The organism is Mesorhizobium sp. (assembly GCF_017306585.1).
Taxonomy (GTDB): Bacteria; Pseudomonadota; Alphaproteobacteria; order Rhizobiales; family Rhizobiaceae; genus Mesorhizobium.
The window spans coordinates 1-40,856 of record NZ_JAFKIC010000145.1 but is presented as its reverse complement, the minus strand read 5'-3'; the positions used below and the strand labels follow the sequence as shown (position 1 = coordinate 40,856).

The window sequence follows — 40,856 nt, the reverse complement described above, 5'->3', positions numbered from 1 at the left end:
GACAAGAAAAGCGCAAGTGAAATTGAACGTAACATGGCTGTTCCTCCCTGCCGGCCCCGGAATTCCTTGCATTGATGACCGGCACACCGATAGTACATGTCAGCGCCCGGTGCGGCAATCACCATGCGGGTTGCGGCCTCTCATTCGGCAGCGAGGCCAAACCTCACAGGTTCCGTGAGCGCAACCTCATCGATCGTCGTCGATGCAATGTCCTTCGGCAACCGCCATCCCTTGACCAACCCGTAGATCGCCGGGATAACCACCAAGGTCAGCAGGGTGGACGAGATCATGCCACCGATCATTGGCACGGCGATGCGCTGCATCACTTCAGAGCCGGCGCCGGTGCTCCAGAGGATTGGGATCAGACCAGCCATGATGGCAACGACAGTCATCATCTTCGGCCGGACGCGTTCCACTGCGCCAAGCATGATCGCCGCATAGAGATCTTCCCGGTTGAACGGCCGATTGTGTGCGGCCCGCTCTGCCTTCACTTCGGCCATGGCCTGCTCCAGATAGATCAGCATGACGACACCAGTCTCGGCTGCGACACCGGCGAGCGCGATGAAGCCGACCGCGACCGCCACCGACATGTTGAAGCCGAGCCACCACATCAGCCAGACGCCGCCGACCAGCGCGAACGGCAGCGACAACATGACGATCAACGTCTCGGTGAGCGCCCGGAAGTTGAGATAGAGCAGCAGGAAGATGATGAGCAACGTGACGGGCACGACGACCTTCATCCGCGCCGTGGCTCGCTCCAGATATTCGAACTGCCCGCTCCAGGCGACCGAATAGCCGGGCGGCAGCTTCACCGTTTCCGCGACGGCCTTCTGGGCGTCGGCGACATAACCGCCGAGATCCCGGCCGTTAATGTCGACGAAGATATAGGTCGCGAGCTGGCCATTCTCAGTGCGGATCGAGGTCGCGCCGCGCGTGAGTTGGACTTTCGCCACCTCACCGAGCGGAATGGCGCCGCCGCCGGGCAACGGCACTTCGACTTCGGTAGCGATCGACTGAGGGCTCGAGCGCAGATCGCGGGGGTAGCGGATATTGACCCCGTAGCGCTCCCTGCCCTCCACGGTTGTCGTCACGGTTTCGCCGCCGAGCGCGGTCGCTATGACGTCCTGGACGTCGCCGACGGCAAGGCCGTAGCGGCCAAGCGCCTCGCGATCCGGGACGATATCGAGATAGTAGCCGCCGATCACCCGCTCGGCATAGGCACTCGAGGTTCCCGGAACCGCCTTAAGGGCGGCTTCGATCTGGCGCGCGATCTTCTCCATCTCCGCAAGATCGGTGCCGAACACCTTGACGCCGACCGGCGTCCGAATGCCGGTCGAAAGCATGTCGATACGGGCGCGGATCGGCATGGTCCAGGCGTTGGAGACTCCGGGGAACTGCAGAGCCTTGTCCATTTCGGCCTTCAGGCTGTCGATGGTGACGCCAGTCCGCCATTGCTCCTTTGGCTTCAGATTGATGATGGTCTCGAACATCTCGGTGGGGGCCGGGTCGGTCGCGGTCAGCGCCCTCCCCGCCTTGCCATAGACCGATTCCACTTCCGGAAACGACTTGATGATCCGGTCCTGCATCTGAAGCAGCTCCGCCGCCTTGGTGACGGAAATTCCCGGCAGCGTCGTCGGCATGTACATCAGCGTGCCTTCGTTCAGGGTCGGCATGAATTCCGAGCCGATCTGGCTTACAGGCCAGACGGATACTCCAAGCAAGACAAGCGCGAGCGCGATGGTGAGCGTCTTAGCCATCAGCACGCCGCGAATGACGGGACGGTAGACCCAGATCAGGAACCGGTTGATCGGGTTCTTGTGCTCCGGGATGATCCGGCCGCGCACGAAGACCACCATCAAAGCCGGCACCAGCGTGATCGACAGGATTGCCGCAGCCGCCATGGCGAAGGTCTTGGTGAAGGCGAGAGGACCGAACATCCGGCCCTCCTGCGACTCGAGCGTAAAGATCGGCAGGAACGATACCGTTATGACGAGGAGGCTGAAGAACAGCGCCGGGCCGACCTCGCTCGCCGCATCGATCAGGATCTGTACTCGCGGCTTGCCCGGCGGAGCGCGCTCCAGATGCTTGTGGGCGTTCTCGATCATGACGATCGCGGCGTCGATCATCGCGCCGACGGCGATGGCGATGCCGCCGAGGCTCATGATGTTGGAGCCGAGCCCGATCGCCTTCATGGCGCCGAACGCCATCAGGATACCGACCGGCAGCATCAAGATGGCGACGAGCGCGCTGCGCAAGTGAAGGAGGAACACCACGCAGACCAGGGCGACGATGACGCTCTCCTCGGCCAGCGTGTGCTTCAAAGTTTCGATCGCCGCTTCGATGAGATGCGAACGGTCGTAAACAGGCACGATCTCAACACCCTTGGGAAGGCTCCCGGCAATGTCGCTCAAGCGTTGCTTGACGTTCTCGATCACGGTCAGGGCATTGGCTCCGAACCTCTGCAGGACGATGCCGCTGGCGACCTCGCCTTCGCCATTGAGTTCGGTGATGCCGCGCCGCTCGTCGGGACCGATCTCGACTTTGGCGACGTCCTTGAGGCGCAGAGGCACGCCCTGGTCCGTCTTCAGGGCGATGTCTTCGATATCGGCAATCGACTTGATGTAGCCGCGGCCACGCACCATAAACTCGAACTCGGAAAGCTCCAGCGTGCGTCCGCCGACATCCCGATTGCTGGCGCGCACGGCGTCGCGGACCATCGACAGCGATATGCCCTGGGCGCGCAGCCGCAGCGGATCGACGACGATGTTGTACTGTTTGACGAAGCCGCCGACGCTTGCGACTTCCGCGACCCCCTCGGCCTTGGAGGCGGCGTATCGCACAACCCAGTCCTGTAGTGACCGCAACTCGGCCAGCGTCATGTCCTTGGCAACCACGGCGTACTGGTAGACCCAACCGACGCCGGTCGCGTCGGGGCCCAGGCCCGGCGTAACGCCAGCCGGCAGGCGCTGAGCGGCGGCGTTGAGATATTCGAGCACGCGGCTGCGCGCCCAATAGGGGTCAGTGCCGTCTTCGAAGATGACATAGACGAAGGAAACGCCGAAGAAGGAGAACCCGCGCACCACCTTGGACTTCGGCACAGTCAGCATTGCCGTCGTCAGGGGATACGTGACCTGGTCCTCGACCACTTGCGGAGCCTGGCCGGGGTACTCGGTGTAGACGATGACCTGGACGTCCGAGAGGTCCGGAATAGCGTCGAGCGGAAGCGTTTTCAGCGCGTAGGCTCCGGCGGCCACCGCGAAGGCCGTGGCGACGAAGATCAGGACCAGATTGCGTGCGGACCACGCGATGAGCCGCGCAATCATGGCGGAGTCTCCGCGTTGGTCATGCCGCTCAGCGCAGCCTTCAGATTGCTCTCGGCGTCGATCAGGAAATTCGCGGCGACCACGACCCGATCGCCGGCGGCAACGCCATCGCGGATTTCGGTAAAGCCGCCACCTTGAAGGCCGACCTTGACCTCCCGCGGCTCGAAGCGGCCCTCGCCCTTGTCCAGGATCACGACCTGCCTCGTTCCGGTGTCGATCACCGCGCTATCGGGGACGGCGACGACAGGCGTATTGCTGCCGCTGGCGATCTCAACATCGGCATACATGTCCGGCAGCAAGAGACCATCCGGATTGGGGATCTCGATCCGGACCTTGGTCGTGCGGGTTTCCTTGCTGACCTGCGGATAGATCAGGGCAAGGCGCCCGCTGAAGGTCTGGCCGGGCAGGCTTCGAACCCGCACAGTGGCGGTGGCGCCGACCTTCACCGCTCCCAGCTCATATTCGGGTACGTCGGCGACGATCCAGACGGTCGAGACATCGGCGAGGCGGAAGAGCACATCGCCTGGTGCCGCCTTCATGCCCTCGACCGCATTGCGCTCGAGGATCACGCCATCGCGCGGGGCGGTCCAAATGATGGAGGTCTGAACCTGGCGGGATCTGTCGATTGCCGCGATCACATCGGGTGGGACCGCGAGATTCTCGAGGCGCTGGCGTGCCCCGGCCGAGGCGCGGCCACTTCCGCTCAGATCGGTAAGGTATTGAGCGCTTGCAGTGGCGATCTCGGCCGAATAGAGCCGCATCAGCGGTTCGCCCTTTTTGACCCGATCGCCGGTGGTGACGTCCGCTACCTTGTCGATGAAGGCATCGGAGCGTGTCGCGACCACTGTGATGCGCCGCTCATCGAGTTGCACGGTGCCGGGCACTCGTACCGGACGAACGATCACCTGCTCGGTGGCGATCTCCGAGCGGACGCCGGTGCGCTGCAGTTTGCCTGTCGCGACTTTGACCGTCGAACCATCGTCATCCTCGCCCGCGTAGACAGGGATATAGTCCATCCCCATCGAATCCTTCTTCGGCGTCGGTGAGGTGTCTGGAAGGCCCATTGGATTGCGGTAGTACAAGATCCGTTTCGGTTCGCCGTTCGTAGGAGCAGCGACAACGGTCGCGGCGGCGACCAGCGGCTTGTCTTCGAAGCTCACGTCTTCGCCGGCGAGAACCGGCAGGAAGTCCCGCCCATCGGCGGTCTTCCTCTGAGTTGCAGCATAGGCCGGGAGGCCGTCCGGATCTCGGTATTAAATCACGGGTCCGGTGGGCGCAGGATTGGCACTCGCTGGGGCCGCTGCAGTGCCTTCGACCCAGGCGACAGCTTGCAGCCACGGAGTGGCAGGCAGCGCAAGATTGCGGTGCCCCGCCCAATAGCCTCCAGCCCCCGCCGCCAAAATGGCGGCGAGGGTGAGGCCGGTGCGGCCTGAGCGACTCATGGCGTGGCCTTGAATTCGAGCTTGTTTTCGAGAGAGCCGGTTTCGCCCTGTACCTTGGCGCCGAGTGACAGGCGGTAGCCACCTGGCATCATCAGATTGGCCTTGAACCGATAGACGCCGGGCTCCGTCGACGGTAACGGCTCGATCGGCGACGTCATCATCTCCATGCCGTCCGGCGCCATGTCGACGCGCTGGGCAAAAATCACCGCATCAGGCACCACCTTACCGGAGCGCTTGTCGACGAGGCGGACCGCGACAATCGCGGCATCGCCTTTCTTGATCGCGCTTTGAACGAGCTGAAACTCGTAATCGTCGATCCCAGCCCAGGCCTTCGAATTGGCACCGCCGAGGGCAAGACCGATCAGCGCCGCGGCTGCGACGTGCTTCATATTGCAAAAGTTCATTGTCAGATTTTCCCAAAGTTCATCATTCGTCCGTGCTGAATGCACGGCAGGTCGGTGGCCAGGCTCATGCCAAAGCCACAGGCTTTCGCCACAAGGGCGTCAGCCCCGCAGCGACAAACGGCCCTGATGGAGCCATCGATCAACTCAGGTTCGTGGAGGTCTGGGAGGCGGCGGATTAGGCAGGAGATCCCGTCCGACGCTTTGGCCAGGCACGATCACGTCAGCCGCAGACAACCGGATCAGCGTGATGGCAGCAGTCGTCGACGCGCTCGGAAAGCACTTGGCAATGCACAAGGTCGCGAGGGGACACGACTTCTGGCAATCAGGTAGTTGCTGCCTCTGGTCCGAAGGACACGGCATGCCGTCCGGCATGGATGCCATATCGGCCATTGTCGTCGCCATAGGATCGACAACCATCATTGCCGCAGCAGACGGTGTCACCATCGGCGCGGCCAGAAGGCTCAAAACAGCCAGAATCGTAAGCAGACGGGGCAGTAAGGTCCAGAACTTCACACAGGCTCTATGGCATATGGTGCAGTGCAAGAAAAGAGCGTTGAGCGCTCACGTTTCCGTCAGGTGATGCGGTCAGTCGCCTGGACCTGCGCTGCTTGGCATAGTCGGTCGCGTGGAAAGGACGGCGAGGCGCCCGATAGCATATGGCGCGCGCAAGCAATCAGCGTAGCGTCGCCATTGGCGCGCCCCACTGCCGGCAAAGAGATCCGATTCGAACAGCGATCCGATAAATGATAGTGTCGTGTCGATCCTCGGGAGGACGAGATGCGCGCAATTGCATTTCTTGCCGGCGTTTTGGTGGCTACGCCCTCGATAGCGGCGGAGCAACTGGTCTTCTACACCGCCATTTTTCAAGATGCCACATCGGTCCAGCTCAGCGTCCTGAACAACAGCGTCTCGCAACATGGCGACTATGACTTTGATGTCGCTATTGGCCTGGTCGAGACGGACGCGAGCGGCACTATCAAGTATGAAGATACTGGAAGGCATCGTGCACGCGTTCGCTGTAATTATCCTGCCTATGTGAGCGTGGGCGCGCGAAAATATCCTATAGGGATGCCTCTGAGCCGCTCCGCGCATGATGATTGGAAAGAAAATCTCTGGATAACATTTTGCGCGGCTCCCTCGTCGTGACACCCGCACTCACCGGCACTGCCGGATCGGACAGCGGCCGCGGGTTGACTTTCGACCCGCGGCGCTGGTTCCGGGTCACTTGATACTGGTGACCGTGATGCGTCCGTTGACGCGATCGGCTGTGAACTCGATCGCCTGACCCGTTTTAACCTTCTCGAGCAAGCTCGGCTCCGCGACGACGAACACCATCGTCATCGCGGGCATGTCGAGATTCGTCAGCGGCTCATGTTTGATCGTCAGCTTTTTCTGTTTGGCGTCGACCTTGATGACTTCGCCCTTCACGTATTCCTGCGCAAGCGCGCTCCCGCTAATGGCGAGTACGAGCGCGAGCGTCGAGAGTGCTTTTACCAATAGTGTCATGGTTGCTTCCTTTGCGTTTTTCGAACTCAGTTGGCGACGGTGATGTCGCCCTTCATGCCGGAATCGTAGTGACCCGGGACCAGGCAGGCGAAACCGAATTCGCCGGCATTGGCGAACGTCCAGATGATCTCGCCTCTGGAGCCGGGCGCCAGCCGGATCGCGTTGGGATCGGCGTGCTCCATCTCGGGGAATTTCTCCATCAGCGCCTTGTGCTCCATGATCCCCTCATGGACGTCCATGACGAATTCGTGGTCGATTTTGCCTTTGTTGACGAACTTCAGGCGAACGGTTTCGCCCTTCTTCACCTTGAGCACGGCCGGTTGGAACAACATCGTCCCGTCGTCCTTCTCCGACATGGAGATGTTGACAGTCCGCTTTGCCTTGCCAGCTTCACCAGGGTTGCCGATCGGCATCGTGGCGGCTTTGTCTCCATGGCCTCCGGCGTGGGTTCCACTGGCAAGAGCTGCTCCGGAACTGACTGCCATCAAAACGGCCGCTGCGATTATACGTTTCATGCTGCACACTCTCTCATTGTTGAGGTTGAGGGGTTCGGTTTCTCATCCCTGTTTGCCGTGACCGCCGTGCTCTGCCGGGGCCATCGTTTTTGCGTCGCCTGACTTTGTGGGGGCTGGAACATCGCCGGTCCATTCGTAGGCCACGGTTCCTGCCGGATGTTTGTACCATCCGGGATCGGCGTAATCGTTCGCGGACAGGCCCTCGCGCACCTTCACGACCGAGAACATGCTTCCCATTTCGATAGCGCCGAACTGACCCCATCCCGTCATCATTGGAATAGTGTTGTCGGGAAGCGGCATTTCCATCTCGCCCATGTCAGCCATGCCTTTTTCTCCCATGGCCATATAGTCCGGCTGGACGCGGCGGATCTTTTCGGTGACCTTCGAGTTGTCCACGCCGATAAGCGTAGGCACATCGTGACCCATGGCGTTCATCGTGTGATGCGACTTGTGGCAGTGGATCGCCCAGTCGCCCTCGTACTTGGCATCGAACTCGTAAGCCCGCATGGCACCGACGGGAATGTCGATCGATACTTCCGGCCAGCGAGCCTCAGGGCGGGTCCAACCCCCGTCGGTGCAGGTCACCTCGAAATCGTAGCCATGCATGTGGATCGGATGATTGGTCATGGTCAGGTTGCCGACCCGAACCCGCACTTTGTCGTTCTTGGACACGACAAGGTGGCTGATGCCGGGGAACAGGCGACTGTTCCAACACCACAGGTTGAAATCGGTCATGGTCATGATTTTCGGAACGTACGATCCAGGCTCGATGTCGTAGGCGTTCAGCAGGAACACGAAGTCGCGGTCCACCCGCATGAACTTCGGATCCTTGGGGTGGATGACGAAGAAGCCCATCATGCCCATCGCCATCTGGACCATCTCGTCGGCGTGCGGGTGGTACATGAAGGTGCCGCTCTTCACGAGATCGAACTCGTAGACGAAGGTCTTGCCGGGTGGGATTCCCGGCTGGGTAAGGCCGGTCACGCCGTCCATGCCCGAGGGCAGGATCATGCCGTGCCAGTGCACGGTTGTGTGCTCCGGCAGCTTATTGGTCACGAAGATACGGACCCGATCGCCCTCGACCGCCTCGATGGTCGGACCGGGAGACTGGCCGTTGTAGCCCCAGAGATAGGCGGTCATGCCGGGCACCAGCTCCCGCTCGACCGCCTCGGCGACGAGGTGGAATTCCTTCACACCATTGTTCATGCGGTGGGGCAGCGTCCAACCGTTGAGCGTCACCACCGGCTGGTAGTCCGGTCCGCTCGTCGGAAATATCGGTGGCTGCATGTCCGGCGATTCCATAACCGCAGCGTCCGGCAAGCCCATCGCAGATGTCTTGGTCCATGCCGTGGCGCCTGCGAGCAGAGCTCCCGCGCCGAGTAACTGACGTCTTGAAAGCATTTTCTTCTCCTTGAGTTCAGTGGCCTTGGGCGCCCGCTTCGGCTGCGGCAGGCGCGTCGCCACCCCCGGGCGAGCTTGCGCCGCCGCCGTGGATGGCGGTTCCGAGATTGACGTCGGCCAGCCAGAAATTGCGCTTGGCGTTGAGGGAAAGCATGATCGAGCTGATCTTCGCGCGGGTGTCCGCCAGAAGCTCGAACGTGTTGGTGATCATGCTGTTGTAGGTGAGGACCGACTCCGCCTCGATCTTTGTTCGCAGCGGCACGACACTGTTGCGATAGTGCCGAGCAATGTCATAGGTCGAGCGGTAGGCGTCATAGGCGGACCTGGCCTCGGACCGAATGTTGACCGCCTTTTCCGCCATCCGGTTGGCGGCTTGCATATAGGCAAGCTCGGCCTTGCGCATGCGGGCCTTGCCGGTATCGAAGATCGGGATGACGAACTCCAGCTCCAGGGTGGGTGCCACACTCGTCTCCGTCCCACCCTCCTCGGACTCCTCGCGTTCCACCTCCACGCCGGATAGAAGTTCCAGGTCGCTGACGTAGCGGGTCGCCTCGGTCAGGCCGTAGGATTTTGCCAGCGCCTCAAGCTCAAGTTTCGCGATCTCGAGGTCGACGCGATTTCTTAGCGCGTCCGCCTCGATCGCGCGTTTGGCCTTAGCACCCTTCGGCAGGGCTGGAAGCGTGTTGGGGACTGAGTAATCGACGTCCGGTCCCCATAGACCCATCAGCCGGGTGAGCTCTTCCTTGGCGGTCCGGGCGGCGAGCCGCGCCTCCGCCGCCTGACCAGTGATCTCGGCATAGAAGACATGTTCGCGAGCCTGGCCGGTTTTTGTGAACGCGCCCGTCTCCCCAAGTTTTTGAGCGAGTTCGGACGCAGCGTCGGCGGCGGCCTGGGCCTTGTTGAGATAAGAGACGCTTTCCCGAGCCGATACAGCATTGATCCAAGCCCGTCGCGTTTCAGCGGCGAGCTGTAGCGTTTCTTCGGCGGCGCGGAGTTGGGCCTGGCGGAAGCGTGTTTCCGCGACCGCGACGCGCCGCTGACGGGTCATCAGCGCAAGGATGTTGCCGACCACAGCTCCCTCAATCGTCCGCACCGGATCGAGGCCGATCATGCCGACGGAGATCGTCGGATTGACGAGCATCGATTCCTGCCAGACATCAGCAGCCGACAGGCCGATCTCGGCGTAGGCGGCCTGCAGGCCCTTGTTGTTGATCAGTGCGACCTGCACCGCGACGTCCGGACCAATGGTCTTCTTCTGAACCAGGCTCTTTACCTGCGCGGAGAGAGCCTGCGCGTCCTCGCTGGACTGCACCCAAGCCGTACTTTTGCCGGTCACAGCTCCGGCGCGTGCCGCGACTGTCGTGAAGCCCGCGATGGGGTCGGAAACGCTGTCAGGGCCAGCGGTGGTCGTACATCCTGCAGCCACCAGCGAGATGGCTATGGCCGCACCCATGTTCAGGAACCGGCGCTTCATGATCCGGCTCCCGTTTTTGCAGGGGAACGTTCTTGATTAAGACGCCGCCAATTCTGCGGATCCACCGGTTCCCTGTGGCTATAGTCGGCGACGGCCGGGTGATACTGCACATCACGGACGCCCAGCAAAGGATCGGCCGGGTTAAACGATGGAAGCACGGTCGGTGGTGTGGTTACCGCGCATCCGGCAACCAATAGCGATGCGAGCATCGCGGAGCTTGCGATTTTCATTGTAGACCTGAAGCTTGACATATGCGTTTGGCCGCGCGGGAACGAATTCCCGACGTTGCGCGCGAACGCCCTCCGGAGAGGGCGCGTCAGTTCAGATGTGTTTGGGGGGTCTGATCAGGGTGGAATATGCACCGAGCGGCAGCACAGTGGCCACGATCACTGCGAAGCAGCGGCTTACCGTGCGGTTGATACCGGGGCAGTCCACGGGTACAGCATGTGCCGGCGCGCAATGGACCTCGCAGTCGTCATTCGCCGATTTTTCGCCATCAGGATGTTTCTCATCCACATCGCTTTCATCAGCGATGTTGTGATCGCCAACATCGCTGCCACTATCGTGATGAGATTTCTCGACCTGAAGCGTCGCTCCGGAGTCGCTGTGAACACCTGCGGTGTTAGCGCTTGCGAAGAGGCCCGGCTGGAGAGAAGACATAAGCAGAAACACGACAGCCAGCATCGCGCGGAGCGGCGCAATTCGTGCGATCGAGATTCGGCCAAGGCATTTCATGGGAGCCCTTGGGACAATTGTTCGCTTGGTTTGTCAAGACCAATTGCCGTCAATTTGTTGCAGTGCAACCAGACATAGCCGCGAATAGCCAACTCCGAAGGCGCTCATGTGCTTGACATGAGAATGCGCCGACGCGTCGCATCAGTCCGATGTGGTCACAGGCTCGTTTGCCAATAAAAAGGTCGAACTGTGAGAGTCCGGCCAACTGTGACGGTTGGAACCTCCAGTGGGGAACGCGCCGGAACGAATGGGAGGAGATATCCGACACGCTGCACATATGAGTCACACCGATGATGTTTCAATGACGTAATTGTGGGCCACGACGGAGATGCTGCCCTCCGACGAGGATGACGACGTCGTGCAGCGGTGAGCCCACCTTACCCGTCTCTTTCGCCTCGGACCGGCATCTCATCCGCGAGATCATGCAGGGCAAGGCGCGGGCCAACGTAAGAGCCCGGGTCAGTGGCCTGTCGGTCATTTGGCACCTTCCTCCATTTTGATGTCTGTGCTGGCGGTGCACATGCGGACGAGGTCACCCAAATGCGCCCTCCATTCCGCAGTCTGATCGTTGTTGTTATAGAGCCGATCAAGTGAGGCCTCGCCCTCCAGCGTATCGAGCATGCAGCCACAATAGCTGGAGCAGAATTTGCTGCCGCGCGACTGTTCGCACGATAGCTGGCAGGTTTTCAGGAAGTTGACCTGTGGGGTTTCAACCTTGGCCGGCATCACTTGCGAAAACAGCCAGACACAGCCGATCAGCAGCGGCTGGTGGATCAGATAGAAGGTCAGGCTGTGGCGGCTGACGAAGACCAGCGGGTTGGCCCAGCGGCCGGGTGCGAGGCTTGCCAGGCGCGCCCGTACGCCGGAAGTGGAGGCAAACTTCGCGGTGGCGATCCCCGACAGCACCGCGCCGAACCACGGGAACAGCGGAACGTAGTCGTTGGAACGCGGATTGATGGCGGAAAGGCCGACCCACCATAGCCAGGGACGGTCGAAGGCCTCGAAGCGCAGATAGACGGGCGCCGCGACGACAAGCGCGGCAACGGCAAGCGTCAGCAGCGCCGGAAGGCGTAGGAAGGCGAGACCCAGCAGGCTGGCGAGCGCGATCTCATGCAGTATGCCAAAGAAGATGAAGCCGTCCGGCATGGCGATGCGGGTGACGACCGAGATGGCGATCGCGGCTCCGGCAACCATGGCGAAACGCTTCCAGAAGCCGCTCCAGCGGATCTGCCTGCCATGGGCGAGGTACAGGCTGACGCCGACCAGGAACAGGAAGGTCGAGGCGATGCAGCGCGCGTAGATCTCCCACCAGCCGAAGGCGGTCAGGCCCGGATCAGTGTAGCCGAAGAATTCCAGATCCCAGGTGAAATGGTAGCTCGCCATGGCGATGAACGCGATGCCGCGCAGGACGTCGATGGCGACGATTCGCTTCGATTGATCTCGAACGGATGCGGTCGGCGTAAGGATGCTCATGGTCTCGCGATCTGGTTCAGCTCGGCCAGGACGACTATCACGGGTGCGCCGGGTGAAAGAAGCTGGCCACGCGTGGAATCAGTAGCGGTTGCGCCGTTGCATCCTGCATCAGACCTTCCATGTGTGAGCTTACATCACATCGAGGCCATTTGGCTCAGCACGATGTATCGCCGCCTCAGGCAGTCAACCGATCTAGCGGAGGAAACGAACCCCAATCAATGTCGACCGAACCCAGCTACCGAAGCTCTTCGCGGGGCTCAGGCTTCTGCCCAGACAGAAGATCAGCCTGCTTTGCTGAGACTGCCAGCAGAAGATTTACCGGTACGGCGATCCTGCTCGACCTCATAGTTGATCTTCTGGCCATCAACCAGGGTTGAGAGGCCCGCGCGTTCGACTGCGGAAATATGAACGAACACATCTTGACCGCCGTTGTCGGGCTGAATGAATCCAAAGCCCTTGGTGCTGTTGAACCACTTCACGGTGCCAGTAGCCATATGCGTATCCCTTGTAAGCCAGACCGGTTGTGTCGAGATTGAGATAGAGGCAGAAACGCGAAAAATTGCAAGCAAGGGATCCTGCAGCCAAGAACCACAGCGATGGGGGGTGTCTCGATGGCCGCCAAGGTGTCCGCAGTTATCTTTCCCTACTAGACGACCCTTCCTTGGAAATCGAACGTCGATTTATTCGAGCGTATACGACGGGAGGTTGGCCTCATGCTGATCCTGCGCCTTTTCTGAATTCTCGACAATCTGTTTGGCAGCGCGATTTAGTGACCGCTCCAGAGCTGTACATGCTCCCGGGGCCGTGGCGCCGTGGGTCAACTTGCTAACCTGATTAGCTGCCTCCAGGGCAATCGTTTTGTGGCCATCCTCATGGGCCTTCAGCTCCTGAAAGTAATTGTTCCAGGCCGTGCGCGTGGCTGGATCGGCGCGCGCATCGTCTACCCAGGTCGGAAGTAGAATTCTGAGCTTGAGTACGATTTCATCCGACGTGACCCGGCAGGAATTTCCGGTCGCCGCAAACCTGAAATTCCAATCCCAGTGATCTGCGACCTCGCCTTCAATAATACCGTCTCCGTCCCTCTTGGCCACACGGTGCAGGTCGTCATGGATCGCTTGCCGGCTAAGGCCTCGCAATTGATAGGACGAATAGGTGACGTCGAGTTTTACGTCAGATCGCGCCTCCCCTGCACTAAGCGTAAAGACGAGGCCGCAGAGAACCGCAACGTATCTGCTCATACTCGAGAACTGGGGTATCATGTTGGCACTCCTTCAATCGCGTCGGTCTGCTTATAAACAAACAGTTGGAATGTATTACGGCCGCTGCTGCAGCCGTGATAAGGGTTACGATCGCCGATTGACGGCATCACAAGGGTTGTGAAGCCCTGCAGCACTGGCCATAGCCCCATCCTACACTGCTTGACCGAATTTGGAGCACCGATCAGGAAAGATCGCGGCCGTCACAACGATGATGCGCAATGGTGGGCTTCCCGATCTCTGCATCCTTAGATCACTAGCACCGGGGCAAACCCGCCGCCGGGTGTCCGGAAATTGGTCGTCTGGCCCTGGTACAAGCGCGCGGCAGCGAGCAGGATCCGTCCATCGTACGTATAAAGCCGCACGTCCATCTTGCGCGGCGTGGGCGCACCATCGATCTCGATCATACGCTGTCCGGGTGAGGCAAACGCCTGGGCCACATAGCCGCCACGGGCGATCTCGGCCCACACCCCTTTCGTCACCTTGTCGCCCCGGTAGACCGCCTTGCTGCCGTGCCCTGAGTGCGGCTTGAAGAACATCCCCTTACGGGATTGCCATGCGGCATCCGAATTGTCGGGCGTGACCAGCGTGGTCTGCGGGACGCCTGCAAGCCGCGAGCGCATCTCTGGAGAAAGGCCGAATGCTTCGAGCGCCGCCGGATCGGACAACAATGTCAGATTGCGCTTGCTTGCAAAAAGCGCATGGTTGTGCGGATTGGGCGTGACCACCACGGCACCGTCCTGGTAGGCAGCCCTCAGTGACGCATGCTCCGGGCGATCAAGCGCGAAATCGACCAAGCGGTTGTAAACAAGGTCAATCTCCTGTCCGTCGAGCCGAAGCTTGCCGCCATCATATTTCAGGTCGCTCGCATCGCCGGTCGTCGCCTCGAACCCGTGCTTCAGCAACAACTGCCGGGCAAGCACGAATTCAGGATAGAGATACTGCTCCTCGGGCCGATCATCGACGATCGCGATCCTTCGCGGCGAACCGGCTCCGCGCTGGCGGCGCCATTCGTCCGCGAACATCGCAACGACGCTGGTTTCGAAGTGATCGTCCCTGGCGCCGATCAACGCCCGGTCGACTTCGGAGCAGCACGCCTTCTGTGCTCTGGCCAGCAACGCATTGAGGAAAGCGCCGCCCGCGTTGGTGTTCACCTCGATCAGCTTGGGACCGTCGTCGTCGAGGTGAAAATCGTGGCCCATCATGGCGCCGGCGGGTCCAAAATCCCGTTGCGCGATTTCAGGAGCCCAGGAGAGGACGGCATCGCGGTAACCTTGCAGCCTGGCTGTCGCCTCGACGGCAACCACAATACCTTGCATCTCATCGAGGGCGGACGCAGCGAGGAAGACCGGAACATTCGAAAACAGATGCGGCCGCGACGCCATGAAGGTTTCGGAGAATCCAGAGTCGCCGGCCTCATGGTTCAGCGCCGCCCAAAGTGCTGTCCGGTCTAGTGTGATGCAGAAGCATTTGCGGTTTAGTCGTGCCGACAGGGACGTGTTGGCTTCCGCTGCGCCGGGGACTGTGAGCATGTCAGCGTCTCCTCGCCGATGGCAGCATAGAGCGGGGTCTTGCCCTTGTCGACGAGGACGCCGCGAGCAATTGGCTGCCGACGGCTCTCTCCTCATCCGTGCGAATGACAAGCACGTCGACGCCGGAACTGGCGAGGCTGATCATTTCCTCGCCTTTAGGTTCCGGTCATGGTCGATGCTGACGGCGAGCCAGCGGGCCGCGGCACCGATCCTCTCCCGGATCGACGGAGCGTTTTCGCCGATACCGGCAGTGAACACCAGTGTATCCAGCCCTCCCAGAGCAGCAGCCAGAGACCCGATCTCGCGCCCAACGCGATAGATGAAAAGATCGACGGCTTGGGCGGCAGCAGGATCGCCAGAGCCGATCAGCGTCTGCATGTCCCCGGATATTCCCGACACCCCTAGCAGGCCTGATTGCTCGTAGAGAAGGACGCCCAATTCGTCGGTCGAAAGCTTCTTGTCCTGTAGAAGGTGGAGGACGATCCCCGGATCGAGCGCACCGCAACGCGTGCTCATTACAAGGCCGTCGAGCGTTGAAAACCCCATCGTCGTGGCGACGCTTATTCCAGCGTTCATGGCACACAGGCTCGCACCGCTGCCGAGATGGGCGACGATCGCCCGGCCGCCGGCGCCGGCGCCGTAGCGGTCACGCAGCTTCGAAACAATGTGGCTATAGGACAGTCCGTGAAAGCCATAGGAGACGAGGCCCGCCTCGGTCATCGCGCGCGGAAGGCCATAGATCTTGGCGAGTTCCGGCCGGGCAGAATGAAACGCGGTGTCGAAGCATCCAACCTGAATCGCCTGTGGCAGGAGGTCGGCTGCCAGTGCGACAATCTCGAGATTGATCCGCTGATGGATCGGAGCCAGCGGTTCGAGCAGGCGCAGCGCCTCGATCGCGCGCGCGTCAAGCCGCGTGGCTTCCGTAAAATCACGACCGCCATGAACGATCCTGTGCCCTACCCTGCCGATGCGGTTCAGAAGATCGCGATCGGCGAGCACAGAGGCAACCGCCGCAAATGCCTCCCCGATATCGATTGGTCCGCCGCCCAGGCTCCTGTCTATTTCAAGCCATCCCGCCGCGGCCTCCACACGCAGCCGCGGATGCTGCCCGAGGGAGGCGACATTGCCGCGCAGCAGCGGGGGAAGTTCGTCGCATCCCTCAAAGACGGCGAACTTCAGGCTCGAGGAACCGCCGTTCAGAACGAGGATGGCGTCAGTCATAGGGGCGTCCGATATGCTGTCGCGGCGATTTCCGGAATAAGGGCATCGGCTCAACCTGAACGAGTCGTCGCCGCATCTGGATCCTGCCCCCACTTCCAGTCGAGTATTTCCGGCATGTCCTGGCCATGGGCGCGTATATAGGCTCGATGGTCAAGCAGCTTGCTGTCCATCGCCTGCTTCAACCCGACCCGTACGCTCTTGAGCTCCGGAACCCGATCAAGCACGCTTTGGACGAGGTGGAACCGGTCGAGGCCGTTCAAAACCGTCATGTCGAAGGGCGTGGTGGTCGTGCCTTCCTCGTTAAAGCCTCGCACATGGATGTTGTAGTGGTTGGTCCGCCGATAGGTGAGGCGATGGACGGTCCAGGGATAGCCATGATAGGCGAAAATGACGGGTTTGCCGGTGGTGAACAGCGCGTCGAAATCTCGATCCGACAGGCCGTGCGGGTGATGCTCCTTCGGCTGAAGCGTCATCAGGTCCACGATGTTGACCACCCTGATCCTGAGCTCTGGAACATGGTGCCTGAGGATCTGGACAGCCGCCAGTGTTTCGAGCGTCGGAACATCGCCGGCGCATGCCATGACGACGTCCGGCTCGGCACCAGCATCCGTCGAGGCCCAGTCCCAGATGCCGACGCCCGCCCTGCAGTGAACGATCGCCTTGTCCATCGACAGCCACTGCCATGATGGCGGTTTGCCGGCGACGATGACGTTGATGCGGTTCCAGGTCTGCAACACATGGTCGGCCACGCAGAGCAAGGTGTTGGCATCCGGCGGCAGATAGACGCGCACGATGTCGGCCTTCTTGTTGAGGGCGACGTCGATAAAGCCGGGATCCTGATGGCTGAAGCCATTGTGTTCCTGATGCCAAACATGGCTCGACAACAGGTAGTTCAGCGAAGCAATGGGCCGACGCCATGGAATGTCGCGGCAGGCATCCAACCATTTCGCATGCTGGTTGAACATGGAATCGACGATGTGGATGAATGCCTCGTAGCAAGAGAACAGACCGTGCCGTCCCGTCAGCAGGTAGCCTTCGAGCCAGCCCTGGCAGGTATGCTCGGAAAGGATTTCCATGACCCGGCCGTCACGCCCGAGATGAACGTCCTCGGGCAGGATCTTCTCCATCCAGGCACGCTCGGTGACTTCGAACACGTCTTGAAGCCGGTTCGAGGCGGTCTCGTCCGGGCCAACGATGCGGAAATTCTTCGCGGCCCGGTTCAACTCCATTACGTCACGCAGGAAGGTGCCCATTACTCGCGTTGCCTCGGCCTTGACAGCGCCGGGTTGAGGGACGGCCACGGCATGGTCATTCAATCCGGGCATGTTGAGCGATTTGCGCAGCAGCCCGCCATTGGCATGCGGGTTGGCGCCCATGCGCCGCATGGTCTGGGGTGCAGTAGCGCGGATCGAGACCACCGGAGCACCCACGGCGTCGAACAGTTCCTCGGGTCGGTAGCTTTTCAACCACTCCTCGAGCAGCTTGAGATGTTCGGGATTTTCCGCAAGTCCCGACAACGGGACCTGATGAGAGCGCCAGAAGCCCTCGGTCTTCAGCCCGTCGACCTCCTTCGGACCAGTCCAGCCCTTGGGGCTACGCAGCACGATCATCGGCCATTTTGGTCGCGACGTCGTCGGCGCCGAACCAGCGCGCGCGGCGTGCTGGATGTCCCGGATGCGGTCGAGCGCATCGTCCAGAACGGCCGCCATTCGTTGATGCATCAGTGCCGGCTCGTGCCCCTCGACGAACAGCGGTTCATACCCGTAGCCGATAAACAGCGCCCGCAATTCATCTTCGGGAATGCGGCCCAGAATCGTCGGATTGGCGATCTTGTAGCCGTTCAAATGCAGGATCGGTAGAACCGCGCCGTCGCGCGCCGGATTGAGGAATTTGTTGGAGTGCCACGCCGCAGCCAGTGGTCCGGTTTCGGCCTCGCCATCGCCGACAACGCAAGCGACGACAAGGTCTGGGTTGTCGAAGGCCGCGCCGTAGGCATGAGAAAGCGCGTAGCCCAGTTCGCCGCCCTCATTGATCGAACCCGGCACGTCGGGCGCGGCATGGCTCGGGATTCCGCCTGGAAACGAGAACTGCCGGAACAGCTTTCGCATTCCCTGCTCATCCATTGTTATATCCGGATTGATCTCGGTGTAGGTGCCCTCCAGGTAGGTGTTCGCCACCATTGCCGGGCCGCCGTGGCCGGGGCCGCAGACATAGATCACATCGGCATCCCGAAGCCGGATCGCGCGATTGAGATGGGCGTAGATAAAGCTCAGGCCCGGCGAAGTTCCCCAGTGGCCGAGCAAGCGCGGCTTGACGTGCTCCAGCCGCAAGGGCTCGCGCAGCAGCGGATTGTCGAGCAGGTAGATCTGGCCGATCGTCAGATAGTTGGCGGCGCGCCAATAGGCATCAATATCGCGCAACTGGCTTTCGGACAGCCGCCCACCGGGGACTGCTACTCTCGCGTGCTCGGTCATGTCAGCTCCGTTGCGTTGTTTGCAAATGCCGCCGGATGGCGACGCGCCTCTGCTTGTCGAGTCGTAGTGAATGGACACCAACGCATTCGCGCGCCATTCGGTCCGTCATTGTTCGGCTGACTTTCTAGATGCTTGAATGCTCGGGACTGCCCGCGCCCCGAGCTTCTCGAAATAACGGGCTGCGCCTTTCGCCATCTGACCCGTGCACCAACGTGCATAGGCGTTCGCAAAGATCATGCCGAGCAATCGGGCTGGCGCCGTTTCCGGCAGGTCATAGTCGATGAAGACCCGAAGCCGGCAGGCTCCCGCCTCTGGGACGATCTTGAAGCCCATGCGATAACGGCCGATCACCCAGAGATTTGGGACCCCGATGGTTTCCCAGACCTTCAATCTGGGCGCCATCCGGATCGCAACCACTTGTTCCGCCGACAGCGCAACTCCGAGTATTTTTCCACGGAATCCGAACTTGGAGCCGACCGAACGGGCTTCATGTGTATCGAACTCGTAATCCATCTTCGAACCGAGCATCATCCATGATGAGGCGCTCATGTGAACCCCGAGATGTCTGTGGTCGTCGAGATAGGCAAACACGGTCTCGGCTGCGGATTCTATCCTGACGGTGGTCTCGGTGGAACGCGACATTGCCAGCAATGATCTCACCTCAGGGTTTCATCCCCGTGTCTCCAGGGAGAATTGGGTAAACATCCGATCAGTGTCGGATGAGAACCGCTGAACTGAGCGCTCTCTTGGGCGTGCCGGCATTGATTTGCGTCAAAGGGGCGCTATGCAATTGGGCTATACTAAACACATGAAAAGCGCGTTGGCTCAGCTTCGATTACTGCTGTCCGTGATCTTCCTGATCGCGGGCGGTGCCATTGCTGGTCTTGCCGGGCAGGCTTTCGGAGCCGGCGTCTCTGCCGACGTTGCGACAATCGACGAGCACGTCGGACAACGCGATAGGTAATATCGCGTTCACAGACCAAGACGACCATCGCGCGCCATGTGACAACTGCCTGGATTGCGTGCACTCGACCGGCTCCGGCTGTTGTGCTGGAGGCATTTTCGCCGGCGAATGCGACGTTCTTCATGATGCGCCGGTTGCCGCCCGGTTCATGGCGGGCAAGGCATTCCTGCCAACGGGCGTCGACCCCGAGGCACTCCTGCAACCTCCCCAGACCTTGGCCTGATATCGCGCCGTCGCAGCCCAAGGGACTGTTGAATCCAACAGTGCCCGTTAAGGCCCCAAATCGCGCGACCGATTCCCGAAGTCATAACCAGCAGCGGCGATCTGGCCTGGCCTTGGGCACCGTCCAGAGTCGACCGCAATTCACACCAACGACGAGGAACCAATCATGAAAACCCAGCTTCGATTGGCGAGGTTCCACTCATGAAACCTGCAGTCAATCCATGGACGACGTCGTCCGCAACTCTTGCTCTGGCCGGAACCATCATCGCCGGGATCGGACTGTATTTCATCGCACTCAGGCCACCACTGCTGCCCGAGGATGTCCGCTATATGAATCTCTCGGCCGCCGAGCTCGAAGCGATCGGTCCACGTCTCGCGGTGTGGCTGACGCAGGTTTTTAGGGTGCTCGGCGGCTACGCACTCGCCACCGGCGTTCTCCTGATTGCGCTGGCAGTCACCGCGTTTCGCGCGCGCCATGCGGTCGCGGTGGCCGGGGCCCTGGTCGGAGGAGCGTCGTCCATCGGCTTGATGTCGGTGGTCAACTTCACGATTGGCTCCGACTTCAGGTGGCCACTGTTCGCCTGCGCGCTGGTCTGGGCCGTGAGCCTCATCGCGTATGGGCTCGAAAGCTCCGGCAATGACAAACGCTGACAAACAAGGAACCCATCCCATGAATACCAACAACGTGCACCGCATGTCCGCTCCCCCGACCGTGTCCGAACCAGAACCGGAGGCCGAGGCAGGCGGATTTTGGACTTCCAAGACCGGCCTGGTCACGATCGCTTTCCTGCTGATCGCTGCGTTTTTCCTTCTCACTGAGCACCGAGCTCATACCTTCGGTGTCCTTCCCTTTCTGCTGCTGCTCACCTGCCCTCTGCTTCACATGTTTCACCGCAAGCATGGCGGCCACCGCGGGCATGGCGGTCACGGCGGCCATGCCAGCAGGCATAAGGAACCCGTGCCGGGCGCGCGAGATGGCACCACTCACCACAAAGGAGCATGACAATGGTCGAGCAATCTTCCGCCTACGGCCTCTGGGCCTGGAAACCGCCTACCAACTGGCATGGCAGCCTATGACCGAGCGAGTTCGCCGATACTCCGGTAGAGAACGTAGCTCGCGACGACAAAGATGAGTGCGGCGAAGATCCTATTGAGCACGTTCTTGTAGGACGCCAGGCGTGTCGCCGCCAACATGCCGATCAAGCCGCCGCCAAAGCCGCCACCGATAAATTCAGCTGCCAGCTGCCAGTCAACCATTCCCGACAAGGCGTAGTTGAAGGCGGTCGCGAGGCCGAAGGCTGCGACAGCAAGCAAGGATGTACCAATCGCATTGATCGTTGGCATTCCGGTGGCCAGGATCAATCCGGGGACAATGAGGAAGCCGCCGCCAATGCCAAAGAAGCCAGAGGCCGCGCCGGCGGCAACGGCGACTGCCGCTGTCATCGCGCACATTTTGGCATCGACAGGCCGGGCTGCCGTCGAAGTGCTACGGCGTGGTCGAACCATCAGTCCGCCGACCACCAGCATAAGCAGCCCAAAGAAGAAGAGCAGACGCGTCCCGTCGATCGACTTTCCGAGGCTCGAACCCGCCAGGGCACCCACGGAGCCCAGCGCCGCGAAGACAAGCGCACAACGCCACCAGACGTGACCCTTCAAGGCGTGGCCTGCGAAGTTCGCAAATGCGTTGGCGGCCACTGCAAGCGCGCCTGTGCCGATGGCGAGGTGCGGTTGGGCGACGCCGACAACATAGAGCAAGAGCGGCGTGGCAAGGATCGATCCACCGCCGCCGACCAGACCAAGAGTGAAACCGACCAGACCGCCGGAGCCGACGGCGGCAAACAAGGCATTGGTCATGATGTTCTCCCGAAGAAGCGATCATGGGCAATCATCCCCGCCAGCATAAAGGCTACGAAGACCAGCGTCGGCGTTAGCCCAAGCGACAGAGAAGCCATCGCCGGGCCAGGGCAAAACCCGCCCAGACCCCATCCAAGGCCGAAGATCGCCGAGCCGATGACCAGAGGGGCGTCAATCCGCGAGTCCATGGGCCAATGGAAGCTATCCGCCAGCAGCGGTCGCGACATCCGCCGGATAAAGGCCATGCCTCCCATTGCAACTGCAACGGCACCGCCCAGCACGAATGCCAGGCTCGGATCCCATGCGCCAAAAACGTCGAGAAAGCCCTGAACCCGGACAGGGTCGAGCATGCCCGACAACGCCAAACCAAACCCGAAAATGGTGCCCGCGGCCAAAGCGGCCAAAACCTGTAATTGGGTGTGTTTCACGAGAGAGCTCCGTGAAGAAGGGCGACAGCCAGGATGCCGCTCGCAAGGAATGTCAAAACCGCGACGATTGAACGTGGCGATGACCGCGCCAAGCCGATGACGCCATGACCGCTGGTGCAACCCGAGCCCATCCGGGATCCGAAGCCGACCAGCAATCCTGCAAGCATAATCAACGGCAGCGACGCCGTTATCGTCACGGCCGGCCAATGATGAAAAGCTGCGAAGTACACGACCGGGCCAAGCAGCAATCCGACGACGAACGCTGCGTTCGTCCCGGTATTGATGCCTTGGGCCAGCCTGCCAACGACACCGCTTATGCCGGCGATTCTGCCGTTCAGGATCAGGAGCATCGTCGATGAAAGGCCGATCAGAGCCCCGCCCAGAAGGGAAACGAGGTAAGAGGTCATGACCGACCTTCCGAACAGAAGATCGTGTAAAGCGCTGAAACCAATTGAGCAGCCTTCTCGGCGGTCAACCGATAGAAGATCTGTTTCCCGTCACGCCGCGTTTCCACAATCTTGGCATCGCGCAACACTGTCAGTTGCTGGGAAAGGTTCGGTTGGTGGATGTCGAGCACTTCTTCCAGTTGGCTAACCGAAAGCTCCCCTTCCACAAGGGTGCAGACGAGCATGAGCCGCATTGGATGTGCCAGAGTCTTCAATAGAGCCGCAACTTCGCCGGCGCGGGCCTCCATGGCGGCAGGCGACATCCTCATCGTCATTGCATCAAGCTGGATCTCGCTCACCACGCTGCTCCTTCCAGTGCATCCAGGGGGAATTTCAGATAGCGCTTACCGTTTGCTTCCGGCTCTGGAAGACGCCCCGCCTGAATGTTGACCTGCAAGGCATGCAAAATCAGTTTCGGCATCGGCAGCGTACGGTCACGCGCTACACGCAGTTTGGCAAAAGCCTCTTCGGTCATGCCGGCCAGATGCTCATTGGTGCGCTTCTGCTCGCCGACCGTGCTTTCCCACTTCGGTTCGCGTCCGCCCGGCTGGTAGTCGTGGCCAGTAAACAGCCGGGTTTGGTCTGGAAGACCCAGAATGTTCTGGATCGATTTCCACAAGATGCGAGCGTCACCACCAGGAAAATCAGCACGAGCCGTGCCGCTGTCGGGCATGAAGATGGTATCATGAACAAAAGCCGCATCGCCGATCAGGTAGGTAATCGACGCCAGGGTGTGACCAGGCGAAAACATCACGCGGGCTTCGATGGAACCGACCTTGAAAGTGTCGCCATCCGAGAACAGCCTGTCCCACTGCGAACCGTCCACGCGAAGTTCAGGCCAGTTATAGATGCCTTGCCACAAGTGCTGGACATCGACCACCCGCGCTCCAATCGCGGTCGGGGCACCTGTCTTCTCCTTGAGGTACTGCGCGGCCGAAAAGTGGTCGGCATGAGGATGGGTGTCGAGAATCCATTCAACGGTCAGCCCCTTCTCGGCAACATAGGAAAGCAGCGTGTCGGCATTGAGCGTTGCAGTCGCTCCGGACCTCTCATCGAAATCGAGAACTGGATCGATAATCGCGCACTTGCCACTCTGGGGATCCGAAACGACGTACTGCACGCTCCATGTCCGGGGGTCGAAGAAGCCCTTCACTTCCGGTCGGAGTTGCCTGTGCGCTTCGAGCCACCGGGACGCTGCCGACAGGTCGATTCCCAGCTTTTGGCCGAGATCTGCGATTTCCAGTGACGACATACGGCCATCGAGTGCCTCACCCAGCACATACAGGATCAGGGCGCGCGTGCCGGTCTTGCAATGAGCAAAAACCGCGCCGTCGGCATCGGCCATAGCCGCCTGGAAGGCCCGAACGTCCGCCTCGGTGATGGTCGGCATCGTGACGGGTATAAAGCCGTAGGAAATACCCGCACGATCGGCAGCATCTCGCTCCGCTTCGTTTCCAGGCTGGATGGGTTCTTCCCTATCAGGACGTGCGTTGATCAGGACTGCGAACCCCTGGTCGGGCAGCGATAGGATTTCGGATGTCGAGGGCTGAGGCCCCACAGACAGCCTGTCGTTCACACGGATCATTCTCATATCGGTCACCTGCGTTATCAATATACAATTGCATATAATGTATAATGATAGCGACGCAATAGCCCTCGTCGCGAAACTGCGAGCGGGCACTCTATTTGCGCGCCAAGCTCGTCTGGTGGATGCGGCGAGCCAATCAGCGGCCTGTCGAAGCTCAGGACCGAGTTGGAATGCGAGGTGACCGAAGGGTTGGCCGACCTGACGACCGCAGCCACGACCACGGAGGTAACGATAAAGATTACTTGATGGGTGACCGCTGGCGTGGCCTTCTGTGTGCCGGCGTTTTAGTCTGCTTTCATGAGCGCAATTTTTCCCGCGACATCGATGCCGGACCGCGACTGGTGGGCGGCTTTATGGCCCGACCCCGCAAGCCTTTTGCTGTCCTTGGGTGTTAGTCCGGGTATGACGGTGCTCGATCTTTGCTGCGGGGACGGCTATTTCACCGCGCCACTTGCAAAAATCGTCGACGGGCGTGTTTACGCGCTGGATCTCGACCCGGAGATGATTGAACTGGCCCGGTTAGAAGCGTCGCGCCAAGGCGTGTCGGTGCTGAAGTGGATCACCGCAGATGCCCGCGACATTGAGCAGCTGATTCCCGAGCAGGTCGATTTTGTGTTGATTGCCAATACCTTTCATGGAGTGCCTGACCAGGCTGGCCTTGTCCGGGCGGTTGCCAAGACACTCAAGCCGCTCGGGCTGTTTGCTGTCGTCAACTGGCACCAGCTGCCGCGAGAACAGACGACCGTGCTCGGTCGGCCGCGAGGGCCTAAAACAGATATGCGCATGCCACCCGAAGCCGTAGAAGTCGTCGTCGAGCCCGTAGGATTTGGTTTCAGTCGCTTGGTCGACCTTCCGCCTTATCACTACGGCGTTGTGTTCGAGCGCAGCACATGACGGTGCCAATCCCGCTGTCCCCGCTGTTTGAGCTGAAGGACTATTCAGCCGAATCTGTGTTTCAGGTTGAAAACATGCTGCGCGAGGCGCGGCGGCAGAAAGGGCTCTCATTAGAACCGGTGCCATCCGTGTGCGTGCTTGACCCCGACGGCGACATTGTGCGCCGTCTACGGAAAGAAGGCCGCGCGCGCCCATCGAGGGGTTGGGCCTGCTATCACACCGCTCTTGACGAGTTTGAGCTCGACGGCCAGCGGCTCGGCATAGTCGGCTGTGCGGTCGGCTCCTCATTCGCCGTATTGGTCGCCGAACAGCTTTTTGCCTCGGGTTGCCGCTTGCTTATCAGCATTACCTCTGCCGGACAGATTACGTCCCTCGGGCCGCCACCCTACTTTGTGCTGATCGACCGTGCCCTTCGCGATGAAGGAACCAGCCACCACTATATGCCACCCGCTGAATTTGCCGAGGGCAACGCGGACCTGATTGAATTGGTTCGCCCTAATCTGTCGAATCTGCCGGAACCGATTCACGTGGGGGCGACGTGGACAACCGACGCCCCGTTTCGTGAGACGGAACGCGCGATTAAAGCGCGCCGGGCACAAGGAATTGCGGCCGTTGAGATGGAAGCGGCCGCGCTCTACGCCTTTGCGGAGGCGCGTCACAAGCATGTTATCTGCTTCGCCCACGTAACAAACCAGATGGGTCAGACCGAAGGTGATTTTGAGAAGGGCGAAGCGGACGGCACCGCCGACGCTTTGGCTGTGATCGCGGCCGTAGCCCGCAGCGTCCTGACACATGTCAGCGAAACACAGGTGGAAAACGGACTATAGCTACTCCGCATCCGCACCAAGAAGCTTGGCGAGATGTCTATTCCAAAATGCTTCAATTGTTTTCCCTTGATCAAGATCAAAGCAGTCCTAGGTCAGAATAGTAATATCACGATCGAGGTGAAGCGAAGGCCGCCGTTTGCACGCCCGGGCGGAAACCCTGAGCCAGCCATGCAAAATCAAACCTCAAGGGGAAATGCAATGATGGACGGAAGCGGGATGTGGTTTGGCGGCACATGGATGCTGCTGATTGGCTTGTTGGCAGTCCTCGCCGTCGCCGCGCTTGCCAAATATCTTATGAAATAGCGGGATGCCTACTTTAAGCCGGAGTATTTGAGATGAGCTATACGATCGACCGGACATTTACCGACAAGGAATTCAGCAAGGTTGTCGAAAGGACCCGTGCCGCGCTGGCCGCCCAAGGTTTTGGCGTTCTGACGGAGATTGATGTCAAAGCGACACTCAAAAAGAAGATCGACGCGGTGGTCGCGGACTACCTCATCCTTGGCGCTTGCAATCCCAAAATGGCCTACGAAGCCATCAAGATCGAACCGCAAGTAGGCGCCATGCTCCCCTGCAATGTGATTGTTCGATCCACTGGTGCGGGCTTGGTGATGGTCAGTGCCATTAATCCGGTGGCCTCAATGCAGGCGATTCCGAACGACCAACTGAAGGCGTTGGCTGGCCAGGTTCGTGGCATGCTGGAAAAGATGATCGCGGCCATTTGAGCTCGAAAGATAGTGGCCTGATCCATTGTGACGGAAGGAGAGGTCCGCGCGCCTGAAGGCAAAACGGAGGCCACTTCTGCAAATGCTTGATTGCCGGTTCCCACGTCGGAGCATGCGACCTGGAGCAGGCCCGGGCGCTCGGTTTGCGGGCATCCCAGGAGAACTATCCGAGCCAGCCCCCTTCGAACCCTGCCCGTTGTAAGCCACTGCGGATGGGTGGAGATGAGCGCATCAATTGCCACAACAAGCCGCTGCGATGGTTCTCGATCATCAACACGATGGGTCCCTGGTTTAGTCCAAAGTGAAATGGCGACACCCACCAGCCGTAGGGATTGCCAGGCTCGCCCGGATGGGTTGGATTGAAGGCCGCGTTGAAGCCGTATTTGCCGACCTTCAACTTGGCTTGGTGGATGCAGAAGTCGATCGCAGGAAGGACGATTTCGGGAGCGAACGGCAAGGAGGCGACGACTGCCCAAGGCGCGAGGGTGCCGTCATCAGGCCCGTAGGGCACGCCGCGTCCCACATAGTCTTCGAACTCTCGCTGAATGCCGTTGAGCTTGAGAGAAGCGGGGCCAGGCCCCTCACTTGCGGTAATCCCCCAGCAGTGTTCGCCATAGCCGTCGAACCCACGCGGATTTTCAATGGCGTATCGCCGCTGAACATGGGTGGCGCGCCGACTGTTCTCGAAGTAGTCGCTTGCCTTGTTGCGCATGAACTGGTCCTGAAGGCTGCGGAAGTCGATCCAGACATGGGACAGCTGGTGCGTAAACAACGGGCCGGCGTAGAGGAACTCATAGCCGTAACAGCTCTCCCAGCGATAGCTGGACGTCCAGGCGGTGTAGCTACTTTCCGGAAGCGGGTAAGTGGGAGAGCCAAGACCCAGGATATAGAGGAGCAGAGCCTCATCGTAGCCCTCCCACCGGTACTCGAGAAACCCGCTCTCCGGTTTCCAGCCGTGCGTCACCGTCTCTCCCTGGTTCTGCGCCCACTGCCAGTCCGCGCTGCGATAGAGTGCGTCGGCAAGCACGCGGATTTCCCGCTCGTCGGCTACGTCCGCAACGAAATAGGCCGCTGCCGCCAAGGCGCCCGCAAATAGGAAGGCGCTATCAACAGTCGATAGCTCGCAAAGCCAGGCGCGCCGGCCGGTTTGCATATCCAGGAAGTGATAGTAGAAGCCGCGATACCCTGTTGCGTCCGGCTCCGGCCCCTGAGGGCTATTCCAGAAGAAGCGCAGCGTGGCCAAGGTGCGTTCCACAGCCGCGCTCCGGCTCATGAACCCACTCTCGACGCCAACTGGATAGCAGGCCAGCGCAAGGCCGGTGGCGGCAATGCTTGCGGGCCAGTTTTCTTCTGTCTTATCAAGAACGAGGCCGTTGGCGTGGTTCGCTTCATGAACGAAATAATCGAACGTCTCTCGCTGCAACATCGCTAAATCTTCATGACTAGCGAGAGGATTCACGGTGTTGCCTTCGGCTGGCTGCCGGCGGATGACGCGAGAGTTGCGACAGGTACGGGTCGATCAGGTTTGCCGCGTGCAAGCAGGTTCGGCAGGCCGAGGCTCAGGAGAAACCCAAGCGCGATCAATACGGCCGTGAGAATGAACGATGCGTTCGGCAGAAAGGCAACGTCGAACAGGAGCCCACCGGCCGCCGCCCCGACGGCACCGCCGAGGCTTGCCGCCGCCGTCTGCGTGCCGAACGCCGCTCCCTGTGCCGTACCGGCCTTGCTGGAAATCCAGAATGTCAGGATCGGCGAAAGAATGCCGGCGCTGGCCGCAACCGTACCTACGCCCGCCAGCATCAACGGGAAATCATAGGCAAAGGGCATGAGGAACAGCGCGGCCGAAAGAACCGCCAGGGCAGGTGCGATGAGCCAGCGCGTGGTCTCGGGTTTAATCCAGGGCGAGAAAACGATGGCCTGGACGATGATCATGACCAGACTGCATTCCGTAAACATCATGGCAATCTGGGTTCGAGTGAGCCCGAGTTCCTGCTTGCCGCGCAGCGCAAGTCCCACTTCGAACACCCCGACACCAGCAGAAACCACAAACGCCAAAGCAAGCAGCCTCACCACGAGCCACTGGTGTTTGTGTCCAAGGTGATGCTCGTGCTGTTGAATGGCTGCTCCAGCCTTCGGACCCGGAACTATGAGCGCCGCGGCTGCGGCGGCTAGAAGAGCCAGAACCGCTGTCGCCGAGAGCGGAATCGCAAGCGATCCGTCGCTGCTGGAATTTATCGGAGAACTGATCGTTTCCCCGGCCATGAACACCCCAATCATGGGGCCTGAAAGGAAACCGCTGATCCCCGCCAGGCTGACAAAGGTAAGGCGTCGCGCCCGGGCTTCCTTATCCACCGCCAGGTCGGCAATCACCGCAAGAGCAACTGGTGTCACCGCAGCGGCAAACAGACCGCTGAAAAACCGCTCGGCATAGAGACCGAGGAGGTTCTCTATGCCTGAAAACACCAACATGGTGGCGCCGAACCCGACAAGACCCGCCAACATAATGACGCGGCGGCCGAACAGATCGGACATCCGCCCCCAAACGGGCGCAAACAGAAACAGGGCCAACGTGTAAATTGCGGTCAAAAGCCCGGTAGCTCGCGATACCTGCGCCGCGTCGCCCCCTGCCCCGAGCAGGCGTTCGATCAAGAACGGCAAAAGCGGCAGCACGATCCCGAATCCCATGGAGACGGTAAAGACTGCCAACATCAGTACCGCCATCGTGGCGAGCGGAACTCCGGAAGGATTCGCCGCCTTGCTCATACGGCAGGAACCGGAAGGATCGGGAGCGCAGTGGGAACCAGCGCAGCTGTAGCGCTTTGGCGGCGAATGCCGGTCACCTTAGTGCGCTTCAACATGAGCGCGTTGATTGCGACAAGAGCCGAGCTGCCCGACATTGCAATTGCAGCTATGCTGGGGCCGAGCAGGAAAGGAAATAGGACACCGGCGGCCAGCGGGAAGGCAATCACATTATAGCCCACCGCCCACCAAAGGTTTTGGTGCATCTTGCGCAAGGTGGCGCGAGACAGTTCGATCGCACCCACCACATCGAATGGGTCGCTTTTCATGAGGACAATGTCAGCACTTTCCATTGCGACATCGGTACCAGCTCCGATCGCAAAACCGACGTCGGCCTGGACGAGTGCCGGCGCGTCATTCACGCCATCGCCGACCATACCGACCTTTTTGCCCTGAGCCTGAAGCTCCTTGACCTTGCTCGCCTTGTCGCCCGGCAGCACGTCGGCAAGCACAACGCCAATTCCCAACCCCTTGGCGATGCGTTCGGCCGTGCCCTTATTGTCTCCAGTGAGCATGGCCACTTCGACGCCGCGAGCGCGAATTGCCCTTATCGCGTCGATTGCCGTCGGCCGCACCGCATCGGCTATGGCGATCAGACCCGCAAGCTTACCGTCCAAAGCGAGATGAACAACCGTGCGTCCGGCACCCTGAAGTTCTTCGGACTTCGCGGCCAGCACACCAAGATCGATCTTGTTGTCACTCATAAGCAGCTTGTTGCCGAGCAGCGCGAGCTTGCCATCGACCTTCGCCTGCGCGCCTTTGCCCTCGATGCTTTTGAAGTCGGTTGCTTTGGGTGTCGTGATTTTCTCGGCACGGTGCAGGATAGCCTGCGCCAAGGGATGTTCGGATCCTGCCTCCACGGCGGCGGCAGCCGACAGCAATTGTTCCTCCGATGTGCCAGTGGCCATTACCAGATCCACAACCTCCGGCTTGCCCATGGTCAGTGTGCCGGTCTTGTCGAAAATGATGATGTCGAGCTTGGTTGCCTCCTCAAGTGCCGCCGCGTTCTTGAACAGGATGCCGTTCATCGCACCCAGTCCAGTGCCAACCATGATCGCCATTGGCGTAGCAAGGCCGAGTGCGTCCGGGCATGCGATGACAAAAACGGTGATTGTCAGCGTCAGAGCGAACAGCAAGGTTTGTCCGACCACCCAATACCAGACCGCAAATGTCAGCAGGCCGACGAAGACCGCGGCAAAAACCAGCCATTGTGCGGCGCGGTCCGCCAGTAGTTGCGACGGCGCCTTGGAATTCTGGGCTTCCTGAACCAGTTTGACGATCTGGGCCAGTGCCGTGTCCGCGCCAACCTTTGTTGCCGTATATTTGAACGTGCCACTCTTGTTAATCGTCGCGCCGATGACGCCGTCGCCGACTTTCTTGCCAACCGGCATGGATTCACCAGTGAGCATCGATTCGTCGACCTGCGATGAGCCCTCGAGGATACTGCCATCGACCGGAATCTTGTTGCCAGGCCTGATGATGACCGTATCGTTCACTGCAACCTCGGCGGTTGAGACCTCGATTTCCTTTCCGTCACGCAGCACATTGGCCTTTGGCGGCGCCAGATCCATCAGCGCGCGTATGGCTTCAGACGCACCTGCCCTGGCGCGCATTTCGAGCCAATGGCCAAGCAGGATGAAAACGAGGAGGATTGCCGACGCCTCGTAAAATTGTTCCCCGCCATAGAAAAACGTCGATCCAACGCTGAAGAGATATCCCGTGCCGACACTGAGGACGATGAGCACCGCCATATTGGCGACACCGCTCCTGATCGATCGATACGCGGCAACGACGAAGGGCCAGACCGGATAAAGGATCGCCAGGCTGGCGAAGACGAAAAGAACCAGGTCAAGGCGCAGGCCGAAGGGGGGCGGCAACTTGATGTAGTCGAGCCCCATTGGCGAAAACAGAAAGATAGGCAGACTGAAAACCAGGGCGATCCAGAACCGGTTGCGCATGTCGCGGACCATTGCCTGCATGTCCATACCAGAGCCGTGGCCCATTTCGTTTGCCATGACATCGGTCTGAGCGCCGCTATGATCCTTGTGTCCGGATTTTTCGTCCGCTTTGCTAACGGGCGTCGTAATTGGCATGTCCATTCCGGCGTGCGCACCGACGGGCTTTGCCTTGCCCTCGATAGCCTTTTCCGAGGCCGGACGATTCTCGCAAAGGTGATTAGGGACGGCTTGCCCGGCACAATGATAGCCGCAGTCGTTGATCACTGCCTGGATGGCCAGCAAATCAGTTTTCGCCGGATCGAAATCGACCGTCGTCGTCCCCGAAACAGGGTTGACCGACGCACCGTGAACACCTGCGTTGCGCATCAATTGCTTCTCGATCCCTTTAGCGCCAAGGATCGAGAATAGATCGCCGACTTCGAGGTTGCTGGTTGTCATGATGTGGGTCTCCGATCTGTACCCAGCGAGGCCGACGGCTGCGCCTTGGGTTTTAATCTGGCGTCGATGCACACGTGCCCCAATATCTGAACGGAGGCCGATACGATCTGTTCCAGTGGCCTTGAACCTTCTTTCAACAACCAGACCTGTCGCAGTTAACCCCACCTCCTGCATTGATCTAAATCAGACAGCCTGCGTAGAAGCAGGAGCTCTATCTCACAGACGGTAGGCCGCTCGAGCGGCAGGCAAGAATCCATATCAGCGGATGGTGCACCGCCAATTGTACGGAAAACGACCGTTTCCTGGACATACGACCGAGGTGGCATCCAAACAGCAATTCAAAGGCCGATTCTTGTACGGAAACTGTGTGCGGATTTCGGTCGCAGAAAATTGGCGCGAGATAAACAACGTGTACCTTGGACAGACAGGAGCTGTTCAAATGACCCCTCATCCAAGACAACGGAGCAGGAACTGCCGATCTGATGAGTGGGGGGAAAGGCGGTAGCGCTCTCCCGCTACCACTTAAATACAATCAATTGGTTACGTGGACATCCGCTACCGTCAGCCACGCCTAGCACGCCAGCAAACGACGACAACGCAATCTATTAGGTCTTAGCTTACTCCGCTTCGAGCCGCCTAACCTTCCAGCAGCCTCTCGTAGAAGCCGCCAAACGCGCCGTCCGGCGAGCCGCCGCCTTGCTATCTAAGACAGTTGCAGGATCGCCCGTCCCGCCTTGGAAAAGTACCCCGTACGGGACATCGTGATCTGGAAGTACTAGGCCTATGGAGCGAGCGTCTTGAGCCTGCGCACATCATCGGCCGCCTCGGCCAACAGCCAGTCGCGAAACGTCGTGATTTTCGGGAGCATGAATGTAGCCTTCGGGCAGACGATCCAGTAGGTCTTGGACAATCGCAGAGCCGTGGCGAACGGTCTTACGAGGCGCCCGTTGATAAGATCCCAAGCCGCAAGCGTGGTGCGGGCGAGTGCAACGCCCTGGCCGTCGATGGCAGCGTCTATGACCATGCTGGCGCGGTTCAAGACCGGTCCGTGCGAGAGTTCGGCATCGACTACGCCAGCGGCTGCCAGCCATTCCGACCAGTCCTTTCGGTCATCAAGATGCAACAATGGAAATTTCAGCACATCGGACGGCTCGCGCATCCGCTGGTGAAGTTTGGGGCTGCAGACGGCGAACAGTTCCTCGGAGCACAGGCGGACAACATCATGGCCCGCCCAGTTGCCATCGCCATGCCGCACGGCGAGATCGACGTCCTCTCTGGCGAAGTCGACGTGATGCATGGTTGCAGAAATCCTCAGATCAATATCGGGGTGCATCTCGGCAAACCGGCCAAGGCGGTTGACCAACCACTTGGCGGCAAAGTCGGGCGAGGTGCTGACCGTCAGAGCCCCTGCCCGAGATAGATGCTGTAGACGTTCCGTGCCGAGAGCGATCCGGTCGAAGGCATCGCGCACCACCTCCAGATAGGAGAGGCCGGCCCGTGTGATGCTCAGCTTTTGCCATTCGCGATCGAACAGCCTGATGCCCAGTTCGCGTTCAAGAGCCTTCACCTGATGGCTCACCGCACCCTGCGTCACGGACAGCTCTTCCGCCGCCCTGGTGAAGCTCTCATGACGTGCCGCCGCCTCGAAGGCTTTGAGGGCGTTGAGTGATGGCAGTCGGCGGGCCAATCTCGCACCATATCATGAGAAAAATTTGGGCAAGCACGAGAAACCATGCTTTGCACCCGCCAGCAGATTGGAGCATTTCAAGGCCACACGTCAACACGGATGCCGCGAAAGGATGAGAAATGTTGAACTACCCGCTGACTGAAGGGCGGAGGCCTTCGTCGTCACTGCCGACACATGTCCGTCACATCATCAACAATGTGGCAGGACCGATTGTGATGGTATCGCGCTGGATACAACGCCACTGCCAACGCGAACAATTGGCCGAGCTCGAAGACCATCAGCTTGCAGACCTGGGGCTGAGCCGTACCCAGGTTCGGAACGAATGCGAAAAATGGCCTTGGCAGGCCTAATGCTCGACCGCCCCCGCGACGCGGTCGGATCAGCGAAGCAGGATTTCATGGACTGCCAGGGCGACCAGAGCGGCACCAGCCAACCCTTCAATGGTGCGCGTGATCGCATCGAACAGGCGCGGCCGGCTCTCAACGAAATGCATCAGGCTTTCGCGGAGCAGTATGGAGAGGACCGCCACACTGCAAAGAGTGATCGCCACCCCTATCATCATCGTGCCGGCAAACAACAGACCAGCCACCGGTACGCCGCGTACGATCGCGAACGTCATGACGAATAAGGTAAGCGGGCACGGAACCAGTCCCGCCATCACGCCGACCACCTCGCCCTCGTGTTTGTGGTGATGGCGGTGGCGCAGAGCGCGCCAAACCATCCAGGCGCCTATCAAGCCAAGGAGACCGCGGCTGATGTCCTCGAGCAATGGCGCCCGGCCAACGCTACCAAGCGCGATCGAAACCAACGGCAGCGAGAGAACCGCGATCAGCACGGCGATCGTCACATGGGTGAAAGAAAGCGTCAGCGACACCAATAGTCCGCGCGCAACCTTTGCCTCCGATCCAGCGAGATAGGTCGCCAGTACCGCTTTACTGTGACCCTGGCGTAAGGGCATGCGCCGCACCGGAGAGCACGCCCATCGGCAGAAAGGCCATGAAGGCCAGCCAGCCGCCGCCGGCCGAAAGCAGTTTGATCTGCTCGGCCAGCGCCAGGTAGATCGTGCGCTGGAATTCGACGAGGGTCTGGAAAAGGGCCATCGAACCGGCTCACCCGCAGGTCAGTTCGAGGCGTGTCGCGAAAATCTTGCCGAGATCGGTTCCCGTCGGATCACTGAAGAACGCGTCCGTCAGCTTTCCCTGGTTCTGTGCGATTGCGGTATCGGGGTCGGGCCGCACCACCGAGCGCGAACAGTCTTTAGGCAGGCCGGCCACCGCGATCTTGTCGTCGCTCGTGAAATCGATCGCCGTGTAGAAGGTGGGGTCGTAGACGCCGATGCTGACTTTGCCGGAAGGCGGCAACGTTCCCTTGGGCTTCGGGTCGAATTCGATGACGAGTTGGTTGTTCTCATAGCTGGTAACAAGCTTGGCCGGCGGCGACATCGCTACGTCTTTGCCATCCACCGTGACCATTTGAAAATAGTTGTACTCGGCAAGCGAGGCATGGATGGTGAGAGCGGCGGCGGCGAGTTCCTCCGCGTCGAGCACGAGATCGGAATTCTTGTCGAATTTCATCAGCACGGTGCTGGAAAAGAGGTCGTCGAAACGCCAGAGATGCCGAAGCGATTTGACGGTTTGGTCAGGACCGATGGTCAAATCCAGCTTCGCCTCGGCAAACAATTGGGGATGGGCGCCCGCCGACGCAATTGAGGCGAGCAACAATGCCGCGCTGGATACTATGCCTGACAGGCGCATCTTTGGCTCGCTCTTCGCTCGTTTTCGATCACGCAGGACACCTGCCATTGCAAGCAGGCCGAAATGGGAGCGGACATGATCGCAGGATCAAATCACCTTCAGGGTTACAGCCGCAAGAACAAGATAGCGACCGACCTTGGCGATTGTGACGAGCAGCAGGAACATGCGAAATGGTTACCGGCACCGATTCCGTCAGACAACACTTCGTCAAATTTTCAAAGAATATTCGCCGCCGTGCGCAATGTGTAACGGGCGTGTCTCGCGGCGGCGCGCCCGGTCTGGCCGCCGCCGCAGGCCGCGATCAGCCAGGCAGAGCTTCGTCAGTCGTGGCACGAACGTAGTCCAGGTTCATGGTCCCGACGGCGCCAATGTCGTCGATCTTGAAACCTGTCTCGGCCAACAGCGTTGCGACAGCATTCATGTCGATATGCCCATGCCGGTGGAGCCTCGGCATTCTGGATCCGCGTAGCGGCCTGCCGAAGTCGATCAGCAGCAGTCGGCCGCCGGGCTTCAGCACGCGCTTCGCTTCGCGGAAGAAGACCGATCGAACGGGTTGCGACAGATGATGCAGCATGAGCGTGCCGATCACGATGTCGAAGTGTCCGTCCGGGAACGGGATTTCCTGAGCGGTCGCGTTGACGAAGTCCAGGCCGAGGCCGGCGCGGATGGCCTTGTCGCGCGCCCTCTCGATCATCTCGGCTGACGCATCGACGCGGCGACGCTGCCGCTGGAACCGACCAGCCGTCTCGCGGCAATGGCCAGCGTGCCCGTCCCGCACGCGACATCGAGCATCGCCTCGCTTGGCTCGAGCCTAGCAAGGCGCAGCATGAATTCACGGAGCCGGTCCTCGCGGCCCCAAGTCAGGACGCGCGCAAGCAGGTCGTAGCCTGCCGCCCTGTGCAGGACGATGCCGATGCCCTTGTCGCTGGCGCCATGCGCGCCATTCCCTGCAGGCCGCATGTGACGAAAGCCGCCCCAGAGCGCGAAGGCCACAACCGCGGCAAGGATGAGGCCGTGGAGCGCCCCCGTCCATGCGCCGGCACTGAGGTAGCCGGCCCCGAATTTCAGCATGAGCAGGAAACCGGCGACCAGCGACAGTTTGACAAGCACGGCAAGCACAATGACGCCCTTTCGCGAATGCTGTCCGTTGCCGGCCTGATGACCAAATTGGTGCATGTCTTTTTGCCTCCTCGTCGGTTTGCGGTGTGCTCAAAGCATCCTTGAGCTTCTGGACTTGGCGTATCATATTGGACACCGTGTCCGGGACTGCTGTTGCCAGACACCGGACCGCTGAATGTCCGAAACCGCACGCGGCAAGGGGCAGTGACCATGAAAATCGAGCGGACCGACGACAGGGGCACCATCGACAGGCGCGTCGCGCGCACACGTGCCCTGCTGCAGGACGCGCTGATTGCGCTCATCCCCGAGCGCGGCTATGCGTCCATAACCGTGGAAGATATCTGCCAGAAGGCAAATATCGGCAGGTCGACCTTCTACACCCACTACACCGGCAAGGACGAACTGCGCAGCGCGACCCTGGAAGCGCATCTGCACTCGCTGAGCAGGCGCGTGTCGGCAGACGAAAAGACGGGCAACCGCCTGTTCGAATTCAGCCTGCCGATGTTCGAGCACGCGCGGGCGTTCCGGTCGCTTCACCACGCGCTGCTTTCGAGCAGCGGCGATACGATCCACGACCAATTGCGTGAACGGATACGCCGCGCCGTGCGGACGGAACTTACCCCTAAGCGGATCGGCGACACAGGCGTGCCGATCGAATTCGCCGTCCAGTTCATATCAGGAGCATTTCTGGCCGTGCTTGCCTGGTGGATCGCCGAGCAGAGCAGGCTGTCGCCGACGCAGATCGATGACTTCTTTCAGAAGATGGCGGCTCAGGGCGTGGGCCTATTGGGCATCAGTAGCTCGGACATCAAACCTGCCCGGCGATAATGCCGGGTCTCAGTCATATTATCGGTCGCCGCTCGCCGTCGGCCAAGTGGCAGGCCGCGACCCCGCCATGCGGCACAGTCCGCAACATCGGCTCCTTTATCCTGCAGACATCGATCGCCACGGGACAGCGCGTGTTGAATCGGCAGCCAGGCGGCGGCGCGCTGGGGCTCGGCGGGTCGCCGGCGAGAATGATACGGCGGCGGTCGGCCTCGATGCGCGGATCGGGAGAGGGTACCGCCGAAAGCAGCGCCTGGCTGTAGGGATGGGCCGGCTCGCGAAACAGCGGCCGCGTCACGCCGGCTTCAGCGATGCGGCCGAGATACATCACCGTCACGTTGGAGCAGACCTCACGCACGATCGCCAGGTCGTGCGCGACAATTACGAGGGTGAGGCCAAGTTGCTTCTGCAGCGATGTGAATAGATTGACGATCTGCGCCCGGATCGACACGTCGAGCGCGCTGAGCGGTTCATCACAGACCAGGATCGACGGTTTCAGGGCAAGCGCCCGGGCTATCGAAACGCGCTGGCGCTGGCCGCCGGAGAGCGAGCGCGGCAGACGGTCGAGCACGGTCTGCGGCAGCGCCACCAGATCCAGCAGCTCGCCGATACGGCGCCGGCGTTCGGCCGAAGAGCCGAGGCGATGGATTTGCAGCGGCTCCTCCAGCGTCTGGTAGATGGTCTGGCGACGGCTCATTGAGCCAAGCGGATCCTGAAACACGAACTGGACCTCTCGGCTGAATGACTTGCGTTCGGACTTCAGCCATTGGGCGCGATCCCGTCCTGAAATCAGCACCGTGCCCTCTGTCTCCTTCTGCAGGCCGACAATGGTGCGCGCGAGCGTGGTCTTGCCGCAGCCGGACTCCCCGACAATGCCGTGGAAGGCGCCGCGCGGGATGGTGAGATCGACGCCGTCGACGGCGCGCACGGCGCCCGTGCCGGAGCGGTTGGCGAAATGGACTTTCAGTCCCCTTACTTCAATTGCAGCAGCATCAGACATGGACCGCAATCCCTTCCCGCCTTAGCACCACCGGGCATGCCACCTTGTGCGGCGTCCCGGCCGTCGAGATCGTCTGCAACGGCGGCCGATGCACGCGGCATTCGGGCTCAACGAGTTCGCATCGGTCGGCGAAACGGCAGCCCGGCTCCAGCTTGATCTGGTTCGGCGGCAGGCCCGGTATCTCCTTTGTCGCGGCGCGTTCATCGGCGCGGAAATCCGGTACGGAGGCGAGCAGTCCACGCGTATAGGGATGCGTCGGCTGCGTCAGCACGTCCATCGCGGTCCCCTCCTCCGCCACCTGGCCGGCATAGAGCACCATGACCCGGTCCGCCACCGAGGCGACGACGCCAATGTCGTGAGTGATCAGCACGACCGCGATGCCGTCCTCGCGCTGGATCTGGCGGATGAGCTCCAGAATCTGCGCCTGCACCGTGGCGTCCAACGCTGTGGTCGGCTCGTCGGCAATCAGCACGCGCGGCCGGCTCGCCAGGGCCAGCGCGATCATGGCGCGTTGCAGCATGCCGCCCGACATTTCATGCGGATAGCGATCGTAGCGGTCTTCCGGGTCCGGGATGCCGGTGCGTGCGAGCAGTGAGACCGCTTCCTTGCGGGCATCCGCGTGCGAGAGTTTGGCAAAGCGGCGTGCTTGGCGCGCCAGTTGCGGTCCGATCTTCAGCATCGGGTTCAGCGCGCTCATCGGGTCCTGAAAGATGACGCCGAAATAGCGGCCGCGAAGGTCGGACAATCGCCGGGACTCCATTCCGACCAGTTCGCTCGCTTCCGCTCGCGCCGATCCCCTGATGTCGACGGTCACGCCTTCGGGCAGCAGGCCGAGCGGCCCGAGCGTCATGACGGTCTTGCCCGAACCGCTTTCACCGACGACGGCGACCGTCTCGCCGGGACGGACGTTGAACGAGACGCCGTCGACAGCGCGCACGGAAACGGTCGTGGCGTAGAGATCGATGACCATATTTTCGATTGAATAGATCGGCTCGTCGCTCATGACGCGGCTGTTCCCGTTTCAACGGCGTTTCGCTCTGCTTCCTCCACGGCGCGCGCCTTGCGACGCTTGCGCAGCAAGCCGCCGCGCACCGGCCTCGGCACTTTCTGCAACGCGAAGCTCTCGCCCAGCAGATTGAAGCTGACCACCGCCAAAGTGAGCGCCAGGCCGGGAAGGACGACCAGCCTGGGGTATTCCTCGATGTAGCTCATGCCGTCGACCAGCATCTGGCCCCATTCCGGCGCCGGCGGCGCAACGCCGAGGCCGAGAAAGCTCAGCGTCGCAATGGCCAGCACAAGGGCGCCGGCGTCGGCGCTGGCATAGACCACGACAAGGGCAAGAACATGCGGCAGGATATGGCGCACAAAGATCCAAAGATGGCTGGCGCCCATCACCCTTGCCGCCTCGATATAGGGCTGCTGCAATTCGGCGGTGACGACAGCGCGGCTCATGCGGGCATAGTTTGCCCACCACGCGAGCGTCAGCGCCGTGATCATCGACCAGTAGCCGGTGCCGAGAATGCCGATCAGCGCCAGCGCGATCACCAGGCTCGGCAATGCGAGCGCGATGTCGATGATGCTGATCAGCACCAGCTCGACGCGGCCGCCGACATAACCGGCGAACGAACCGATGCTGACGCCGATGGCGAGTGCGGCCACCAGCACGATCGCCATCGCAACCAGCGAGATGCGGGCGCCGCCGATGATGCGGCTCAGAATATCGCGGCCGAGATAGTCCGTGCCCAGCCAGTGAGCCCAGCTCGGCCCCGCAAGCGTGACGTCGTAGTCCTGCGCGCCGGGGTCGTAGGGCATGATTGACGGCCCGAGCACACCGACCGCGACAAAGAAGACGACCGGCAGCAGCACCAGCCAGGGCCAGTCCTTCATGTTCCTGAACAAGGATATGTTCATCGGATCAAGCTCCCCTCGCCCTACGCATGCGCGGGTCGACAACCATGCAGATCATGTCAACCACCAGGTTGACCACGACGAAGAACACTACGAACAGCAACAGCACCGACTGCATGCCGACGAAGTCGCGGAAGCGGATCGCATCGATGAAGAAGGCACCGACGCCGCGCAGCGCAAACACCGTTTCGACCACGATCGAGCCGATGATCATCAGCGTGAATTGGGCGCCGAACGTGGTCAGGAACGGGATGGCGATGTTGGGCAGCGCCTCGCGCAGCAGCACCTGTGTCCTCGTATAGCCCTTCGCGAAGCCGGTCGTGGCGAAGGGCCGCGACATGGCTTCCTGGAGGTTGACGCGGACGACGCGGCTCAGCACCGATGCCGGAAACAGCGCGATCGTCACCCATGGCAAAAACCACGAGGTAAAGCCGCTGACGCCGAAGGTCGGCAGCCAGCCCAGCATCACCGAAAAGACGATGACCAGCAGCGCCGCGACGAAGAAGTTCGGCGTCGAGGCGCCGACCAGCGAGAAGGCGTGAAGGAACCTGTCCATCGCGCCGCCATTGCTGACGGCGCCGGCAACGCCGAGCGCCAGCGACAGGAAAAAAGCGAGAATGCCCCCGCCCGCAAGGAGCGCCGCCGTCATCGGGATGCGGGCGGC

General features: G+C 60.8%; 38 protein-coding genes and 4 pseudogenes. 10 read left to right on the top strand and 32 right to left on the bottom strand.

Features of this window, described 5'->3' with window-relative positions; all coding sequences use genetic code 11:
- Positions 1-140: 140 nt before the first annotated feature.
- The 3 genes and pseudogenes from J0I79_RS15820 to J0I79_RS15810 all read right to left on the bottom strand — a co-directional run bounded on the left by J0I79_RS15820 (position 141) and on the right by J0I79_RS15810 (position 5,169).
- Complete coding sequence (locus tag J0I79_RS15820; protein ID WP_292860277.1) at positions 141-3,323, bottom strand: CusA/CzcA family heavy metal efflux RND transporter; 3,183 nt, start codon at positions 3,321-3,323, stop codon at positions 141-143.
- Positions 3,320-4,765 (bottom strand): annotated as a pseudogene (locus J0I79_RS15815) (efflux RND transporter periplasmic adaptor subunit). The gene J0I79_RS15820 and the pseudogene J0I79_RS15815 overlap by 4 nt, the downstream one beginning before the upstream one ends.
- Positions 4,762-5,169: a FixH family protein gene (locus tag J0I79_RS15810; protein WP_136618600.1), complete on the bottom strand. Its 408-nt coding sequence runs from the start codon at positions 5,167-5,169 to the stop codon at positions 4,762-4,764. The pseudogene J0I79_RS15815 and the gene J0I79_RS15810 overlap by 4 nt, the downstream one beginning before the upstream one ends.
- A 247-nt stretch (positions 5,170-5,416) precedes the next feature.
- On the opposite strand from J0I79_RS15810, the gene J0I79_RS15805 reads away from it, so the two are divergent.
- Positions 5,417-5,749, top strand: coding sequence for a hypothetical protein (locus tag J0I79_RS15805; protein WP_164753935.1), 333 nt, complete (start codon positions 5,417-5,419; stop codon positions 5,747-5,749).
- Positions 5,750-5,946: 197 nt separating this feature from the next.
- Positions 5,947-6,315 (top strand): hypothetical protein, encoded by a 369-nt coding sequence (locus J0I79_RS15800; RefSeq protein ID WP_136618601.1) that lies wholly within the window; start codon positions 5,947-5,949, stop codon positions 6,313-6,315.
- 75 nt (positions 6,316-6,390) lie between these two features.
- Here J0I79_RS15800 and J0I79_RS15795 read toward each other — a convergent pair whose 3' ends face one another.
- From J0I79_RS15795 to J0I79_RS15740, 12 genes are all read right to left on the bottom strand, one after another.
- Positions 6,391-6,675 (bottom strand): copper-binding protein, encoded by a 285-nt coding sequence (locus J0I79_RS15795; protein ID WP_127385723.1) that lies wholly within the window; start codon positions 6,673-6,675, stop codon positions 6,391-6,393.
- Between the two features lie 26 nt (positions 6,676-6,701).
- On the bottom strand, positions 6,702-7,190 hold the full coding sequence (locus J0I79_RS15790; protein ID WP_136618602.1) for a cupredoxin family protein: 489 nt from the start codon (positions 7,188-7,190) through the stop codon (positions 6,702-6,704).
- Positions 7,191-7,232: 42 nt separating this feature from the next.
- Positions 7,233-8,591, bottom strand: a complete 1,359-nt coding sequence (locus J0I79_RS15785) for a copper oxidase (RefSeq protein WP_292860268.1) — start codon at positions 8,589-8,591, stop codon at positions 7,233-7,235.
- A 16-nt stretch (positions 8,592-8,607) separates the two neighbouring features.
- Entirely contained in the window at positions 8,608-10,065 is a 1,458-nt protein-coding gene (locus J0I79_RS15780) for a TolC family protein (protein ID WP_292860265.1), read from the bottom strand.
- Positions 10,066-10,386: 321 nt separating this feature from the next.
- Positions 10,387-10,800 (bottom strand): hypothetical protein, encoded by a 414-nt coding sequence (locus tag J0I79_RS15775; RefSeq protein ID WP_292860262.1) that lies wholly within the window; start codon positions 10,798-10,800, stop codon positions 10,387-10,389.
- 474 nt (positions 10,801-11,274) lie between these two features.
- Positions 11,275-12,273 carry a DUF1624 domain-containing protein gene (locus tag J0I79_RS15770; protein ID WP_292860259.1) on the bottom strand — a complete coding sequence of 333 codons (999 nt, stop codon included), beginning with the start codon at positions 12,271-12,273 and terminating at the stop codon, positions 11,275-11,277.
- Between the two features lie 281 nt (positions 12,274-12,554).
- Entirely contained in the window at positions 12,555-12,767 is a 213-nt protein-coding gene (locus tag J0I79_RS15765) for a cold-shock protein (RefSeq protein WP_136618605.1), read from the bottom strand.
- A 186-nt stretch (positions 12,768-12,953) separates the two neighbouring features.
- Positions 12,954-13,532 (bottom strand): DUF922 domain-containing protein, encoded by a 579-nt coding sequence (locus tag J0I79_RS15760; protein ID WP_136618606.1) that lies wholly within the window; start codon positions 13,530-13,532, stop codon positions 12,954-12,956.
- A 245-nt stretch (positions 13,533-13,777) separates the two neighbouring features.
- Positions 13,778-15,061, bottom strand: coding sequence for a hypothetical protein (locus J0I79_RS15755; protein WP_292860253.1), 1,284 nt, complete (start codon positions 15,059-15,061; stop codon positions 13,778-13,780).
- A 141-nt stretch (positions 15,062-15,202) separates the two neighbouring features.
- A complete protein-coding gene (locus J0I79_RS15750) occupies positions 15,203-16,282 on the bottom strand; it encodes an acetate kinase (protein ID WP_292860250.1) in 1,080 nt (359 codons plus the stop codon).
- Between the two features lie 50 nt (positions 16,283-16,332).
- Positions 16,333-18,756, bottom strand: a complete 2,424-nt coding sequence (locus tag J0I79_RS15745) for a phosphoketolase family protein (protein ID WP_292860247.1) — start codon at positions 18,754-18,756, stop codon at positions 16,333-16,335.
- A gap of 105 nt (positions 18,757-18,861) precedes the next feature.
- Complete coding sequence (locus tag J0I79_RS15740) at positions 18,862-19,398, bottom strand: SRPBCC family protein (RefSeq protein ID WP_292860286.1); 537 nt, start codon at positions 19,396-19,398, stop codon at positions 18,862-18,864.
- Between the two features lie 745 nt (positions 19,399-20,143).
- Here J0I79_RS15740 and J0I79_RS15735 point away from each other — a divergent pair.
- Positions 20,144-20,593 (top strand): hypothetical protein, encoded by a 450-nt coding sequence (locus J0I79_RS15735; protein WP_127385757.1) that lies wholly within the window; start codon positions 20,144-20,146, stop codon positions 20,591-20,593.
- A 19-nt stretch (positions 20,594-20,612) separates the two neighbouring features.
- On the top strand, positions 20,613-20,945 hold the full coding sequence (locus J0I79_RS15730; RefSeq protein WP_127385758.1) for a DUF2933 domain-containing protein: 333 nt from the start codon (positions 20,613-20,615) through the stop codon (positions 20,943-20,945).
- 68 nt (positions 20,946-21,013) lie between these two features.
- Here the strand turns inward: J0I79_RS15730 and J0I79_RS15725 are convergent, their stop codons facing one another.
- The 5 genes from J0I79_RS15725 to blh are packed head-to-tail and all read right to left on the bottom strand — an operon-like array spanning position 21,014 to position 24,261.
- Positions 21,014-21,796, bottom strand: coding sequence for a sulfite exporter TauE/SafE family protein (locus J0I79_RS15725; RefSeq protein WP_136618609.1), 783 nt, complete (start codon positions 21,794-21,796; stop codon positions 21,014-21,016).
- Complete coding sequence (locus J0I79_RS15720; RefSeq protein ID WP_127388914.1) at positions 21,793-22,224, bottom strand: YeeE/YedE family protein; 432 nt, start codon at positions 22,222-22,224, stop codon at positions 21,793-21,795. Before J0I79_RS15720 ends, J0I79_RS15725 begins: the two co-directional genes overlap by 4 nt.
- Complete coding sequence (locus tag J0I79_RS15715) at positions 22,221-22,631, bottom strand: YeeE/YedE family protein (protein WP_127385927.1); 411 nt, start codon at positions 22,629-22,631, stop codon at positions 22,221-22,223. Before J0I79_RS15715 ends, J0I79_RS15720 begins: the two co-directional genes overlap by 4 nt.
- Entirely contained in the window at positions 22,628-22,945 is a 318-nt protein-coding gene (gene bigR, locus J0I79_RS15710) for a sulfite-sensing transcriptional repressor BigR (RefSeq protein WP_127385929.1), read from the bottom strand. The genes J0I79_RS15715 and bigR overlap by 4 nt, the downstream gene beginning before the upstream one ends.
- Positions 22,946-22,965: 20 nt before the next feature.
- Positions 22,966-24,261 (bottom strand): bifunctional sulfur transferase/dioxygenase Blh, encoded by a 1,296-nt coding sequence (gene blh, locus J0I79_RS15705; protein ID WP_292860239.1) that lies wholly within the window; start codon positions 24,259-24,261, stop codon positions 22,966-22,968.
- Positions 24,262-24,555: 294 nt separating this feature from the next.
- Here blh and J0I79_RS15700 point away from each other — a divergent pair, with 294 nt between their 5' ends.
- The 4 genes from J0I79_RS15700 to J0I79_RS15685 are packed head-to-tail and all read left to right on the top strand — an operon-like array spanning position 24,556 to position 26,704.
- The gene (locus J0I79_RS15700) at positions 24,556-25,152 is read left to right on the top strand and encodes a class I SAM-dependent methyltransferase (protein ID WP_127385652.1); all 597 of its coding nucleotides are present in this window, start codon (positions 24,556-24,558) and stop codon (positions 25,150-25,152) included.
- Positions 25,149-25,979 (top strand): nucleoside phosphorylase, encoded by an 831-nt coding sequence (locus J0I79_RS15695; protein ID WP_292860235.1) that lies wholly within the window; start codon positions 25,149-25,151, stop codon positions 25,977-25,979. The genes J0I79_RS15700 and J0I79_RS15695 overlap by 4 nt, the downstream gene beginning before the upstream one ends.
- Before the next feature lie 33 nt (positions 25,980-26,012).
- On the top strand, positions 26,013-26,282 hold the full coding sequence (locus tag J0I79_RS15690) for a hypothetical protein (protein WP_127385654.1): 270 nt from the start codon (positions 26,013-26,015) through the stop codon (positions 26,280-26,282).
- 32 nt (positions 26,283-26,314) lie between these two features.
- Entirely contained in the window at positions 26,315-26,704 is a 390-nt protein-coding gene (locus J0I79_RS15685; RefSeq protein WP_127385655.1) for a DUF302 domain-containing protein, read from the top strand.
- 163 nt (positions 26,705-26,867) lie between these two features.
- Here the strand turns inward: J0I79_RS15685 and J0I79_RS15680 are convergent, their stop codons facing one another.
- From J0I79_RS15680 to J0I79_RS15665, 4 genes are all read right to left on the bottom strand, one after another.
- Positions 26,868-28,130, bottom strand: a complete 1,263-nt coding sequence (locus J0I79_RS15680) for a glucoamylase family protein (RefSeq protein WP_292860228.1) — start codon at positions 28,128-28,130, stop codon at positions 26,868-26,870.
- Between the two features lie 29 nt (positions 28,131-28,159).
- The gene (locus tag J0I79_RS15675; RefSeq protein ID WP_245465188.1) at positions 28,160-29,467 is read right to left on the bottom strand and encodes an MFS transporter; all 1,308 of its coding nucleotides are present in this window, start codon (positions 29,465-29,467) and stop codon (positions 28,160-28,162) included.
- Positions 29,464-31,899 (bottom strand): heavy metal translocating P-type ATPase, encoded by a 2,436-nt coding sequence (locus J0I79_RS15670; RefSeq protein WP_206524324.1) that lies wholly within the window; start codon positions 31,897-31,899, stop codon positions 29,464-29,466. The genes J0I79_RS15675 and J0I79_RS15670 overlap by 4 nt, the downstream gene beginning before the upstream one ends.
- Positions 31,900-32,680: 781 nt before the next feature.
- Positions 32,681-33,586: a transcriptional regulator GcvA gene (locus J0I79_RS15665; RefSeq protein WP_127385875.1), complete on the bottom strand. Its 906-nt coding sequence runs from the start codon at positions 33,584-33,586 to the stop codon at positions 32,681-32,683.
- 119 nt (positions 33,587-33,705) lie between these two features.
- Here J0I79_RS15665 and J0I79_RS35130 point away from each other — a divergent pair, with 119 nt between their 5' ends.
- Positions 33,706-33,936: a DUF1127 domain-containing protein gene (locus J0I79_RS35130; protein ID WP_206524354.1), complete on the top strand. Its 231-nt coding sequence runs from the start codon at positions 33,706-33,708 to the stop codon at positions 33,934-33,936.
- Positions 33,937-33,965: 29 nt separating this feature from the next.
- On the opposite strand, the pseudogene J0I79_RS15660 reads toward J0I79_RS35130, so the two are convergent.
- From J0I79_RS15660 to J0I79_RS15645, 4 genes and pseudogenes are all read right to left on the bottom strand, one after another.
- Positions 33,966-34,686: pseudogene (locus J0I79_RS15660) on the bottom strand (sulfite exporter TauE/SafE family protein).
- 9 nt (positions 34,687-34,695) lie between these two features.
- Positions 34,696-35,340, bottom strand: coding sequence for a DUF1007 family protein (locus J0I79_RS15655; protein WP_292860280.1), 645 nt, complete (start codon positions 35,338-35,340; stop codon positions 34,696-34,698).
- 87 nt (positions 35,341-35,427) lie between these two features.
- Positions 35,428-35,505 (bottom strand): annotated as a pseudogene (locus J0I79_RS15650) (DedA family protein); the annotation flags it as partial.
- A 136-nt stretch (positions 35,506-35,641) separates the two neighbouring features.
- Positions 35,642-36,300, bottom strand: a pseudogene (locus J0I79_RS15645) (methyltransferase domain-containing protein).
- Positions 36,301-36,669: 369 nt separating this feature from the next.
- Between J0I79_RS15645 and J0I79_RS15640 the strand changes: the two are divergent.
- Positions 36,670-37,287 carry a TetR/AcrR family transcriptional regulator gene (locus J0I79_RS15640; protein WP_292860222.1) on the top strand — a complete coding sequence of 206 codons (618 nt, stop codon included), beginning with the start codon at positions 36,670-36,672 and terminating at the stop codon, positions 37,285-37,287.
- 13 nt (positions 37,288-37,300) lie between these two features.
- On the opposite strand, the gene J0I79_RS15635 is transcribed toward J0I79_RS15640, so the two are convergent.
- The 4 genes from J0I79_RS15635 to J0I79_RS15620 all read right to left on the bottom strand — a co-directional run.
- A complete protein-coding gene (locus J0I79_RS15635; protein ID WP_127385731.1) occupies positions 37,301-38,284 on the bottom strand; it encodes an ABC transporter ATP-binding protein in 984 nt (327 codons plus the stop codon).
- Complete coding sequence (locus J0I79_RS15630) at positions 38,277-39,287, bottom strand: ABC transporter ATP-binding protein (protein WP_127385732.1); 1,011 nt, start codon at positions 39,285-39,287, stop codon at positions 38,277-38,279. Before J0I79_RS15630 ends, J0I79_RS15635 begins: the two co-directional genes overlap by 8 nt.
- Positions 39,284-40,195: an ABC transporter permease subunit gene (locus tag J0I79_RS15625; RefSeq protein ID WP_206533625.1), complete on the bottom strand. Its 912-nt coding sequence runs from the start codon at positions 40,193-40,195 to the stop codon at positions 39,284-39,286. Before J0I79_RS15625 ends, J0I79_RS15630 begins: the two co-directional genes overlap by 4 nt.
- A 4-nt stretch (positions 40,196-40,199) precedes the next feature.
- A partial coding sequence (locus J0I79_RS15620; RefSeq protein ID WP_292860215.1) for an ABC transporter permease occupies positions 40,200-40,856 on the bottom strand: 657 nt, incomplete at its 5' end.

Excerpts from the sequence above, each read along its gene's own strand:
- J0I79_RS15820 (WP_292860277.1), bottom strand. The coding sequence starts at position 3,323 with ATGATTGCGCGGCTCATCGCGTGGTCCGCACGCAATCTGGTCCTGATC.
- J0I79_RS15810 (WP_136618600.1), bottom strand. The coding sequence starts at position 5,169 with ATGAACTTTTGCAATATGAAGCACGTCGCAGCCGCGGCGCTGATCGGT.
- J0I79_RS15805 (WP_164753935.1), top strand. The coding sequence starts at position 5,417 with ATGGCAGCAGTCGTCGACGCGCTCGGAAAGCACTTGGCAATGCACAAG.
- J0I79_RS15800 (WP_136618601.1), top strand. The coding sequence starts at position 5,947 with ATGCGCGCAATTGCATTTCTTGCCGGCGTTTTGGTGGCTACGCCCTCG.
- J0I79_RS15795 (WP_127385723.1), bottom strand. The coding sequence starts at position 6,675 with ATGACACTATTGGTAAAAGCACTCTCGACGCTCGCGCTCGTACTCGCC.
- J0I79_RS15790 (WP_136618602.1), bottom strand. The coding sequence starts at position 7,190 with ATGAAACGTATAATCGCAGCGGCCGTTTTGATGGCAGTCAGTTCCGGA.
- J0I79_RS15785 (WP_292860268.1), bottom strand. The coding sequence starts at position 8,591 with ATGCTTTCAAGACGTCAGTTACTCGGCGCGGGAGCTCTGCTCGCAGGC.
- J0I79_RS15780 (WP_292860265.1), bottom strand. The coding sequence starts at position 10,065 with ATGAAGCGCCGGTTCCTGAACATGGGTGCGGCCATAGCCATCTCGCTG.
- J0I79_RS15775 (WP_292860262.1), bottom strand. The coding sequence starts at position 10,800 with ATGAAATGCCTTGGCCGAATCTCGATCGCACGAATTGCGCCGCTCCGC.
- J0I79_RS15770 (WP_292860259.1), bottom strand. The coding sequence starts at position 12,273 with ATGAGCATCCTTACGCCGACCGCATCCGTTCGAGATCAATCGAAGCGA.
- J0I79_RS15765 (WP_136618605.1), bottom strand. The coding sequence starts at position 12,767 with ATGGCTACTGGCACCGTGAAGTGGTTCAACAGCACCAAGGGCTTTGGA.
- J0I79_RS15760 (WP_136618606.1), bottom strand. The coding sequence starts at position 13,532 with ATGATACCCCAGTTCTCGAGTATGAGCAGATACGTTGCGGTTCTCTGC.
- J0I79_RS15755 (WP_292860253.1), bottom strand. The coding sequence starts at position 15,061 with ATGCTCACAGTCCCCGGCGCAGCGGAAGCCAACACGTCCCTGTCGGCA.
- J0I79_RS15750 (WP_292860250.1), bottom strand. The coding sequence starts at position 16,282 with ATGACTGACGCCATCCTCGTTCTGAACGGCGGTTCCTCGAGCCTGAAG.
- J0I79_RS15745 (WP_292860247.1), bottom strand. The coding sequence starts at position 18,756 with ATGACCGAGCACGCGAGAGTAGCAGTCCCCGGTGGGCGGCTGTCCGAA.
- J0I79_RS15740 (WP_292860286.1), bottom strand. The coding sequence starts at position 19,398 with ATGTCGCGTTCCACCGAGACCACCGTCAGGATAGAATCCGCAGCCGAG.
- J0I79_RS15735 (WP_127385757.1), top strand. The coding sequence starts at position 20,144 with ATGAAACCTGCAGTCAATCCATGGACGACGTCGTCCGCAACTCTTGCT.
- J0I79_RS15730 (WP_127385758.1), top strand. The coding sequence starts at position 20,613 with ATGAATACCAACAACGTGCACCGCATGTCCGCTCCCCCGACCGTGTCC.
- J0I79_RS15725 (WP_136618609.1), bottom strand. The coding sequence starts at position 21,796 with ATGACCAATGCCTTGTTTGCCGCCGTCGGCTCCGGCGGTCTGGTCGGT.
- J0I79_RS15715 (WP_127385927.1), bottom strand. The coding sequence starts at position 22,631 with ATGACCTCTTACCTCGTTTCCCTTCTGGGCGGGGCTCTGATCGGCCTT.
- bigR (WP_127385929.1), bottom strand. The coding sequence starts at position 22,945 with ATGACGATGAGGATGTCGCCTGCCGCCATGGAGGCCCGCGCCGGCGAA.
- blh (WP_292860239.1), bottom strand. The coding sequence starts at position 24,261 with ATGAGAATGATCCGTGTGAACGACAGGCTGTCTGTGGGGCCTCAGCCC.
- J0I79_RS15700 (WP_127385652.1), top strand. The coding sequence starts at position 24,556 with ATGAGCGCAATTTTTCCCGCGACATCGATGCCGGACCGCGACTGGTGG.
- J0I79_RS15695 (WP_292860235.1), top strand. The coding sequence starts at position 25,149 with ATGACGGTGCCAATCCCGCTGTCCCCGCTGTTTGAGCTGAAGGACTAT.
- J0I79_RS15690 (WP_127385654.1), top strand. The coding sequence starts at position 26,013 with ATGTCTATTCCAAAATGCTTCAATTGTTTTCCCTTGATCAAGATCAAA.
- J0I79_RS15685 (WP_127385655.1), top strand. The coding sequence starts at position 26,315 with ATGAGCTATACGATCGACCGGACATTTACCGACAAGGAATTCAGCAAG.
- J0I79_RS15680 (WP_292860228.1), bottom strand. The coding sequence starts at position 28,130 with ATGTTGCAGCGAGAGACGTTCGATTATTTCGTTCATGAAGCGAACCAC.
- J0I79_RS15675 (WP_245465188.1), bottom strand. The coding sequence starts at position 29,467 with ATGAGCAAGGCGGCGAATCCTTCCGGAGTTCCGCTCGCCACGATGGCG.
- J0I79_RS15670 (WP_206524324.1), bottom strand. The coding sequence starts at position 31,899 with ATGACAACCAGCAACCTCGAAGTCGGCGATCTATTCTCGATCCTTGGC.
- J0I79_RS35130 (WP_206524354.1), top strand. The coding sequence starts at position 33,706 with ATGTTGAACTACCCGCTGACTGAAGGGCGGAGGCCTTCGTCGTCACTG.
- J0I79_RS15655 (WP_292860280.1), bottom strand. The coding sequence starts at position 35,340 with ATGCGCCTGTCAGGCATAGTATCCAGCGCGGCATTGTTGCTCGCCTCA.
- J0I79_RS15640 (WP_292860222.1), top strand. The coding sequence starts at position 36,670 with ATGAAAATCGAGCGGACCGACGACAGGGGCACCATCGACAGGCGCGTC.
- J0I79_RS15635 (WP_127385731.1), bottom strand. The coding sequence starts at position 38,284 with ATGTCTGATGCTGCTGCAATTGAAGTAAGGGGACTGAAAGTCCATTTC.
- J0I79_RS15630 (WP_127385732.1), bottom strand. The coding sequence starts at position 39,287 with ATGAGCGACGAGCCGATCTATTCAATCGAAAATATGGTCATCGATCTC.
- J0I79_RS15625 (WP_206533625.1), bottom strand. The coding sequence starts at position 40,195 with ATGAACATATCCTTGTTCAGGAACATGAAGGACTGGCCCTGGCTGGTG.